Source organism: Pseudoxanthomonas sp. z9 (assembly GCF_006542425.1).
In the GTDB taxonomy this organism is placed as follows: Bacteria; Pseudomonadota; Gammaproteobacteria; order Xanthomonadales; family Xanthomonadaceae; genus Pseudoxanthomonas_A.
The window spans coordinates 1-56,035 of record NZ_VFID01000010.1; the positions used below are offsets into that span (position 1 = coordinate 1).

At 65.6% G+C, this 56,035-nt stretch carries 55 protein-coding genes (1 of these 55 cut by a window edge); 22 read left to right on the plus strand and 33 right to left on the minus strand.

The window, feature by feature from the left end; all coding sequences use genetic code 11:
- Window positions 1-226: 226 nt before the first annotated feature.
- The 7 genes from FG323_RS19705 to FG323_RS11560 all read right to left on the minus strand — a co-directional run bounded on the left by FG323_RS19705 (window position 227) and on the right by FG323_RS11560 (window position 8,862).
- Complete coding sequence (locus FG323_RS19705) at window positions 227-367, minus strand: hypothetical protein (RefSeq protein WP_181444191.1); 141 nt, start codon at window positions 365-367, stop codon at window positions 227-229.
- A 141-nt stretch (window positions 368-508) separates the two neighbouring features.
- Window positions 509-2,431 (minus strand): M61 family metallopeptidase, encoded by a 1,923-nt coding sequence (locus tag FG323_RS11535; RefSeq protein WP_141454810.1) that lies wholly within the window; start codon window positions 2,429-2,431, stop codon window positions 509-511.
- A gap of 84 nt (window positions 2,432-2,515) precedes the next feature.
- Entirely contained in the window at window positions 2,516-3,916 is a 1,401-nt protein-coding gene (locus FG323_RS11540) for a serine hydrolase domain-containing protein (protein ID WP_181444194.1), read from the minus strand.
- A 92-nt stretch (window positions 3,917-4,008) separates the two neighbouring features.
- Window positions 4,009-4,602 (minus strand): DUF938 domain-containing protein, encoded by a 594-nt coding sequence (locus tag FG323_RS11545; RefSeq protein WP_141454831.1) that lies wholly within the window; start codon window positions 4,600-4,602, stop codon window positions 4,009-4,011.
- Window positions 4,603-4,621: 19 nt separating this feature from the next.
- Window positions 4,622-5,461, minus strand: coding sequence for an NYN domain-containing protein (locus FG323_RS11550; protein ID WP_141454832.1), 840 nt, complete (start codon window positions 5,459-5,461; stop codon window positions 4,622-4,624).
- A 716-nt stretch (window positions 5,462-6,177) separates the two neighbouring features.
- Complete coding sequence (locus tag FG323_RS11555; RefSeq protein ID WP_141454833.1) at window positions 6,178-8,274, minus strand: M13 family metallopeptidase; 2,097 nt, start codon at window positions 8,272-8,274, stop codon at window positions 6,178-6,180.
- A 108-nt stretch (window positions 8,275-8,382) separates the two neighbouring features.
- Window positions 8,383-8,862, minus strand: a complete 480-nt coding sequence (locus FG323_RS11560; RefSeq protein WP_141454834.1) for a winged helix-turn-helix transcriptional regulator — start codon at window positions 8,860-8,862, stop codon at window positions 8,383-8,385.
- Window positions 8,863-9,019: 157 nt separating this feature from the next.
- Between FG323_RS11560 and FG323_RS11565 the strand changes: the two genes are divergently transcribed.
- The 3 genes from FG323_RS11565 (at window position 9,020) to FG323_RS11575 (ending at window position 12,032) form a co-directional block, all read left to right on the plus strand.
- Window positions 9,020-10,327, plus strand: coding sequence for a D-amino acid dehydrogenase (locus tag FG323_RS11565; RefSeq protein WP_141454835.1), 1,308 nt, complete (start codon window positions 9,020-9,022; stop codon window positions 10,325-10,327).
- Complete coding sequence (alr, locus tag FG323_RS11570) at window positions 10,306-11,379, plus strand: alanine racemase (RefSeq protein ID WP_141454836.1); 1,074 nt, start codon at window positions 10,306-10,308, stop codon at window positions 11,377-11,379. The genes FG323_RS11565 and alr overlap by 22 nt, the downstream gene beginning before the upstream one ends.
- A 332-nt stretch (window positions 11,380-11,711) precedes the next feature.
- On the plus strand, window positions 11,712-12,032 hold the full coding sequence (locus tag FG323_RS11575) for an I78 family peptidase inhibitor (RefSeq protein ID WP_141454837.1): 321 nt from the start codon (window positions 11,712-11,714) through the stop codon (window positions 12,030-12,032).
- Here FG323_RS11575 and FG323_RS11580 read toward each other — a convergent pair whose 3' ends face one another.
- Window positions 12,033-13,142: a DNA topoisomerase IB gene (locus FG323_RS11580; RefSeq protein ID WP_141454838.1), complete on the minus strand. Its 1,110-nt coding sequence runs from the start codon at window positions 13,140-13,142 to the stop codon at window positions 12,033-12,035.
- An 89-nt stretch (window positions 13,143-13,231) separates the two neighbouring features.
- On the opposite strand from FG323_RS11580, the gene FG323_RS11585 reads away from it, so the two are divergent.
- The 7 genes from FG323_RS11585 to FG323_RS11615 all read left to right on the plus strand — a co-directional run bounded on the left by FG323_RS11585 (window position 13,232) and on the right by FG323_RS11615 (window position 23,897).
- The gene (locus tag FG323_RS11585; RefSeq protein WP_141454839.1) at window positions 13,232-13,609 is read left to right on the plus strand and encodes an I78 family peptidase inhibitor; all 378 of its coding nucleotides are present in this window, start codon (window positions 13,232-13,234) and stop codon (window positions 13,607-13,609) included.
- 355 nt (window positions 13,610-13,964) lie between these two features.
- Window positions 13,965-14,285, plus strand: a complete 321-nt coding sequence (locus FG323_RS11590) for an I78 family peptidase inhibitor (RefSeq protein ID WP_181444195.1) — start codon at window positions 13,965-13,967, stop codon at window positions 14,283-14,285.
- 194 nt (window positions 14,286-14,479) lie between these two features.
- Window positions 14,480-18,937, plus strand: a complete 4,458-nt coding sequence (gltB, locus tag FG323_RS11595) for a glutamate synthase large subunit (protein WP_141454841.1) — start codon at window positions 14,480-14,482, stop codon at window positions 18,935-18,937.
- 337 nt (window positions 18,938-19,274) lie between these two features.
- Window positions 19,275-20,720: an FAD-dependent oxidoreductase gene (locus tag FG323_RS11600; protein WP_141454842.1), complete on the plus strand. Its 1,446-nt coding sequence runs from the start codon at window positions 19,275-19,277 to the stop codon at window positions 20,718-20,720.
- A gap of 129 nt (window positions 20,721-20,849) precedes the next feature.
- Window positions 20,850-21,725, plus strand: a complete 876-nt coding sequence (locus FG323_RS11605; protein ID WP_141454843.1) for a methylglyoxal synthase — start codon at window positions 20,850-20,852, stop codon at window positions 21,723-21,725.
- A 397-nt stretch (window positions 21,726-22,122) separates the two neighbouring features.
- Complete coding sequence (locus FG323_RS11610) at window positions 22,123-23,304, plus strand: benzoate/H(+) symporter BenE family transporter (protein ID WP_141454844.1); 1,182 nt, start codon at window positions 22,123-22,125, stop codon at window positions 23,302-23,304.
- A gap of 119 nt (window positions 23,305-23,423) precedes the next feature.
- On the plus strand, window positions 23,424-23,897 hold the full coding sequence (locus FG323_RS11615; RefSeq protein WP_141454845.1) for a PepSY domain-containing protein: 474 nt from the start codon (window positions 23,424-23,426) through the stop codon (window positions 23,895-23,897).
- A 144-nt stretch (window positions 23,898-24,041) separates the two neighbouring features.
- Here FG323_RS11615 and FG323_RS11620 read toward each other — a convergent pair whose 3' ends face one another.
- The 11 genes from FG323_RS11620 to FG323_RS11670 all read right to left on the minus strand — a co-directional run bounded on the left by FG323_RS11620 (window position 24,042) and on the right by FG323_RS11670 (window position 33,328).
- Complete coding sequence (locus tag FG323_RS11620) at window positions 24,042-24,278, minus strand: hypothetical protein (RefSeq protein ID WP_141454846.1); 237 nt, start codon at window positions 24,276-24,278, stop codon at window positions 24,042-24,044.
- Window positions 24,279-24,372: 94 nt separating this feature from the next.
- On the minus strand, window positions 24,373-25,614 hold the full coding sequence (locus FG323_RS11625) for a TCR/Tet family MFS transporter (protein WP_141454847.1): 1,242 nt from the start codon (window positions 25,612-25,614) through the stop codon (window positions 24,373-24,375).
- Between the two features lie 49 nt (window positions 25,615-25,663).
- Complete coding sequence (locus tag FG323_RS11630) at window positions 25,664-26,527, minus strand: D-hexose-6-phosphate mutarotase (RefSeq protein WP_141454848.1); 864 nt, start codon at window positions 26,525-26,527, stop codon at window positions 25,664-25,666.
- Window positions 26,524-27,732, minus strand: a complete 1,209-nt coding sequence (locus FG323_RS11635; RefSeq protein ID WP_141454951.1) for a lytic murein transglycosylase — start codon at window positions 27,730-27,732, stop codon at window positions 26,524-26,526. The genes FG323_RS11630 and FG323_RS11635 overlap by 4 nt, the downstream gene beginning before the upstream one ends.
- 197 nt (window positions 27,733-27,929) lie before the next feature.
- A complete protein-coding gene (locus FG323_RS11640; RefSeq protein WP_141454849.1) occupies window positions 27,930-28,349 on the minus strand; it encodes a YchJ family metal-binding protein in 420 nt (139 codons plus the stop codon).
- Between the two features lie 168 nt (window positions 28,350-28,517).
- Entirely contained in the window at window positions 28,518-29,084 is a 567-nt protein-coding gene (locus FG323_RS11645; protein WP_141454850.1) for a hypothetical protein, read from the minus strand.
- Window positions 29,085-29,202: 118 nt separating this feature from the next.
- Entirely contained in the window at window positions 29,203-29,805 is a 603-nt protein-coding gene (gene folE, locus FG323_RS11650; RefSeq protein ID WP_141454851.1) for a GTP cyclohydrolase I FolE, read from the minus strand.
- Window positions 29,806-29,899: 94 nt separating this feature from the next.
- On the minus strand, window positions 29,900-30,211 hold the full coding sequence (locus tag FG323_RS11655) for a DUF5076 domain-containing protein (protein WP_141454852.1): 312 nt from the start codon (window positions 30,209-30,211) through the stop codon (window positions 29,900-29,902).
- A 124-nt stretch (window positions 30,212-30,335) separates the two neighbouring features.
- Window positions 30,336-31,676 carry a HAMP domain-containing sensor histidine kinase gene (locus FG323_RS11660; protein WP_141454853.1) on the minus strand — a complete coding sequence of 447 codons (1,341 nt, stop codon included), beginning with the start codon at window positions 31,674-31,676 and terminating at the stop codon, window positions 30,336-30,338.
- Complete coding sequence (locus FG323_RS11665; RefSeq protein ID WP_141454854.1) at window positions 31,673-32,416, minus strand: response regulator; 744 nt, start codon at window positions 32,414-32,416, stop codon at window positions 31,673-31,675. Before FG323_RS11665 ends, FG323_RS11660 begins: the two co-directional genes overlap by 4 nt.
- Before the next feature lie 120 nt (window positions 32,417-32,536).
- Entirely contained in the window at window positions 32,537-33,328 is a 792-nt protein-coding gene (locus FG323_RS11670) for an alpha/beta hydrolase (RefSeq protein ID WP_141454855.1), read from the minus strand.
- A gap of 218 nt (window positions 33,329-33,546) precedes the next feature.
- On the opposite strand from FG323_RS11670, the gene FG323_RS11675 reads away from it, so the two are divergent.
- From FG323_RS11675 to FG323_RS11705, 7 genes are all read left to right on the plus strand, one after another.
- Window positions 33,547-34,287 carry an SDR family oxidoreductase gene (locus tag FG323_RS11675; protein WP_181444196.1) on the plus strand — a complete coding sequence of 247 codons (741 nt, stop codon included), beginning with the start codon at window positions 33,547-33,549 and terminating at the stop codon, window positions 34,285-34,287.
- Window positions 34,288-34,336: 49 nt separating this feature from the next.
- Window positions 34,337-35,665 (plus strand): epoxide hydrolase, encoded by a 1,329-nt coding sequence (locus FG323_RS11680; protein WP_141454856.1) that lies wholly within the window; start codon window positions 34,337-34,339, stop codon window positions 35,663-35,665.
- Between the two features lie 27 nt (window positions 35,666-35,692).
- Window positions 35,693-36,748: an alpha/beta hydrolase gene (locus FG323_RS11685; protein ID WP_141454857.1), complete on the plus strand. Its 1,056-nt coding sequence runs from the start codon at window positions 35,693-35,695 to the stop codon at window positions 36,746-36,748.
- Window positions 36,745-37,257 carry a cytochrome P460 family protein gene (locus FG323_RS11690; RefSeq protein ID WP_141454858.1) on the plus strand — a complete coding sequence of 171 codons (513 nt, stop codon included), beginning with the start codon at window positions 36,745-36,747 and terminating at the stop codon, window positions 37,255-37,257. Before FG323_RS11685 ends, FG323_RS11690 begins: the two co-directional genes overlap by 4 nt.
- A 59-nt stretch (window positions 37,258-37,316) precedes the next feature.
- Window positions 37,317-37,733, plus strand: coding sequence for an organic hydroperoxide resistance protein (locus tag FG323_RS11695; protein ID WP_141454859.1), 417 nt, complete (start codon window positions 37,317-37,319; stop codon window positions 37,731-37,733).
- A 131-nt stretch (window positions 37,734-37,864) separates the two neighbouring features.
- Complete coding sequence (locus FG323_RS11700) at window positions 37,865-38,569, plus strand: cytochrome c biogenesis CcdA family protein (RefSeq protein ID WP_141454860.1); 705 nt, start codon at window positions 37,865-37,867, stop codon at window positions 38,567-38,569.
- A gap of 2 nt (window positions 38,570-38,571) precedes the next feature.
- The gene (locus FG323_RS11705; RefSeq protein ID WP_141454861.1) at window positions 38,572-39,120 is read left to right on the plus strand and encodes a thioredoxin family protein; all 549 of its coding nucleotides are present in this window, start codon (window positions 38,572-38,574) and stop codon (window positions 39,118-39,120) included.
- Between the two features lie 522 nt (window positions 39,121-39,642).
- Here the strand turns inward: FG323_RS11705 and FG323_RS11710 are convergent.
- The 8 genes from FG323_RS11710 to FG323_RS11745 all read right to left on the minus strand — a co-directional run bounded on the left by FG323_RS11710 (window position 39,643) and on the right by FG323_RS11745 (window position 43,919).
- On the minus strand, window positions 39,643-39,930 hold the full coding sequence (locus FG323_RS11710) for a hypothetical protein (protein ID WP_141454862.1): 288 nt from the start codon (window positions 39,928-39,930) through the stop codon (window positions 39,643-39,645).
- Between the two features lie 26 nt (window positions 39,931-39,956).
- Entirely contained in the window at window positions 39,957-40,190 is a 234-nt protein-coding gene (locus FG323_RS11715) for a hypothetical protein (protein ID WP_141454863.1), read from the minus strand.
- Window positions 40,191-40,423: 233 nt separating this feature from the next.
- Window positions 40,424-40,972: a YdeI/OmpD-associated family protein gene (locus tag FG323_RS11720; RefSeq protein WP_141454864.1), complete on the minus strand. Its 549-nt coding sequence runs from the start codon at window positions 40,970-40,972 to the stop codon at window positions 40,424-40,426.
- Window positions 40,973-41,041: 69 nt separating this feature from the next.
- A complete protein-coding gene (locus tag FG323_RS11725; protein WP_141454865.1) occupies window positions 41,042-41,521 on the minus strand; it encodes a VOC family protein in 480 nt (159 codons plus the stop codon).
- A gap of 67 nt (window positions 41,522-41,588) precedes the next feature.
- Window positions 41,589-42,185, minus strand: coding sequence for a hypothetical protein (locus tag FG323_RS11730; RefSeq protein WP_181444197.1), 597 nt, complete (start codon window positions 42,183-42,185; stop codon window positions 41,589-41,591).
- Entirely contained in the window at window positions 42,146-42,595 is a 450-nt protein-coding gene (locus FG323_RS11735) for a hypothetical protein (RefSeq protein ID WP_141454867.1), read from the minus strand. Before FG323_RS11735 ends, FG323_RS11730 begins: the two co-directional genes overlap by 40 nt.
- A gap of 84 nt (window positions 42,596-42,679) precedes the next feature.
- A complete protein-coding gene (locus FG323_RS11740) occupies window positions 42,680-43,030 on the minus strand; it encodes a hypothetical protein (protein WP_141454868.1) in 351 nt (116 codons plus the stop codon).
- A 61-nt stretch (window positions 43,031-43,091) separates the two neighbouring features.
- Window positions 43,092-43,919 (minus strand): AraC family transcriptional regulator, encoded by an 828-nt coding sequence (locus FG323_RS11745; protein ID WP_141454869.1) that lies wholly within the window; start codon window positions 43,917-43,919, stop codon window positions 43,092-43,094.
- 127 nt (window positions 43,920-44,046) lie between these two features.
- On the opposite strand from FG323_RS11745, the gene FG323_RS11750 reads away from it, so the two are divergent.
- Window positions 44,047-44,997 (plus strand): alpha/beta hydrolase, encoded by a 951-nt coding sequence (locus FG323_RS11750; protein ID WP_141454870.1) that lies wholly within the window; start codon window positions 44,047-44,049, stop codon window positions 44,995-44,997.
- A 107-nt stretch (window positions 44,998-45,104) separates the two neighbouring features.
- On the opposite strand, the gene FG323_RS19865 is transcribed toward FG323_RS11750, so the two are convergent.
- Window positions 45,105-45,467 (minus strand): SymE family type I addiction module toxin, encoded by a 363-nt coding sequence (locus tag FG323_RS19865; protein ID WP_255470162.1) that lies wholly within the window; start codon window positions 45,465-45,467, stop codon window positions 45,105-45,107.
- A 674-nt stretch (window positions 45,468-46,141) separates the two neighbouring features.
- On the opposite strand from FG323_RS19865, the gene FG323_RS11760 reads away from it, so the two are divergent.
- From FG323_RS11760 to FG323_RS11770, 3 genes are read left to right on the plus strand one after another with little or no spacing between them, the layout of a single operon-like run.
- A complete protein-coding gene (locus tag FG323_RS11760) occupies window positions 46,142-49,555 on the plus strand; it encodes a hypothetical protein (protein ID WP_141454871.1) in 3,414 nt (1,137 codons plus the stop codon).
- Window positions 49,536-49,997, plus strand: coding sequence for a response regulator (locus tag FG323_RS11765; protein ID WP_141454872.1), 462 nt, complete (start codon window positions 49,536-49,538; stop codon window positions 49,995-49,997). The genes FG323_RS11760 and FG323_RS11765 overlap by 20 nt, the downstream gene beginning before the upstream one ends.
- The gene (locus FG323_RS11770; protein WP_141454873.1) at window positions 49,994-51,223 is read left to right on the plus strand and encodes a response regulator; all 1,230 of its coding nucleotides are present in this window, start codon (window positions 49,994-49,996) and stop codon (window positions 51,221-51,223) included. The genes FG323_RS11765 and FG323_RS11770 overlap by 4 nt, the downstream gene beginning before the upstream one ends.
- A 363-nt stretch (window positions 51,224-51,586) precedes the next feature.
- Here FG323_RS11770 and bla read toward each other — a convergent pair whose 3' ends face one another.
- From bla to FG323_RS11795, 5 genes are all read right to left on the minus strand, one after another.
- Complete coding sequence (gene bla, locus FG323_RS11775) at window positions 51,587-52,468, minus strand: subclass B3 metallo-beta-lactamase (protein ID WP_220094158.1); 882 nt, start codon at window positions 52,466-52,468, stop codon at window positions 51,587-51,589.
- Between the two features lie 277 nt (window positions 52,469-52,745).
- Window positions 52,746-53,381, minus strand: a complete 636-nt coding sequence (locus tag FG323_RS11780; RefSeq protein WP_141454874.1) for a hypothetical protein — start codon at window positions 53,379-53,381, stop codon at window positions 52,746-52,748.
- Window positions 53,382-53,549: 168 nt separating this feature from the next.
- A complete protein-coding gene (locus FG323_RS11785) occupies window positions 53,550-54,317 on the minus strand; it encodes a DUF4440 domain-containing protein (protein WP_141454875.1) in 768 nt (255 codons plus the stop codon).
- A gap of 61 nt (window positions 54,318-54,378) precedes the next feature.
- Window positions 54,379-54,984 (minus strand): cytochrome b/b6 domain-containing protein, encoded by a 606-nt coding sequence (locus FG323_RS11790; protein WP_181444198.1) that lies wholly within the window; start codon window positions 54,982-54,984, stop codon window positions 54,379-54,381.
- Window positions 54,981-55,628: a hypothetical protein gene (locus FG323_RS11795; protein WP_181444199.1), complete on the minus strand. Its 648-nt coding sequence runs from the start codon at window positions 55,626-55,628 to the stop codon at window positions 54,981-54,983. Before FG323_RS11795 ends, FG323_RS11790 begins: the two co-directional genes overlap by 4 nt.
- A 102-nt stretch (window positions 55,629-55,730) precedes the next feature.
- Between FG323_RS11795 and FG323_RS11800 the strand changes: the two genes are divergently transcribed.
- Window positions 55,731-56,035, plus strand: the 5' portion of a protein-coding gene (locus tag FG323_RS11800) for a sigma-70 family RNA polymerase sigma factor (RefSeq protein ID WP_181444200.1). 295 nt of this gene lie beyond the right edge of the window; the window shows 305 of its 600 coding nt (coding positions 1-305); it begins with the start codon at window positions 55,731-55,733; its stop codon lies off the right edge, out of view.

Here is a 56,035-nt window from a genome sequence, read left to right on the forward strand (position 1 = left end):
GGTGCGGGTAGCGCAGACCGTCGCGGTAGTCGATGCGGACGCTGCGGTACTGCTCGCCCTGGCGCACCAGCGGGAACCATGGCATGCACGCCACACGCCACGCCGGGTATCACCTGCCGCTACCTGCCGCGGGTTCTTGTAGGAGCGACGTCAGTCGCGACCGTAGAATCGCCTCGCCGGCAAGCGCATGGTCGCGACTGACGTCGCTCCTACAGGAAAGCGGGTATCAACGCGGCGCCAGGATCTTCGACAGCCGGTCCTCGGCGCCGGGGATGCGCTGCAGGTGCGGGTAGCGCAGACCGTCGCGGTAGTCGATGCGGACGCTGCGGTACTGCTCGCCCTGGCGCACCAGCGGGAACCATGGCATGCACGCCACACGCCACGCCGGGTATCACCTGCCGCTACCTGCCGCGGGTTCTTGTAGGAGCGACGTCAGTCGCGACCGTAGAATCGCCTCGCCGGCAAGCGCATGGTCGCGACTGACGTCGCTCCTACAGGAAAGCGGGTATCAACGCGGCGCCAGGATCTTCGACAGCCGGTCCTCGGCGCCGGGGATGCGCTGCAAGTGTGGATAACGCAGGCCGTCGCGGTAATCGATGCGGACGCTGCGGTACTGCTCGCCCTGGCGCACCAGCAGTTCGATGGGCCGCGGCGATGCCTTGGCGGCGACGATGGCGCGCTTGAGGCGCTCGCCGGTGTAGGCCAGCCCGTCCACCGCGATCACCGTCATGTCCTTCGCAAGTCCGGCGGTAAAGGCGGGCGAGTTCCAGATCGCCTCCTGGATTACACCGTCGGAGCCGACCTTCAAACCGATCGAGAAGCGAAAGTCGTCGTTGCCACCGGCGCCCTCCGCATCGGTGATGGCCGGGTTTGCTTCGCCGGTGTAGGCCAGCCGCCAGCCAGCGCGCTCCAGCCCGTCGAGCGGCGAGGCCGCGCCCTGCCCATCCAGGCGCTCGCGCAGGAAGCCGCGCCAGTCGCCGGGCTGCACTTCGTCGAGTACCCGCACCACGTCGTCGAAGCCGTACAGCGAAATCGGCGCGTCGGCGCTGGCGCCGGCGTGGAAGCGGCGGGCGAAGTCGTCCAGGCTGCGACGGCCGCGCGACTGTTCGCGCAGGCGCGCGTCCACCGCCAGCCACAGCAGCGAGCCTTCCGAATAGAAGTCGTAGCCGCGCTGCCAGCTGGACCAGGCCTGCGGCGCATCGTTGTAGTCGACGATGCCCTGGTGCACGGTGTCCTGCAGATCGCGCCAGTCGCGGCCCGGCTGGGTGGCCGCGGTCGCCAGCGTGTTCGCCAGCACCGCGCGCGCCTGTTCGGGTGTCCACAGGCCGGCGCGCGCGGCCAGCACCACCGCCCAGTACTGGGTCTGTCCCTCGTAGACCCACAGCAACGAGTTGTCGATGGCGCTGTTGTAGTGCGGCGCCCACGTGGTCTCCGGGCGGCGGAACTTGCCGCTCCAGGCGTGCACGTATTCGTGCGGCAGCAGGTCGTTGTCGATGAAGGCCGCATCGCCGCGCAGGTAGTCGGCGTAGGTGCCGTTCTCGCTGGACTGGCGATGCTCCAGGCCGATGCCGCTGAAGCTGTCCGACAGCGCCAGCAGGAAGTCGTAATGCGCGAACGGACGCGGACCGAACACCCGGTCGGCCTGGGTCACCAGCGCGCGGTGTGCCTGCAGCATCGCCGGCGAGGCGTCCAGTTGCGCGCTGGTGTCGGCCATCGCGTTGAGGCGGACCGGCGTGGCGCCGGTATCCAGGTCGAAGCGGCGGAAGTGCTGGCCGGCGTAGACCGGCGAATCGATCAGGGTCAGCAGATCGGTGGGCGCGTAGCGCTGTGCGGCACCATCCCGTCCTTCCACCGCCAGCGCGGTCGCCGACTCCCAGCCCGCCGGCAGGCGCAGGGTCGGGGCGACGCGGATGCGGCGCGCGTCATGGCCCGCCGGATACAACAGTACGCGATGCCATTGCAGCGACAGCATCTGCGGGGTCATCGCGACCCGGCCCTGCGCGGAAGAGGTCGGCGACAGGTACTGGAATGCGATCTCGATCTCCGTCACCCCCGCCGGTACGTCGAGATGGAAGGCATACATGTCGCCGGGATCGCGGCGCCAAGCGATGCGCTGGCCGTTGCCGGTGATGACCAGCCCGGCGATCTGGTTGATCGGTCCGGTCGGCGCGTGGTTGCCGGGAATCCATTTCGGATACCACAGGGTCAGCGGTCCCGCTGCGACCGGGATGCGCTCGCGCACCCGCTGGATGCGCCGGTCGATGTCACTGGCGTCGACGTCGAGTCGCAGCGTGCCGGGATAGTCCTGCGTGGAGAGCGGCGCCGAAGCGGGTGCCGTTGCCGGCGTCGGGGCCGAAGCCGGCTGCGCGGCAAGCGGACTGGCCAGGAAAAGACCAAACGAACACCACAACCCCAATGGCAACCTGGACATTCCGCGCGCATCCCCCGCTTTGTATTGTCGCCATCCTAGCCGCTCGTCGCGACGGCGGCGACGTGGACGCGCGGCGCGTCGCCCTCACGGCGTCAACGGGTCGCCGCCGCGCGGAATGCGCTCGCCGTCGCCATCGCCCATGCGGAAGTAGCGCATCGCCGTCGCGCGGCCGGACGCGTCGCGCTCGATCCGGAACCGGGTGAGCCGGTGTGCATAGACGAAATCATCCGGACCGAGCGGCACCACCGCATGCCGGCGCTCGCCTTCCTGCAACACCGGCTTGCCATCGACCAGATGCAAGTTGAACGCCCGTTCCGGGCCAGCGCGATACGTGCCCAGCGCGGATTGCAGGCGGGCCGGATCCACCGCCACCGCAATCGGCTCCGGAAACGGCTCGCCCAGGGTGAACGCGGCCAGCCGCCGCGAAATGTCGCCCGGCTCCTCGCCCTCGGCCGGGCTATCGGTGTTCTGCAGGACGGCGACGGTGATGTCGCTGCCCGGCAGGTACAGCAGGCGGGTGGCGAAGCCATGGATGCCGCCGCCGTGTTCCAGCATCGGCTGCCCGCGCAGCGCCAGCGACTGGATGCCGAAGCCGTAGCCGGCGTCGATCGCCTTGCCCACCGGCGTGACCATCTGCCGGTAGGTCGCGTCCTTGAGCACCTTGCCTTCGTGCAGCGCGCGGTTCCAGCGCAGCAGATCGTCCACCGTGGTCACCAGCGCGCCGGCCGCATGCGGCTGGGTCATGCTCAGGTAACCGGCCTTGGCCGGATGTCCCGGCTCGCCGGTGTAGCCCTGGACCATACCGGCGATCACGCCCGCGCTTTCCAGCCCGTAACCGGTATGGCGCATGCCCAGCGGTTCGAACAGTGCCTGCTTCAGGTAGGCATGCCACGGCTGGCCGCTCGCCTTCTCGATGACCGCGCCGACCAGCACGTAGCCGGAGTTGTTGTAGGCATAACCCTGGCCGGGCGCGAAGTCCGGCTTCAGGTCCTTGAACGTCTCGATCATCTGCGCGGTGGTACGGTCCTGCATGATCGGGCCTTCCATCACGCCCGGAATGCCGGTGTAGCTCTTGATGCCGGAGGTGTGGTTGAGCAGCATGCGTACGCTGACGTTTCCACCGCCGGGATAGTCCGGCAGGAATTTCGACAGCGGATCATCCAGCGACAGCTTGCCCTGCTCGACCAGGGTCAGCAGGCCGGCCGCGGCCATCTGCTTGGTGATCGAGCCCATCCGGAACACCTGATCGGCATTCAGCGGCACGTCCAGTTCGATGCTGGCGCGACCGCGCGCGCCGCGATACAGCACCTCGTCGCCACGGGCCACCAGGATCGCCGCGCCCGGGCCGTCCACGGGATAGGCTTTTTCCATCAGCTGGCGCGCATAGCGCTCCACCTCGGCCTTGCTGGCGGGTTCGGCGGCGCCCGCCGCACCGGCGAACAGCAGCGACACCGCACAGGCGAACGGCAACAGCGAACGGCGCATGGCATGACCTCGGCAGGGATCGATGGCGCATTCTGGCCGGCGCGGCCGGCGCCGTACCATCACGCGGAAGTCACCATGACCTCTGGCCCGATTCAGGCCTTGCGCCAGACCAGGCAGCGGTTGTTGGCCGGCATGGCGACATCGTCGATCAGCAGGAAGCCGTGCGCGTTCGCCAACGCATCGACCGCCTCGAAATCGCGGATGCCCGATGCCGGATCACGCGCCTTCAGCCAGGCATCGAACTCGCGGTTGCTCTCGCTGGTGTAGCGGCCTTCGTAGTTGAACGGACCGTAGACGATCAGCGAGGCGCGCGGCCCCAGCACACCGCCCAGCCCGGCGAAGAACGCCTGCACCGAAGTCCAGCCCATGATGTGCAGGGTGTTGGCGCTGAAGGCCGCGTCGAAACGCTGCGCCGGCCATTCGCCGTCCACGTCCAGTTCCAGCGGCGGCGGCGTATTCGGCAGATCCGTGTCGTCCAGCCATTGGCGGATGCCGGGCAGGTTGTCGGCGACATCCGAACACTGCCAGGTCAGGCGCGGCAGCTTCATCGCGAAATACACCGCGTGCTGGCCGGTGCCGCTGCCGATTTCCAGCACCCGGCGGACTTCGGCGAAGTGATGGCGCAGCACCGCCAGGATTGGATCGCGGTTGCGATCGCAGGAAGGCGCATGGGGTTTGTCTTCCATCATCGCGCCGCTCCCGGGGTCAGTCGCGCCAGCGGACGTAGAAACGCCGGCTGGCGCCACCATCCCCGCCGCGCTCTTCCACTTCGAAGTGGCGGGGATGGTGCTTCAGCAGGTCGCTGAGTTTCTTCTGCCCGTACAGGCGTGGATCGAAATCCGGGCGAATCTTGATCAGGTAACTGCCGACCGTGCCCAGGAAGGCCCAGCCCTGATCGTCGGAGGCTTCCTCGATGGCCTGGCGGAGCAGCCGCAGCGGCAGCGCTTCGCCACGCGCCGGTTCCGGCGGCGGCGCGGCGGTCGGTTCGGCCTGGGTCGGTCCGCTCTTCGGCGTGGCCGCCTTCTTGGTTGCCTTCTTCGCCGGTTTGGCCGGCGGCGGCGACGCGGCCGGCGTCTCGCTGCGCAGCACCTCGGTGTAGACGAACTTGTCGCAAGCCTGGACGAAGGCGTCCGGCGTCTTGCGCTCGCCGAAGCCGTACACCATCAGGCCTTCCTCGCGCAGGCGCTGGGCCAGGCGGGTGAAATCGCTGTCGCTGGAGACCAGGCAGAAGCCATCGAAGCGCTGGGTGTAGAGCAGATCCATCGCATCGATGATCAACGAGCTGTCGGTGGCGTTCTTGCCGCTGGTGTAGGCGAACTGCTGCACCGGCGCGATCGAGTGCTTCAGCAGCGCCTGCTTCCACTGGGTCATGCGGGTACTGGTGAAGTCGCCGTAAATGCGCTTGACGCTGGCCACGCCGTATTTGGCGATCTCGCCCAGCAGTCCTTCGATGACGGCGGGCTGGGCGTTGTCGGCATCGATCAGCACCGCCAGTCGGCGCTGTTCATCATCGGGTTCGGGGCGGGCGACCGTTCGGTTCTTCATGGCGCTCCTGCGGCGCTTCGCATGCCCGGTGGACTATGCCTGCACCGGCACGCCATCGCAATCGGACCCGGCGCGCGGCGAAAGGACGCCATGAAAAAAGGGCGGATGTCGCCATCCGCCCCTTCTCTCCGCTCTTTCGACGTGCAAAACAAATGCAGCGATTCGGCTGTGGCCCCTTCCCCCGCTGGCGGGGCAAGACCGGGATGGGGGCGCTTCCAGCCATCGCGATCTGATCGGCGGTAGCGATGTGCAGGCTTGGCGACTGTGTAGGGCGTTCTTTTCCGGCGGGCCCCCACCCCAACCCTCCCCCGCACGCGGGGGAGGGGGCGGTTCACGCTTGCCTGGATTTTCAGTGAGGCGATGTTGCGTGCGCGCCGGATGATCAGCGCTGACTTGATTTGCTTCCAGGCGCGGCTACTCGCCCGTCCTGGACAGGACGATGTCGCCATCTGTCCTTCTCTCTACGCTCTCGATCGCAGAACACTTGCACCAACTCCGCTGTGGCCCCTTCCCCCCGCTGGCGGGGGAAGGCTGGGATGGGGGCACTTCCAGCAATCGCTGTCTGATCGACGATGGCGGTGTATGGGCTTGACGGCTGATGCCAGGGCGCGGTTTTTTTCCGGCTGGCCCCCTCCCCAACCCTCCCCCGCTAGCGGGGGAGGGAGCGGTTTGCGCTTGCGGGATTTCCAGCGAGACGACGCGGTGTGGGCGCCGGCTTACCAGATCTTGACTCGATCCTTCGCTTCCAGGTGCAGCTTCTCGCCCGGCTTGGACGGGAACGCGGCATACCAGGCATCGACGTTGCGCACGGTCTGGGCGCGGTAGCGGCCCGGCGCGTGGCCGTCGCCGATTACCTGCGCGCGCAGCGCCGCGTCGCGGGTCTTGGTGCGCCACGCCTGCGCGTAGGCGATGAAGAAGCGCTGGTCGCCGGTCAGGCCGTCGATCACGGGTGCTTCCTTGCCGCCCAGCGATTTCCTGTAGGCGGTGTAGGCGATGGCCAGGCCGGACACATCGGCGATGTTCTCGCCCAGGGTCTGCTCGCCGTTGATGTGCAGGCCCGGCATCGGCTCGTAGGCGTTGTACTGGGCTATCAGGCGATCACCGGCGGTCTTGAAGTGCGCCGCATCCTCCGGCGTCCACCAGTTGCGCAGGCGGCCCTGGTCGTCGAACTCGGCGCCGGTGTTGTCGAAACCATGGCTGATCTCGTGGCCGATCACCGCGCCAATGGCACCGTAGTTGGCGGCCGGATCAGCCTTGGGATCAAAGAACGGCGCTTCCAGGATCGCGGCCGGGAAGTTCATCGCGTTCTGCAGCGGCAGCTGCACGGCGTTGACCGTCTGCGGCGTCATCCACCACTCGGCGCGATCGGCCGGCTTGCCCAGCTTGGCGGTCTGGTGGCGATACTCGAATTCCTCGGCGCGGCGCGCGTTGCCCAGCGGATCGTCGGCCTTCACTTCCAGCGAGGCGTAGTCGCGCCAGGTTTCCGGATAGCCCACGCCCACCCGCATCGTCGCGGCCTTGGCCTTGGCCTTTTCCTTGGTCGCCGGGGTCATCCACTCCAGCTTGTCCACGCCTTCGCGGAACGCGGCCAGGATGTTGTTGACCATCTCCTCGACCTGCGCCTTCGACGAGGCCGGGAAATACTGCTTCACGTAGATCTGGCCGATGGCGTCGCCGAGCGCACCGTTGGTGGCGCCGATCGCGCGCTTCCAGCGATCCCGCTGCTTGGGCGTGCCCTGCAGGGTCTTGCCGTGGAACTCGAAGCTGGCGTCGGCATAGGCCTTGGGCAGCAGGCCGGCGCTGTGATCGATGGCGTGGAAGCGCAGGTAGTCCTTCCAGGTCTGCAGCGGCTGGCTGGCGACCAGCGCCGACAGTTTCTTGATCGCGTCGGGCTGCCAGGCGATCAGCACCTTCTGCCCGGTCAGGCCGGCACCCTCGAAGAAGGCCGCCCAGTCGATGCCCGGCGCCTTGCTCGCGAACGCCGCGGTCTCCCACGGATTGTTCGCCTTGTGCACGTCCTGGCTGTCGACGATGTTGGCGTGGGCCTGGGCGATCTTCATTTCCAGATCGAAGATGGCCTTGGCCTTGGCGGCCGCGTCGGCGTCGCTCGCGCCGGCCAGCTTCAACTGGTGGCCGATGTAGGCCTGGTACTTGTCGCGGTTGGCGGCCATGTCCTTGTCGGCGGCCAGGTAGTACTCGCGATCCGGCATGCCCAGGCCGCCCTGCATCAGGTAGCCCACGTTCTGCGACGGATCTTCCAGGCCCTGGGCGACGAACAGGCCGAACAGGTTGTCGGTGGCGAAGTTGGTCGCGTTGAGCGGATCGGTATCAGCGCGCACGGTGCCGCCGATGTAGCGCGACAGATCGGCTGGCGTGGCGATCGCGTCGATCTCGTCCAGCCACGGCTGCAGCGGCGCCAGGCCACGCTGCTCGATGCCGGCCTCGTCCATGAAGGCGGCGTAGTAGTCGGCGATCTTGCGCTCGGGCGTGCCGGCGGCCGGGTTGGCCTTGGCCAGGCCCTGGACCAGATCGGCGTTGCGTTTCTCGGCTTTCTGGAAGACCTCCAGGAACACGCCGGTGCTGGAACGGTCGTCCGGGATCTGCGCGTTCTTGCGCCAGCCGCCGTTGGCGTATTCGTCGAAGTCGTCGCCCGGCGCGACCGCCTTGTCCAGGCCGGCCAGATCGATGCCGATGACCGGCGCGGCGGCGGGTGCCTCGGCCTTGGGCGCCTCGGCGGCCGGCTCGGGAGTGCGGTTGCAGGCGCTGGCGCCGCACAGCGCGGCGGTCAGCAGGATCCAGCGGTGGGCGTGCATGGCGGACCTCGGAACGGAACAAAGGCGGCCACGATACTCCCGTCCGCCGCGCGGGCGACATGTGCCCAACGTCATCCCGGACCGTTCAGCCCGGCACCGCGCCCCGACTCAGTCGGGCACCGGCAGGCTGAGGGTTTCCTTGACCTCTTCCATCACGATGTAGCTCTTGGACTCGCGCACGTGCGGCAGGGTCAGCAGGGTGCTGCCGAGCAGCTTGCGGTAGGACGCCATCTCCGAGATGCGCGCCTTGATCAGGTAGTCGAAATCGCCGGAGACCAGATGGCATTCCAGCACGTTGGGCAGGCGCAGGGCGGCACGGCGGAACTCCTCGAAGATGTCACCGGACTTGTAGGCCAGGCTGATCTCCACGAACACCAGCAGGTTGGCCTTGAGGTACTGCGGATCCAGCCGGGCGTAGTAGCCGGTGATCACCCCGTCGCGCTCCAGCCGACGGACCCGCTCGGTGCAGGGCGTGGTCGACAGGCCGACCCGCTCGCCCAGTTCGGTGAAGGAGATCCGCCCCTCCTCCTGCAGCACCCGCAGGATGTTGCGGTCGATCTTGTCCAGTTCGCGGCGGCGCTGGGTCATGGGAGCTCCAAGGAAACCGGGCTTTTCGGTGGAATTCCCCAATGTTGCCACCAAATACGGAAAATAACCCTATACATCCGTCCCTATACTCGCCGAACTCCGGAAACCCGGCCTCCAGGCCAGGGAAATGTCCGGAATCACTGGCGGGAGCATCGGCATGCGGGTTCTGGTTCTGGGCAGCGGCGTCATCGGCATCAGCAGCGCGTGGTATCTGGCGCGCGCGGGTTTCGAGGTGACCGTCATCGATCGGCAGGCCGGCCCGGCCGGCGAAACCAGTTTCGCCAACGCCGGCCAGATCTCGCCGGGCTACGCGTCGCCATGGGCCGCGCCGGGCGTGCCGCTCAAGGCGCTCAAATGGCTGTTCTCCAGGCATGCGCCGCTGGCGATCCGCCCGGGCCTGGACCCCAACCAGTACCTGTGGCTCGCGCAGATGCTGCGCAACTGCACCCAGGAGCGCTACGCCATCAACAAGGCGCGCATGGTGCGCCTGTCCGAATACAGCCGCGACTGCCTGGACGAGCTGCGTGCGGAAACCGGCATCGACTACGAAGGCCGCCAGCTCGGCACCACCCAGCTGTTCCGCACCCAGGCCCAGCTCGATGGCGCGGCCAAGGACATCGCGGTGCTGGACGAATACGGCGTGCCCTACGAACTGCTGGGTCGCGACGGCATCGCCCGGGTCGAACCGGCGCTGGCGAGCGTGTCCGACAAGCTGGTCGGCGCGCTGCGCCTGCCGAACGACCAGACCGGCGACTGCCACCTGTTCACCCAGCGGCTGGCGGCGATGGCCGCGGCGGCCGGCGTGGAGTTCCGCTACGGCCAGACCATCGAGGCGCTGGAAACCGAAGGCGGCCGCATCCGCGGCGTGCGCATCGACGGCAAGCGGGAAACCGCCGACCGCTACGTGCTGGCGCTCGGCAGCTATTCGCCGCGACTGCTGGCGCCGCTGGGCATCCGCCTGCCGGTGTATCCGCTTAAGGGCTATTCGCTGACCTTGCCGATCGTCGACGCGGCGATGGCGCCGACGTCGACCATCCTCGACGAGACCTACAAGATCGCGATCACCCGCTTCGACGATCGCATCCGCGTCGGCGGCATGGCCGAGGTGGCCGGCTTCGATCTGTCGCTGTCGCCGAAGCGCCGCGCGACCCTGGAAATGGTGGTCGGCGATCTGTATCCGCGCGGCGGCGATCTGTCCCGCGCCAGCTTCTGGACCGGCCTGCGCCCGGCCACGCCGGACGGCACCCCGGTGGTCGGCGCGACCCAATACTCGAACCTGTTCCTCAACACGGGACATGGCACACTGGGCTGGACCATGGCGTGCGGCTCGGGCCGTTACCTGGCCGACCTGATGGCCTCGCGCATGCCGCAAATCAGCGGCGAAGGCCTCGACATTTCCCGCTACGGCGCGCGCCGCGGCGGCCACGACCCCCAGCCTGAACCATGCGCCCAGCCCGCGCGCTGATCGACCTGCAGTCGCTGCGCCACAACTACCGCATCGCCCGCGAACTCGCCGGCGGCCGTTCCCTCGCCGTGGTCAAGGCCGATGCCTACGGGCACGGCGCGGTCCGTTGCGCGCAGGCGCTGGAGGCCGAAGCCGCTGACGGTTTCGCGGTCGCCTGCCTGGAAGAGGCGCTGGCCCTGCGCGGCGCCGGCATCCGCTCGCCGATCCTGTTGCTGGAAGGTTTCTTCGAGGCCGACGAACTGCCGGTGATCGCCGCGCATGATCTGTGGTGCGTGATCCACGCGGAATGGCAGATCGCCGCGCTGGAACAGGCATCGCTGGAACGGCCGCTGCGGATCTGGCTGAAACTGGATTCGGGCATGCACCGGGTCGGCCTGGCGCCGCAGGACTATCGCGCCGCCTGGCAGCGGCTGACCGCGCTGCCGCAAGTGGCCTCGGTGGTGGCGATGACCCATTTCGCCCGCGCCGACGAACTGGACAGCGAGCGCACCGCGCAGCAGCTGGACGCCTTCACCGCCACCCTGGGCGATCTGCCCGGCGAACGCAGCCTGTCCAACTCGCCCGGCCTGCTCGGCTGGCCGGCGGCCGGCAGCGACTGGGGCCGTGCCGGCCTGATGCTGTACGGCGCCAATCCCTTCCCGTCTTCCCACCCGCAGGCCGGCCGCCTGCGCCCGGTGATGACCGCAGAATCGAAGATCATCAGCGTGCGCGAACTCGCCGCCGGCGAACCGATCGGCTATGGCGGCAGCTTCGTCACCGAGCGCCCGACCCGGGTCGGTGTGGTCGCCTTCGGCTACGCCGAGGGTTATCCGCACTTCGCCCCCACCGGCACCCCGGTCGCCATCGACGGCCAACGCAGCCGGCTGATCGGCCGCGTCTCGATGGACATGCTCACCGTCGATCTGACCGATGTGCCGCAGGCGGGCCTGGGCAGCCGGGTCGAACTGTGGGGTGCACAGGTGCCGGTCACCGAACTGGCCCGCCACGCCAACGGCAGCGCCTACTCGCTGCTGTGCGGACTGAAGCGCGCACCGCGGATCTATCGCGACTGACCCGCCTCCCCCTTCGAAGAAGGGGGACCGAGGGGGATTTGCTTCTGCTCCAAGCGCAGGCGCTTTTCAACAGCCGAATGGCTGGTCAATCCCCCGTCGCCCGCTACGCGGCCGCCAGCCCCCTTTTTCAAAGGGGGCTACCCCTTCGGAAAGACCCCGCTTTTCCTCCCCCTTTGCAGCGCTTCACAACAGCCGAATGGCTGGTCAAAAGGGGGACCGAGGGGGATTTGCCCTTCGCTTTAAAGCCCCCCAACCCGCGACCGCCCACCCGGAAATATCGGACGCATTCGGCATACCATGCGCGCCATCCACCCGCCGATAAGGAAGCCGCCATGTCCCTACGTTCCCTGCTGGGTTCCGCCGCCATCACCGCCGCGCTGGCCCTGGCCGCATGCAGTTCGACATCGCCCTCGACCGATAGCGGCGCCGCCACGCCCGCACCCGGCTCGGGCAAGTGCAACGCCGACGCCGTGCAATGGGCCGTCGGCCAGGAAGGCAACCAGGCCAACATGGGCCGCGTCTGGCGCGAGAGCGGCGCGGGCCTGATGCGTCCCATCGGTCCGAACCAGGCGGTGACCATGGACTACCGCGAGGATCGGGTGAACGTGCATCTGGACAAGGACAACAAGATCACCAAGATCGCCTGCGGCTGATCATTTCCCCTTCGTCGCTTTCCGCTTTCCCCCGCCCGACGCCGCACGCGCGGCGTCGCGGTGGGCCCGGCCGAGAAAACGCAGCGCGGCGCTTTCCCATTGCCGCGGCCCGCGGGCATCTCCCGCGCAGCGCGCCAACCGGCCGTCGCACCAGCCCTCGAACACGCACGGGTCGATATACGCCTTGCGGCACACCGCCACCGTGTTGCCCAGCATGCCGGCCACCGCCTCGGTGACCGTCTGCCGCACCCGCGCCAGCGCGCGCTCACCGCCGCGCGCCGGCAACGGAGTCGCCGCCAATTGCTGGAACGCGGCCAGGGTCCCGCCCCAGGTGCGGAAATCCTTGGCGGTGAACGCCTCGCCCATCGCCTCGCGCAGGTAGTCGTTGACCGCGCCCGAATCCACCGGATGCAACTCGCCGTCGTCGTCGCGGTACTGGAACAGCAATTGCCCGGGCAACTGCCGACAACCGCGCACCAGGCGGACCAGCCGTCGATCGTCGACCGCGATGTCGTGCATCTGCCCGCCCTTGCCGGCGAAGCGAAGCCGCACCCTGCCCCCACTCGCGAACTCGAAATGGCGGTTGCGCAGGGTGGTCAGGCCGAACGAACCGTTGTCGCGCACATAGCCGGCGTTGCCGACCCGCACCAGGGTCGCGCCCATCAACGCCACCACGATCGCCAGCACCTTCTCGCGCGGATGGCCCGGCCGCGCCAGATCCGCGCGAACCCGGCGACGCAGGCGCGGCAATGCACGGCCGAAGGCCACAATCCGGGTGAACTTGCCGTTGCCACGCACCTCGCTCCATTGCGGGTGGTAGCGGTACTGCTTGCGCCGGCGCGCATCGCGTCCGGTGGCCTGCAGATGGCCGCGTGCGTGCGGGCAGATCCACACTTCGGTATAGGCCGGCGGGATCGCCAGCGCGCGGATGCGTTCGAGCGTCGCGGCATCGCGGACACGCGCGCCGGACGGATCCAGATAGACGAAGCCCTTGCCGGCGCGGCGGCGGCGGATTCCCGGTACGGCGTCGCTGACATGAATCAGGCCGGCCTCGCGCGCCTGCGCGGCCGCGGCGGCGAGAGCGTTCAAGACTTCGCGAGATTCGGGCATGTCCGATCCTGACAACGGGTCCGGTTAACGACATGCGAATGTAGGCTGGGCGATGCTTGGCCCATCATTCGTTTGCCACTGGAGCCTGCATGTCCCGTTACGCGCTTCCCGCCCTGTTGCTTTCCCTGACGCTCGCCGCCTGTTCGGCGCCGGCGCCCGACGAACAGACGGCCGCCACGGAACAGTCGCAGGCCGCCGCCGCCGCCGCCGCGCAACCGCCCGAACCCGGCAGCGACCCCACCGGCACCGCACCCGCCCCCGGCGGCAGCTGCGACGACACCCAGGCGCAGTGGATCATCGGCAAGGCCGCCACACCCGCCGACACCGAACAGGCCGGCAAGGACGCGAAGGCCAGCGCCGTGCGCACGCTCAAGCCGGGCGAGGCTGCCACGATGGAATTCAATCCCAGCCGTTTGAACATCGACCTGGACGACAAGGGTGTGGTGACGGCGGTTCGTTGCGGCTGATCGGGCTTCGATACCCGGAAAAAAGCGCCCCCATCCCAGCCTTCCCCCGCGAGCGGGGGAAGGGGCGGATCCCGCGCGAGGATGGGCGATCCGGATTGGCGCGCTTCCCGTTCGAGGCCGGAGAGGCCCTACCCAGGCACGGCTTCTTCTCTCATCGTTTGCGGCCCACCATCTGCGGGAAAAGAATCGGAACACGGACACGGCCCCCTCCCCCGCCTGCGGGGGAGGGCTGGGGTGGGGGCAAAACGTGCACCCATGACTTCCCCGCGCGATCACGCGCATGCGGAAACACTTAAGATCTCGCCATCCGCACAGACACCGACCGGCGTCGGCACGCACCGGGAAGGGATCCCGCATGGCCAGCAAGCTCCGCATCCCCGCATGGCTGTTCGCCGCCGCGCTCGCCGGCTGCGGTTCCACGCCTCCGCCGAAATCAGCGCCACCCGCGGCCGCCGCGCTCAAGCCATTGCCGCCACGCTGTGATCCTTCCGCCGCGCAAGGCGTCATCGGCCTGCCGATCGACGCCGGCGTGATCGAGAAGGCGCGCGCGGCCGCCGGCGCCGACATGGCGCGCGCCGTGCGTGCGGATCAGGTTGGCGTGCAGGACTTCCGCGCTGGCCGGCTCAACCTGTATCTCGACGCGCAGCGACGCGTCGCGCGCGTCGGCTGCGGGTGAACAGGCGCACGTGCCGCACGCAGCAGACCAAAGAAAATCCACTTAAAAAGTTGCTTCTGCAACTATCGTCGTACTCGTCGGAACGCTGTTGCGGCACCGCAACATCTGTGCTTTAGTCGGGGCTCCGGTGACATTTCGAAGTGCCGCTGCGTGGGCAGGGCACGGTGTCGCCGTCAGCAAGGTTTGAGGCAGAGATGGCCCCTCGCAGTCGCCACGGGCTCTACGACCCGAACGACGAACGCGACGCATGCGGTTTCGGCATGATCGCGCAGTTGGATGACCAGCCTTCGCGTGCGCTGGTCGACACCGCCATTGCCGCGCTTTCGCGGATGACCCATCGCGGCGGCGTCGCCGCCGACGGGCTTACCGGCGACGGCTGCGGCCTGCTGATCCGCAAACCCGATGCGTTCCTGCGCGCCCTGGCCGAAGAGGCCGGCATCACCATCGGCGCGCGCTTCGCCGCCGGCCTGGTGTTCCTGCCGCATGACGACGCGCAGGCGGATCGATGTCGCGCCACCCTGGAAGCCGAGCTGCGCCGCGCCGGCGCCGCGCCGCGCGGCTGGCGCGTGCCTCCGACCGACGACAGCGTCTGCGGCGTGCTGGCCAAGGAAACCCTGCCGCGCATCGAACAGATCTTCGTCGACGCCGGCGACCACCAGGACGACGATGCCTTCGGCCTGGCCCTGTTCCTCGCCCGCCGCCGCGGCGAACAGCAACTGCGCAAGGACATCGCCGACTTCTACGTGGTCACCCTGTCCCCGCACGCCATCGGCTACAAGGGCATGGTGCTGCCGGACAAACTGCCGGTGTTCTACCCGGACCTGCAACGCAGTGATCTGACCAGCAGCGCGGTGGTGTTCCACCAGCGCTTCTCCACCAACACCCTGCCACGCTGGCCGCTGGCGCATCCGTTCCGACTGCTGGCGCACAACGGCGAAATCAATACCATCGAAGGCAACCGTCGCTGGGCGCAGGCGCGCAGCAAGGTGTGGAAGACGCCGCGCTTCGACATCGCCGAATTCGATCCGGTCATTTCCATGCACGGCTCCGATTCGCAGAGCCTGGACAACATGCTGGAGCTGCTGATCGCCGGCGGCATGGATCTGCTGCAGGCGCTGCGCATCCTGGTGCCGCCGGCGACCCAGTCGCTGGAATTCAAGGACGCCGACCTGGCCGCGTTCTACGAGTTCTACGGCCTCAACACCGAGCCGTGGGACGGCCCCGCCGGCATCGTCGCCTGCGACGGCCGCTACGCCGCCTGCATGCTGGATCGCAACGGCCTGCGCCCGGCGCGCTGGATGCTGACCAGCGATCGCCATTTCCTGGTCGCCTCCGAAGCCGGCGTGTGGGAAGTCCCCGCCGAGCGCGTCACCCGCAAGGGCAAGCTCGGCCCCGGCGAAATGATGGCCATCGATCTGAAGCGCGGCGATCTGCTCGACAGCGAGGCGGTGGATCGCATCAACCGCGGTCGCGCGCCATACAAGCAATGGCTGCACCATGGCGTCACCTACCTGCAGACCGAACTGATCGATCCGTCGCTCACCGACGCGCCGTTCGACGAGAAGACCCTGCGCGGCTTCCACAAGCTGTTCCAGCTGACCAGCGAGGAAGTGGAGCAGGTGCTGCGCCCGCTCGCCGAGACCGAGCAGGAAGCGACCGGCTCGATGGGCGACGACACCCCGATGGCGGTGCTGAGCCGGCAGACCCGGCCGCTGTACGACTATTTCCGCCAGGGCTTCGCCCAGGTCACCAACCCGCCCATTGATCCCTTGCGCGAAGACTGCGTGATGTCGCTGGCGACCCAGCTCGGCAAGGAGACCAACATCTTCCACGCCGGCCCGGAGACGGTCAGCCACGTCATCCTCAATTCGCCGGTGCTCAGCCAGCGCAAGCTGCGCCAGTTGCTGAAGATGGATCCGTACGACCAGAAGCACCGCTACATCGACTTGTCCTACAGCGTCGAGGAAGGCCTGAAGGCGGCGATCGAGCGCATCTGCGCCGAAGTCGAACAGGCCGCGCGCGAAGGCATGGTCATGGTGGTGCTGAGCGATCGCCGGCCACAGCAGGGCCGGCCGATGGTGCATGCGCTGATGGCGACCGGTGCGGTCCACCACCACCTGTGCCGCGAAGGCCTGCGCTGCGACGTCAACCTGATCATCGAGACCGGCACCGCGCGCGACGCCCACCACATCGCCTGCCTGATCGGTTACGGCGCCACCGCGGTGTATCCGTACCTGGCCTACCAGACCCTGTTCGACCTGGGCCGGCGCGGCATCCTGCAACTGAAGAAGGGCGGCGAGCAGGCCCAGATCGGCCGCAGCTACCGCAAGGGCATCTACAAGGGCCTGTCCAAGATCATCTCCAAGATGGGCATCTGCACCATCAGCAGCTACCGCGGCGCGCAGCTGTTCGAGATCGTCGGGCTGGATCCGGACGTGGTCGAGCTGTGCTTCGCCGACACGCCCGCGCGCATCGGCGGCGTCGGCTTCGAGCGCCTGGACACCGAAGCGCGCGAACTGGAAGCCCGCGGCTGGAACGACCGCGCGCAGCCGGAAATCGGCGGCCTGCTCAAGTACGTCCACGGCGGCGAGTACCACATGTACAACCCGGACGTGGTGACGACGCTGCAACGCGCCACCCGCACCGGCGAGGCCGCCGACTGGCAGCAGTACGCCGACGCGGTGAACTCGCGTCCGCCGTCGGCGCTGCGCGACCTGCTGCGGCTCAAGCCCGCCGCCATCCCGACGCCGCTGTCGGAAGTCGCCGAAGCCGGCGATCTGCTGCGTCGTTTCGACACGGCCGCGATCAGCCTGGGCGCGCTGTCGCCGGAAGCGCACGAAGCGCTGGCGATCGCGATGAACCGCCTGGGCGGACGCAGCAACTCCGGCGAGGGCGGCGAGGACCCGGCGCGCTACGGCACCGAGAAGCGCAGCAAGATCAAGCAGGTCGCCTCCGGCCGTTTCGGCGTCACCCCCGAGTACCTGGTCAATGCCGAGGTGCTGCAGATCAAGGTCGCCCAGGGCGCCAAGCCCGGCGAAGGCGGCCAGTTGCCCGGCCACAAGGTCAACGAACTGATCGCCCGCCTGCGCTACGCGCGCCCGGGCATCGGCCTGATCTCGCCGCCGCCGCACCACGACATCTACTCCATCGAGGATCTGGCCCAGCTGATCTACGACCTCAAGCAGGTCAATCCGCAGGCGCTGGTGTCGGTGAAGCTGGTCTCGCACGCGGGCGTCGGCACGATCGCCGCCGGCGTGGTCAAGGCCGGCGCGGATCTCATCACCATCTCCGGCCACGACGGCGGCACCGGCGCCAGCCCGATCAGTTCGATCCGCTATGCCGGCGTGCCGTGGGAACTGGGCGTGGCCGAGGCGCACCAGGCGCTGGTCACCAACCAGCTGCGCGAGCGCACCGTGCTGCAGACCGATGGCGGCCTGAAGACCGGCCTGGACGTGGTCAAGGCGGCGTTGTTGGGCGCTGACAGCTTCGGTTTCGGCACCGGCCCGATGATCGTGCTGGGCTGCAAGTACCTGCGCATCTGCCACCTCAACAACTGCGCCACCGGCGTGGCCACCCAGGACGAACGCCTGCGCTCGCAGTACTTCACCGGCCTGCCGGAACGGGTGGAGAACTTCTTCCGGCTGCTCAGCGAGGAAGTGCGCCAGTGGCTGTCCTACCTGGGCGCGCGTTCGCTGGACGAGATCGTCGGCCGCACGGATCTGCTGGAACAGATCGACGCCTCGCCGCGCGCCGGCGTGCGCATCGATCTGGCCCGCCTGCTGCAGGGCGCGCAGACCGGCAGCGAAAGCTGCGCGGCCCAGCGCCTGTACGAATCGCCCGACAGCCTGGCCACCCAGCTCGACGGCTTGCTGGCCGAACCAATCCGGCGCAAGGCCGGCGGCGAGCACCGCTTCCTGATCCACAACACCGACCGTTCGATCGGCACCCGCCTGTCCGGCGCGATCGCCCGCATGCACGGCAACCAGGGCATGGCCGACGCGCCGCTCAACCTGCGCTTCCGCGGCACCGCCGGGCAGAGCTTCGGCGCGTTCAACGCCGGTGGCCTGCAGATGGAACTGGAAGGCGAGGCCAACGACTACGTCGGCAAGGGCATGGCCGGCGGCCGGCTGGTGGTGCGTCCGCCGCGCGGCGCGCGCTTCGAGGCCCGCAACACGCCCATCATCGGCAACACCTGCCTGTACGGCGCCACCGGCGGCGAACTGTTCGCCGCGGGCCGCGCCGGCGAGCGCTTCGCGGTGCGCAACTCCGGCGCGCTGGCGGTCATCGAGGGCGCCGGTGATCACTGCTGCGAATACATGACCGACGGCATCGTGATGGTGCTGGGCCGGGTGGGCCTGAACTTCGGCGCCGGCTTCACCGGCGGCCTGGCCTACGTGCTGGATCTGGATCGCGATTTCGTCGATCGCTACAACCACGAGCTGATCGACATCCACCGGATCTCGCCGGAAGGCTTCGAGAGCCACCGCCAGCACCTGCACAAGCTGATCCAGCGCCATCGCGAACTCACCGGCAGCATCTGGGCGCAGCAGATCCTGGACGAGTTCCGCGACTACGTCGGCAAGTTCTGGTTGGTGAAGCCGAAAGCGGCCAGCCTGGAGTCGTTGACCGATTCGCTGCGCAGGGCGGCCTGATGCATCGCGAGCCTGCCCCCATCCCAACCTTCCCCCGCACGCGGGGGAAGGGGCGGTGCATGCACACGGCACCTTCCTCCACTTTCGGAAGAATTCGGCCGCGCATGGATACAGCTCCCTCCCCCGCACACGGGGAAAAGGGGCGGTGCATGAGTACGGCAATTTTCTCCACTTTCGGAAGAACCCGACAGCGCACGGATACAGCCCCCTCCCCCGCCTGCGGGGGAGGGCTGGGGTGGGGGCCCTCGCGCACGCTCCGCTCCCGTACCGCAGAAAGCAAAAGCGCCCCCATCCCGACCCTTCCCCGCACGTGGGGGAAGGGGCAGAGAGTCCAGCCATGAGCAAGAAAAGCGTCTTCCAGTTCCTCGAACTGCCCCGCACCATGCCGCAGCGCATTCCGCTGGAACTGCGCACGTCCGGCGACTGGGGCGAGCTGTACGGGAAATTCGACAAGCCCGAGGCGCAGTACCAGGCGGGGCGCTGCCTGGATTGCGGCAATCCCTATTGCAGCTGGAAGTGCCCGGTGCACAACGCGATTCCACAGTGGCTGCAACTGGTGCAGGAAAACCGCATCGAGGAAGCCGCCGCGCTCTGCCATTCGACCAACCCGCTGCCGGAAGTCTGCGGCCGCGTCTGCCCGCAGGATCGCCTGTGCGAAGGCGCCTGCACGCTGGAGGAATTCGGCGCGGTCACCATCGGCGCGGTCGAGAAGTTCATCACCGACACCGCGCTGGCCAATGGCTGGCGTCCGGACCTGAGCGACGTCAAGCCGACCGGCAAGCGGGTGGCGGTGATCGGCGCCGGTCCAGCCGGCATCGGCTGCGCGGATCGGCTGGCGCGCGCCGGCATCCACGCGGTGGTGTACGACCGCTATGAACAGATCGGCGGCCTGCTGCAGTTCGGCATTCCCACCTTCAAGCTGGAGAAGAGCGTCATCGCCCGCCGCCGCGAGGTGCTGGAAGGCATGGGCGTGGAGTTCCGCCTGGGCGTGGAAGTGGGCCGCGACGTGAGCCTGGAGGAACTGCTGGCCGATTATGACGCGGTGTTCCTCGGCACCGGCGCCTATCGCTACACCGATGGCGGGCTGGAAGGGCAGGATCTGGACGGCGTGCTGCCGGCGCTGCCGTTCCTGGTGCAGAACGGCCGCATCGTCGGCGGCAATGATCCCTGGGGTCGACCGATCGCCGGCTGGGAAGACAAGCTGGCGCTGCCGGATCTGGCCGGCAAGCGGGTGGTGGTGCTGGGCGGCGGCGACACCGGCATGGACTGCGTGCGCAGCGCGATCCGGCTGGGCGCGGCCAAGGTCACCTGCGCCTATCGGCGCGACGAGGCCAACATGCCCGGCTCGGCGCGCGAAGTCGCCAACGCGCGCGAGGAAGGCGTGCGCTTCCTGTTCAACCGCCAGCCGCTGGCGATCCGCGGCGACGCCGACGGCAAGGTCGTCGGCGTGGAGGTCGTCGAAACGCGCCTGGGCGAGCCGGACGCGCGCGGCCGCCAGAGCGCGGTACCGATCGAGGGCAGCGAATCGCTGCTGGAGGCCGACGTGGTGATCATCGCGTTCGGTTTCTCGCCCAGCGTGCCCGAATGGCTGGCCACGCAGGGCGTGGAAGGCACGCCGAACGGACGCATCGTCGCCGGCGGCGGCGATCGCCTGCCATTCCAGACCACGAACCCGAAACTGTTCGCCGGCGGCGACGCGGTGCGCGGCGCGGATCTGGTGGTGACCGCGGTGGCCGAAGGGCGTGACGCGGCGGCGAGCATCGCCGAGATGCTGGCGGAATAGGTCTTCACACCGACCCACCGCGTTCACTCGCGGGCGTTGTTGAATTGGTATGGCAATGGTGGGCCAGAGCCCACCTGTGCCGCGCACGCGGGATCGCTAGACTAGCGCTTTCCCTTCGACGCCCCGTCCATGCGCCTGGGTCTTGCCGCCAACCGCCTGCACCACCACAACGAAGACGCCGCATTGTTCCGCTGGCTGCGCGCCAGCGAGTCCGGCATCCGCGAACTGAAGCTGGGCCTGCACGCGGTCGGGCGCACCTACGACGCGATCGCCGCCGCCGGCATGCTGGCGAACTATCCACAACTGCGCCGCTATCCCTATGGCCGCGAAGGCGGGCTGATGAAGCTGGTCGCGGAAGTGGTCGGGCTGGAAGGCGCCGAACGGAATCTGGATGGCGCGATCTACCTGATCGATCCGGTCGATCCCTCGTCCATCTTTCCAGAGGCGATCGCGCTCAAGCGGCAATGCGTGATCCACGGCAAGCCGTTCCTGTCGACCGTCGCCTCGGCGCGCGACTGGGTGGAGATGGAACGCATCCATGCCGGTTTCGCACCGGAACCGGGCGCGGATCGTTTCCATGCGCTGGAGGAGCAGACCCTGGCGCTGATCGCGCACGATGCGATGAAGCCGCAGATGCTGGCCTTCGCCGCCGAGCATTTCGATCAACTCTCGCGCTTCGCCCATCGCGTCGCCACCGGCACCACCGGCCAGCGCCTCAACGAACTGGCGTGGAGCCGCGGCTGGCCGCAGGACAAACCCTGGGCCGAGCGCTACCAGAGCGGCCCGATGGGCGGCGACGCGCAAATTGCCGATCGCGTGCTGGAGCATCGCTGCCAGCGGGTGATTTTCTTCGAGGATCCGCACGTGGCGCGCCAGCACGAAGCCGACATCCAGTTGCTGGAGCGCGCGGTCACCACCGTCACCGATGAGGCGGTGTGCATGACTTCGCCGGTGGTGGCGCGGCGTTGGCTGGTGGCGGTGGGGTTGCGCGCGTCCAGACGTTGACCTTGTTCGCAGTTGTTTGAAGCGATGATGTCGGGTGTCTTGTCGCCGGAAGTGCCCCCATCCCAACCTTCCCCCGCAGGCGGGAGAAGGGGCCTATTGCGGACACCGATAGCTTCCGAAGCATGGGCGGACAGCGAGACTGGCTTGCCAAGAGCCATCACCGCCCGGACACAGCTCCCTCCCCCGCCCGCGGGGGAGGGTTGGGGTGGGGGCCAGGCGGACGAACCCCGTGCCATGACAGCCCCCAAAGCGAACGCGCGGCCACTTTCCCCACCCGCCCAGTGAGACAAATGGGGAATCCAGCATTCCACTCATCTCCACGCATCGAACCACACAACACCTTCTGCCCCTCGCATCCGTGGGCGACAATGCCCCGGTTCCGTTGAGCAGTCCCTCCATGTCCAACGCTTCCCCGCCGCGCCACCTGTTGCGCGATCTGTCCCTGTCCGCCATCGCCGCCGGTTTCGTCACCGTGCTGGTCGGCTTCGCCAGTTCGGCGGTCATCGTCTTCCAGGCCGCACAGTCGCTGGGTGCGTCGCCGGAGGAAATCAGTTCGTGGATGTGGGCGCTCGGCCTGGGCATGGGCCTGACCTGCATCGGCCTGTCGCTGCGCTATCGCATGCCGGTGGTGACCGCCTGGTCCACGCCCGGCGCGGCGATGTTGATCAGCAGCGCGGCGGGATTGCCGCTGTCCGATGCCATCGGCGCGTTCCTGATCTCGGCGGGGCTGATCGCCGCCGCCGGCTTCTCCGGCCTGTTCGAGAAAACCATCAGCCGCATCCCGGTGTCGCTGGCCTCGGGCATGCTGGCCGGCGTGCTGCTGCGTTTCGGCCTGGACGCCTTCGTCGCCATGAAGACCCAGCTGGGCATGGCGCTGACCATGTTCGTGGTTTACCTGCTCGCGCGCCGGCTGCTGCCGCGCTACGCGGTGATCCTCACCCTGCTGGTCGGCATCGCCTTCGCCGCCGGACTCGGCCAGTTGAAAACCGACGGGCTGAGCTGGGAACTGGCGAAGCCGATCTTCATCTTCCCTAGTTTTTCGCTGCCTGCACTGTTCGGCATCGCGCTGCCGCTGTTCGTGGTGACGATGGCCTCGCAGAACGTGCCCGGCGTGGCGGTGATCCGCGCCTCCGGCTATGCGATTCCGATTTCGCCGGCGGTGGGCTGGACCGGCGTGGCGAACCTGCTGCTGGCGCCATTCGGCGCGTTCGCGCTGAACCTGGCCGCGATCACCGCCGCGATCTGCATGGGCCGTGAAGCCCACGAGGATCCGGATCGGCGCTACGTCGCGGCGATCGCGGCCGGCGTGTTCTACGTGCTGGTCGGCATCTTCGGCGCCACCGTGGCCGCGCTGTTCGCCGCGTTCCCGAAGGAACTGATCATGGCGATCGCCGGCATCGCCCTGCTGGGCACGATCGGCAACAGCCTGTCGGCGGCGCTGCGCGAGGAATCGCATCGCGAGCCGGCCCTGATCACCTTCCTGGTCACTGCCTCCGGTCTGACCATCGCCGGCATCGGATCGGCGTTCTGGGGATTGATCGCAGGCGTGGTGACGCTGCTGATCTGGCGACGCGGATAGAACATCGCGCTCACGCGGTTTTCATTTCGCCGAACGGTTCACGCCGCCTTTCCAGCGGGTTCATCCGCCGGTGAAGTCGGCGGCGGCAGGATGGGGTTCCCTCCCGACAGGAGCGAACCATGCAGACGCTTTCCTTCATCCGCCCTTCCCGCAAGCTCTGGTTGTTGTCGCTGGCGCTGGCCGCCACGCCGCTGCTGGCGCTGGCGCAAACCCAGCCGGCGCAGGATCCCGCCAAGGCCGCGATGACCGAACCGCAGGTACGGGCGCTGCTGACCGAGAAAGGCTATACCCGCATGGACGATCTCGATTTCGAGGACGGCATGTGGGAGACCGACGCCACCAGTGCGGACGGCAACCGCGTCGACGTGCGCGTGAATCCGGCCAATGGCGACATCAAGGCCGAGGCGCTGGTGTCCAACTTCAGCGAGAACGACATCAAGGCGAAACTGGCCGCCGCCGGCTACTCCAAGGTGCATGACGTCGACTTCGACGACGGCATGTGGAAGGCCGAGGCCGAGCGCGCCGACGGCAACGACGTGGAGATCCATCTGGACGCCACCAGCGGTGCGATCGTCCACGTCGAAAACGATTGACGCGGCACCGCCGGCATCCGCCGCGGACGAATGAACGCTCTCTCCCGTCCGGGGCGTGATCGGCGGTGAAGGGAGGCGGCCTCCGGCCCGTGCGCCGGCAGGTCGCCTCCCGGCGCGGAACGTGCTCGCCGGGCTAGTGCCGCCTCAGTCGTCCTTCTTCTTCGCCCCGCTCAGATCCAGCGGCTGGCTGCTCTTCTCGTCCTGCGACCAGCGCACGCCGCTGGTGCGCTCGCAATCCTTCGACACCGGATCATTCGGATTGTCCGGACGGCCGGCACACAGCGGATTCATGTCCACTGCCGCATTGGTGTCGTAGTACTCGGGCTGGCTGGCGCAACCGGCCAGCACCACTGCAAGGGCAAGCAACATCGTTCCGCGCATGGGATCACCTCGTCGTATGTCTCCGGCGCGAGCATCCTCCATCCCGCGCACGGCGAACAGTGCCGGAGGTTGAGTCCCCGGCCGGCCCGGATGATCAGGCGTGCGCCACCGGCGCCGGCCGGGCGAAGCGCCATCCCACCAGCAGGCCGATGAACAGCAGCAGCGACGCCAGCATCCATGGCGCGCCCGGCAGGTGTGCCGGCGCGTTCTTGCCGATGAACAGGGCGAAGGTGCTGGCGTACATCATCGGGCCCGCGATGCCGGCCAGGCTGACCAGGCTCATCAGCGCGCCCTGGATGCGGCCCTGCACTTCCGGCCCGACCTGGCGCGTGATCAGCGCCTGGGTTGCCGGTCCCGCCAATCCCCACAGCGCGCTGATCGGCAGGCCGACCAGGAACATCCAGCCCGCTTCGGCCAGCCCATAGATGAAGAAACCGGCCACGCCGCAGGCCAGGCCGAACAGCAGCGTGCGGCGCTCGCCCAGCTTCGGCACGATCCGCCCGACCAGCCCCGCCTGCACGATCACGCTGAACACGCCGACGATCGCCAGCACCCAGGCCACCTGCCTTTCATTCCACTTGTACTGGTACTCGGCGAACAGCACGAAGATGCTCGGGTACACGTAGTGGGCGAGGTTGGCGATCAGCACCACCGCGGCCAGGCCGAACACCTGCGGGTAGCGCTTCAGCAGCACCAGCGAACCGATCGGATTGGCGTGCGACCAGTCGAACCGGGGCGTGCGCCTTTCCTTCGGCAACGACTCCGGCAGCACGAACCAGCCGTACAGGAAATTCAGCAGCGCCAGCCCGGCCGAGAACCAGAACGGCAGGCGCAGGTCGATCGCCCCCAGCTGGCCACCGATGATGGGACCAATGATGAAGCCCACGCCGAACGCCGCCCCGATCATGCCGAACGCCTGGGCGCGCTTCTCCGGCGGAGTGATGTCGGCGATGTAGGCGTTGGCGGTGGTGAAGCTGGCCGAGAACACGCCCGAGAAGATGCGCGCGATCAGCAGCCACGGCAGCGACTGCGCCAGCGCCATCAGCAGGAAGTCCGCGCCCAGCCCGAGGCAGGACAGCAGGATCACCGGGCGGCGGCCGAAACGATCCGACAGCGCGCCCTGGATCGGCGAGGACACGAACTGGATGATCGCGAACAGGGTGCCGAAGATGCCGACCCACCAGGCCGCCTTGGCGAAATCGCCACCGACGAACTCGCGCACCAGGCCGGGCAGCACGGGAATGATCACGCCGAACGACAGGATGTCGATCAGGACGGTGACGAAGATGAAGATCAGCGCGGCGCGGCGGCCGCTGACAGGCGGGGCTTCGGTCACGGGATACGCACGGCGGAAAAAAGGTGCCGCAGTGTAGTGGATCTCCCGTCTACAAGGTTGAGACGGACAGGCGCTGCCCCAGTCGATGTTCCGCGCCCGGCGACAGCCGGACGATGTCGGTGCCGGCGTTGGCGGTTTCCACGCACAGGAATTCCCGCCAGCCCCGCGCCGGCAGGTCGGAGATGGCGGCGGCCCCGGCCTCGCCCGGATTCCAGATCACCAGCGACCGGCTGCCCCGGGTTTCCAGCGCGATGCGGCGTCGGCGAACCGGGTCGGTCAGGGTGAAGCGCGCGCCGGCATCGGCGTAGATGCGGTCGCTGCGGCCGGGGTCGCGTGGCTCGTCCAGGCGCCAGTCACCGGCCTGCTCGTACTCATTGCCGTCGAACTTGTCGGCATAGCGCAGGCCGTCCACGCCGGAAACGGACACCTGCCGCAGGTCGCCCACCGCGAAGTAGCTGTGCAGCGCCTGGGTGAAGACGATATCCGCATCGCCGGCATGGCGGGTGATGAGCGTCTGCTCCAGCACCGCGCCGATGCGCAGCCGCTGGCGCAGGCGCAGGGGCGTGCGCGGATCCGGCGGAAGCGCCAGATCCAGCACCACCGCGTCGTCCTCTTCCACCGCGTCGACGAACTGCCAGGCCGAGATGCGCGCATGGCCATGCTGCGGCGCGTCGACGGGTTGCCCGTCGCGGCCGAAGTAAGGCCAGCACACCGGCACGCCGCCGCGAATCGCCTGCGGAGGCCGGCGCGTGGTCGGCGAACACCACAGCACCTCGTCGAAACCCGCCGGCTGCCAGGCCAGCAACTGCCCGCCATGGACGCTGACCGCCGCGCGCGCAGCGGGCGTGTCGATCCGCCAGGCGGGAATGCCGTTGAAGTCGCCGGAATGGATGGAAGCGGGCGTCGAGCTCATGGTGGACTCTGAGGCGGTGCGACCGGCGGGCCGGCGCGTTCGAGGGCGGTCAGGATTTTCTGCCCGGCGCGGCCATCGGCGGGCAGCAGACCGAGGGCCTGCTGTTCGGCCTGGATGGCGCGGCGGGTGCTGGCGCCGATCATGCCATCGGCCGCGCCGATCGCGTGGCCCCGCACCAGCAGCAGCGTCTGCAACTGCCGGAGTTGCGCGCGCGACAGGCCCGGGTCGTCGGTAGGCCACGGGGTGAGCAGGCCGGCGCCACCGCGCAGGCGGTCGGACAGCAGCGCGATCGCCAGCGCATAGCTTTCGGCGGCGTTGTAGGCGTAGATCGCGTCGTAGTTGCGGAACACCAGGAAAGCCGGCCCCTGCACGCCAGTCGGCAGCAACAAGGCCGCGGGCGTATCCGCCGTGATCAACGCTCCGCCATCGGCGCGGGCGACGCCTCGCGCCAGCCAGTCCGACAGCGGCCGCCGCTTCGTGCGGCCCGCCAGCGAGGTATCGAAACCCGGCGGCAGCTTCACCTCATGACCCCATGGCTCGCCGCTGCGCCAGCCTGCGCGTTGCAGATAGGCGGCGGTGGAACCCAGCGCATCGGGAATGCTGTCGACCAGATCGCGCCGGCCGTCGCCATCCTGATCCACCGCGATGCGCGCATAGGTCGAGGGCATGAACTGGGTATGCCCGAACGCCCCCGCCCAGGAACCGGTCAGGTTCGGATCCCGCAGATCGCCGGATTGCAGCAGGCCGAGCAGCGACAGGAATTCGCCACGGAAGAATGATTGTCGGCGGCCAAAGCACGACAAGGTGGACAGCGAAACGCGCAACGGGCGCTTGCCCGACACCCGGCCGTAGTCGCTTTCCACGCCCCACACCGCCACCACCGTCGCCGGATCCACGCCCGACTGCGTGCTCACCGTGGCGAGCAGATCGCGGTGCAGGTCGAGCCGGGTTCGCCCATCGGCCACGCGTTCGTCATCGACCAGCCCGGCCAGGTAATCCCACAACGGCGTGGTGAATTCCGGTTGCGCGTCCAGCAGATCCAGCACGGACAGATCCGGCGCCAGATCGGCGGTCAACCGATCAAAGCTGTCGGTCGTGATTCCGCGCGCGGCGGCCGACGGCCGGATCTTCGCCAGGCAGGCATCGAATACCGGATCCCGCCGCACCGGCACGGGCGGGGCGGGCGGTGTTGAAGGCGCGGGCATCAATTGCGGCGGCGGACCCACCGGTGGCGCGCGGGGTGGAAGCGGCGGCGGATCCTGCGGCGCCAGCAGCGCCCACAGCAGCAGCGGTTTCATTGGCGGGCCTCCCTGGCCAGTGGGGAACCCTACTCTGCCCTGCCCGTTGTCGATTGGCGACCACATGCCTGAACGGTGCGCTGTGCCGCAACCGACGCCCCAGCTCAGCGGTGATCGCCGTCCACGTAGAACCAGCGGCCATCCCTTTGCACGAAACGACTGATCTCATGCAGACGCACCGCCGCGCCGCCACCCACGCGATAGCGCGCGACGAATTCGACTTCGGCGGTGCGTTCGCCGGCGGCGTTCCCGCCGGTCAGGCGATGCTGTTTCACCGTCAGGCCCAGCCATTGGGTGCGCACGCCGCCGGGCGCGTCCAGTCCGAGGTCCGGCGGGCACGTCGCCGGATCCCAGCTCGCGCGCAGGTAGGCTTCATCGCCGCGCACGAACGCGCTGTAACGCGAGCGCATCAGCGCTTCGGCATCGGGCGCGGCCTCACCGGCATGGTAACGGCCGCAGCAGGCGGCGTAGGCGGCGCCGGAGCCGCAGGGACAGGCATCGGGAACGGGTTTCATCCGCGCCATCATCGCAGCGGCGCGGCATCCCTGCACGCGCCACCGGTGACGCGCCTTACCCCGCCCGCACCGGGTTCCGCGCGGTGGCGCAGTCGCGTGGGATTGACCTCGTCGGCCGAGTCGGCCTTCCATGTCATGCGCTGCATTTCAACATCACGCACGCCGGGGCGAATACGCTCAACCGTCGTAGGAACGGCAACCCCAGCGGAACGCGTAGGCGGCAGCTTCGATGCCGCGCCCGATCACCAGGCGCGGCGCGGTCGCATCCACGCCGGCACGCAGCGGCATGACACGGCTGTATTGCACGTCCAGTTCGCCAAAACCGTCGATCGCCGCCCGCTCTGGTGCGTGCGGCGTGGCCTGCACACGACGGACGAAATCCTCCATGTCACCGCGTGCCTGCGCGATCACCGCCACGCCGCTGTCGCCGCGCACGACGATGGCGGGAATCTCGGTGCCGTCGATCTTCAACGGTTCGCGGAACCGGTACAGCAGGTCGATGATCTCGCCAGGCGCGCGGTCGGTGATTTCGACGCCAGACGCGCGCAAGCGTTCGGCCAATGCCGGATCACGCCCATCCGGGAAATCGGTGCGGCAATGCAGCGCGTCGGCGAACAGCGTCGTCACGTCCAGCGGTCCCGCCGGAGTCACCGGTCCGGATGACGTGGGAGACGCGCAGGCTGCCAGCAGCACCGGCAGCAGGCATGCCAGCAGGCGAAAACGAATGGATACGGGGTGGATCATGCGACAGCCCTCCGATGGCATTGCGTGGGGATCATGTCCGCGCGTCTCGCGGCAGGCCGGCCTCGCGAACCTGTCCGGGCCAGCCCGCGACACAGCCGAGTGCAACTGGCCGCGGCACTCAGCGGCGGCCGCCGGTCTCGATGAAACGCAGGAACTCGGCGCGGGTGCGCGCGTCCTCGCGGAACTCGCCCAGCATCTTGGAGGTGACCATGCTGACGCCGCGCTTGTGCACGCCGCGCGTGGTCATGCACTCGTGCGCGCCGTCGATCACCACGCCGACGCCGCGCGGTTGCAGCACGTCCTGGATGCACTGCGCGATCTGCGCGGTCAGCTTCTCCTGCACCTGGAAGCGGCGCGCGTACACGTCCACCACCCGCGCCAGCTTGCTGATGCCGACCACCTTGCCATTGGGCAGGTAGCCCACGTGGGCCTTGCCGATGATCGGCGCCATGTGGTGCTCGCAATGGCTCTCGAACTCGATGTCGCGCAGCACGATCATTTCGTCGTAGCCGGCCACTTCCTCGAAGGTGCGCGCCAGATACTCGCGCGGATCCATCCGGTAGCCGCTGAACCAGTCGCGATACGCCTTGGCCACCCGCTTGGGCGTGTCCAGCAGGCCCTCGCGCGCCGGATCCTCGCCGGCCCACTCCAGCAGCACGCGGACCGCGTCCTCGGCCTGCTCCTGGCTGACCTTGCCGGGCTTGTCGTCGGAATGGCTCATGGCATCGAAAACCTGCTTGCGGGGGTGGAGATCCTACCGCATTGGGGCGGATTCCGTTTCTCGCAGCCTGACCGCACGCTATGAACAGATGTCCTCAGCCATGGCCTGGACTGAAGGTACCCGTCGCTGGGGAAGTGGGCTCCGAAAGTTCGTCATGCAGTGATTCGAGAATCGCCGCAATGGTGTCTGGGGCCGCATGGCCATACCGCTCCTGAAGGGCATTGGCGATATGCCGGATGGTGTCCGCAAGGAAGACACCCCAGGCAGAGGCTTCGTCGCGGCCATTGTCCTGCCACATGCCGATCTTGATCGTGCAGTGCTGGCCTTTCTCCGCGATCCATGCGCTCAGCATCTGTATGGAGTTCTCGTCACGCTGGGCCGCGGGTGGGATGACCAGTGCCTTCATCGTCTTTCCTCTTGATGGATTTTCGTCATGGCGTGATGCCAATCGGGATGAACATGTTGTCAGTGAGTCAGTTCATTCGACCGTCGATGAGTCGCGGCTTGATTCATCGGCTGGCCTGTGTTTCTCACGAAGACACACCCAGCACCACCGTCGCCCGTAACCCACCCCCTTCCCGGTTTCCGAGTTGCACCTGGCCGCCCAGCGCGCGCGCGAGTTGCTGGGCGATGGCCAGGCCCAGGCCGGTGCCGCCGGTGGCGCGGCCGCGCGAGGGTTCGAGTCGCTGGAAGGGTTCCAGCACGAGGTCGAGCTTGTCCTCCGGAATGCCGGGGCCGCGATCGAGCACATCGATGCATACGCGCCCCGCGTCATCCAACCGCAGCCGCGTCTCCGCGTCGCCGGCGTAGGCCAGCGCATTGTCGATCAGGTTCTGCACCACGCGGCGCAGCACCTGCGGGTGGGTTTTCAACGACGCGCGGTCGCCTTCCAGGCGTTGCACGGGCTTGCCCATGTCCTGGTAGTCGCCCACCAGGCTGTCCAGGAACGCGCCCACGTCAAGCCGCACCGCGGGCCCGGTGGCGACATTGGCGCCGCGTGCGTAGTTGACGCCTTCGCGCACCAGCTGGCTGATCTGATCCACGTCCTCGAGCAGGCGGATCTGCGATGGACTTTCGTCCATCGCTTCCAGGCGCAGCCGCATGCGCGTGATCGGGGTCTGCAGATCGTGGGAGATGGCGGCCAGGAGCTGGGTGCGCTCGGACACGTGCGCGGCCACCCGCGATTGCAGGACGTTGAGCGCGCGCGCCGCCTTGGCCACTTCCGCCGGACCTTCCTGCGATACCGGTTCGGGCGGTCCGGCGGGATCCATGCCCTCGGCGGCGGCGGCCAGGCGGGCCAGCGGACGCGTCGCCAGGCGCACCGCGATCCAGGCGCAGCCCAGAAGCAGAAACACCTGCGCCGCCAGCACCCACGGCAACCAGCGTGCGATCGGCATCAGCGACGGGGTGACTTCGATGGTCAGCGGCTGCCCGTCCGCCAGGGTCAGTTCCACCTCGTAGCGCTCGGGCGAACTCGACACCGCGCGCGGGCGCAGGGCATAGCGGTGCATCAGCACATCGTCGATGGCGGCGGTGACCTGTCGCGCGCGATCGTTGGCCAGCGGCGTGCCGGGCTGCGCCGGGCGCAGCAGGTAGCGGTAGGTGCGACGCTCCAGCCGGGGCACCCAGCGCGCGCGTTCGGCCGGCGACAGGCGTTCCAGCAGCGCCACGCTCAACGGAATGTCCTGCTCCAGGCTGGTCAGCATCATCGAGCGCGTCGCGGCGGCGCGCTCGTAGAACAGCAGGGCGAAGGACAGCGCATGCGCCAGCAGCAGGCCGGTGGCGAGTATCAGCAGCACCCGCGCGCCCAGCGTGCGCGGCAGCCAGCGCCCGGCGCGCGATGGCAAGGGTGATGGCGAGGGCGTATTCATGATTCCTCGCCAACCAGCACGACCGGCTGGCTGAAGACATAGCCTTCGTTGCGCACGGTCTTGATGTAGGTCTGCTCGCGCGCGCCGTCGCCCAGGCGTTGGCGCAGGCGACTGACCAGCAGATCGATGGAGCGATCGAACAGTTCCGCGTCGCGGCCCTGGGTGAGGTTGAGCAGCTGGTCGCGGCTGAGCACGCGCTGCGGATGATCGATGAAGACCCGCAGCAGCCGGAACTCGGCACCGCTGAGCGGGTAGGCGGTGTCGTCGGCGTCGAGCAGGTGGCGCGCGGTGGTGTCCAGTCGCCACTGGCCGAAACCGATCAGGCGGCTGGCCTCGCTGACCTGAAGATTGGGCGGCAGCATCCGCGCGCGGCGGATCACCGCGTTGATGCGCGCCAGCAGCTCGCGCGAGGAGAACGGCTTGGTGACGTAGTCGTCAGCGCCCATCTCCAGCCCGATGATGCGGTCGGTCTCGTCGTCGCGCGCGGTCAGCAGCACCACCGGCACCGTGCGGTGCTTGCCGGCCCGCAGGTTGCGGCACAGCGACAGGCCGTCCTCGCCGGGCATCATCACGTCCAGCACGATCAGGTCGATGTCGCTGGTGTCCAGGGTGGCGCGCATCTCGCGCCCATCGGCGGCCAGGCTGACCCGCAAGCCGTTGCGGCGCAGGTAGTCCCCCACCATCTGGCGGATCTCGCGGTCGTCGTCGACCACCAGGACATGATCGGTGTGGGATGACATGCGTCTTCTGCTCCGGAAATCCGGCCACGGGCCGGTGGTTCTATGGGGATGTCGAATGTTAGCGCCTGACCGTGTGCCCGTTCCTTCAAAGCGGGCACACGGTGGGCAATGCGATGCGGTTCAGTGGCCGCCGGTGGCTTGCGCGGACGGCAGGCCGCTGGCTTCGAGGATGGCCTCGCTCACCGCGTCCGGCGCCGACAACGGCGACACGTGGCCGGCATCGGTCGCACGCAGATGGGCGCCGATGCGCTGCGCGGTGGCGGCCTGCAACTCCGGCGACAGCATGCGGTCGTTGCGCGAGAGCACGTACCAGCTCGGGTGCGATTTCCACGCGGCGGCCGTCACCGCCTCGCCCAGCGCGCTGGCCTTGAGCGGCAACTGGTGCGCTTCGACCTGGCGCAATTCTTCCGGCGCCACGTCCTGGGCGAAATCGCGGGCCAGGGTGGCCAGGGAGAGCGACAGCCAGCCGTCGCGTTCCTGCAACTGTTGCAGGCCAGGCGCGACCGGGAAACCTTCGCCCTGCTGGGCGGAAGTCTCGCCCGCATCCGGTGCGAACGCCGCCACGTAGACCAGGCCGGAGACCTTGAGATCGTCGCCGGCTTCGGTGATCACCGTGCCGCCCCAGGAATGGCCGACCAGCACCACCTTGCCCGGCGCGGCGGCGATCGCCTTGCGGGTGGCGGCCACGTCGTCGCCCAGCGAACTCAATGGATTGTCCACCGCGACCACCGGCACGCCACGCTGGCGCAGGCGTTCGGTCACCTTGTCCCAGCTGGAGGCATCGGCGAAGGCGCCGTGGACGAGGATGACGGTGGGCGCCTGCGCATCCGCGCGCGGCGCGGCGGTGGCGGGCAGGGCGGCGGACAGGGCCGCGAGCGACAGGCTCAGGGAAAGCGACAGCGAACGCAGCATGGGAACACTCCTCGGGTTGGGGAGCGCCATTGCACCGCCGCGCTGTATCCGCCGGGTGTCGGCCGCCGGCCGCTTTGTATCCGAATGTATCGACCGCCGGTTTTCGCCGGCTTGGCTGACAAATGCGGGCTTGCGGGGACACGTCGCCGATACGCCCGAGGCGTGCAATGGCCCCATCGCCGACGGGGCCTCCGCCGGCTCCCCACGAGGACACGCACATGAGCCAAGACCTTTCGACTTCGAACAGGACCGCGCTGGTATTCGGCGGTTCCCGCGGCATCGGCGCCGCGATCGCCCGCCGGCTGGCACGCGAGGGCCATGCGGTGGCGCTGACCTATGCCTCGCGCGCCGACAAAGCGGCCGAGGTGGTCGCCGACATCCGGGCCGCCGGTGGCCAGGCCATCGCGATACAGGCCGACAGCGCGGACCCGCATGCGGTCACCGCGGCGGTGGCCGATGCCGCCGCCCGCCTCGGCCCGCTGCAGGTCGCGGTGATCAATGCCGGCATCTATCGCGGTAGTCCGCTGGATCAATTTCCGCTGGAGATGCTGGACCAGATGCTGGCGATCAACATCCGTGGCGTGTTCCTGGCCATCCAGGCCGCCACCACGCAGATGGTGGATGGCGGTCACGTCATCACCATCGGCAGCAACACCGCCGTTCGCGGCGGCGTGGTCGGCAGCAGCGTGTACGCGATGAGCAAGGCCGCGGTGGCCACATTGGTGCGCGAACTGGCGCTGGATCTGGCACCGCGCCGGATCACCATCAACAACATCCAGCCCGGTCCGATCGACACCGACATCACCACCGGGATCGTCGACATGCTGGCCGATCGCAATCCGCTCAAGCGGATCGGCCACCCCGACGAAGTCGCCGCGCTCGCCGCCTATCTGGCTGGCGACGAGGCCGGCTACATGACCGGCGCCAGCCTGACCCTCGACGGCGGCTTCTCGATCTAGTCCCGCCGATTTCCCCATATCCGCACGCCCTTCCCCTCAGGAGATTCCCATGTCGCTGTCCGATGCCCGCTTCCCCGTCGATCTCGAACGCCGCCGCCTGCTCGGCTCGGCCGTCGCCGCCGCGGCCGGCGCGGGACTGCTTGGCCTGCTGCCCTCGGCCGCCGTGCGCGCCGCCACGTCGCTGGGCGATGACCGCATCCGCCCGTTCCGGGCGCAGGTATCCGAACAGGACCTGGCCGATCTGCGCCGGCGCGTGCGCGCCACCCGCTGGCCGGATCGCGAAACCGTCGCTGACACCTCGCAGGGCCTGCCGCTGGCGACGCTGCGCACGCTGGTCGATTACTGGGGCGGTGACTACGACTGGCGGCGGCTGGAAGCGCGCATCAACCGCCTGCCGCAGTTCATCACCCGCATCGACGGCGTGGATATCCACTTCATCCATGTGCGCTCGCGCCATGCCGATGCGCTGCCGGTGATCCTGACCCACGGCTGGCCGGGCTCCTTCCTCGAATTCCTCGGCGCCATCGATCCGCTCACCCACCCCACCGCGCACGGCGGACGCGCCGAAGACGCCTTCGACGTGGTCATCCCGTCGATCCCCGGCTACGGCTTCTCCTCGCGTCCGGACACCACCGGCTGGGGGCCGGAGCGGGTCGGCCGCGCGTGGGACGAGCTGATGCGCCGCCTCGGCTACCACCACTATGTTTCGCAGGGCGGCGATCACGGTTCGGTGATCTCCGACGCGATGGGCCGGCAGCCGCCGCCGGGCCTGCGCGGCATCCACCTGACCATGCCGGCCACCGTGCCCGGCGATCTGATGGCGGCGATCAACGCCGGCGCCGCGCCGCCGGCCGGACTGGCCGCCGACGAGCGCGAGGCATTCCAGGCATTGAGTGCGTTCTTCGGCCGCAACGCCGCCTACGGCGCGATGATGGTCACCCGGCCGCAGACGATCGGCTATGCGCTGAACGATTCGCCGGTCGGCCTGGCCGCGTGGATGTACGACAAGATCGCGCAGTGGACCGACAGCGACGGCCAGCCCGAACGCGTGCTCGGCCGCGACGCCATCCTCGACGACATCAGCCTGTACTGGCTCACCGGCACCGCGACCTCGGCCGGTCGCTTCTACTGGGAAAACAACAACAACAACTTCAGCGCCACCGCGCAGAAGACCGATCGCATCACCGTGCCGGTGGCGGTCTCGGTGTTCCCCGGCGAGATCTACCGCGCGCCGCGCAGCTGGACCGAGCGCGCCTATCCCTCGCTGTACTACTTCAACTCGCTCGACAAGGGCGGGCACTTCGCCGCCTGGGAACAACCGCAGCTGTTCAGCGCCGAACTGCGCGCCGCGTTCCGGCCGCTGCGCAAGACCCTCTGACCCCTCCCTTCGCATCGAGGCATCGCCATGAACACCGTTTCCATCGCTCCGACTTCCTCCCTCCGCCGCCTGCCCCTGTTGTCCTGGCTGCTGGCCGCGTTGCTCGCTTCCGGCACCGCCGCCGCCGCGCCGGTCGAAGCACCGGCCAGCACCGCCACGCCCGCGCTGATCGCCGACAAGCAGATCGACGCCGGTGATCTCAGCATCGGCTACGCCGATCTGGGGCCGGCCAAGGGCGAGGTGGTGATCCTGCTGCACGGCTGGCCCTACGACATCAACAGCTATGCCGAGGTCGCGCCCCAACTCGCCGCGCGCGGCTACCGGGTGATCGTTCCGCACCTGCGCGGCTACGGCAGCACCCGCTTCCGTTCCGCCGACACGCCGCGCAACGGCGAGCCGGCGGCGCTGGCCGCCGATGTCATCGCGTTGATGGACGCACTGAAGATCCCGCATGCGACGCTGGCCGGCTACGACTGGGGCGCGCGCACGGCCGACATCGTCGCCGCGCTGTGGCCGGAGCGGGTCGATGCGCTGGTGTCGGTCAGCGGCTATCTGATCAGCAGCCAGGAGGCGGGCCGCAAGCCGCTGCCGCCGCAGGCCGAATTGCAATGGTGGTACCAGTACTACTTCGCCACCGATCGCGGCCGCGCCGGCTACACACAGTACACGCACGACTTCGCCCGCCAGATCTGGCAGCTGGCCTCGCCGCGCTGGAAGTTCGACGACGCCACCTTCGTGCGCAGCGCCGCCGCGCTGGACAATCCGGATCACGTCGCCATCGTCGTGCACAACTACCGCTGGCGGCTGGGCCTGGCCGAGGGCGAACCGAAGTACGCGGCACTGGAGCAGCAGCTGGCGCAGGCCCCGGCGATCACCGTGCCGACCATCACCATCGAAGGCGACGCCAACGGCGCGCCGCACCCGCAGCCGCAGGCCTACGCCGGCAAATTCACCGGCAAGTACGAGCACCGCACCTTCGAAGGCGGCATCGGCCACAACCCGCCGCAGGAAGCGCCGGAGGCCTTCGTGCAGGTGGTCATCGACGCCACCCACCTGGCCCACGCGAAGGGAGGTGCGCGATGAGACGCTTGTTGATTGCCGCCGGCGTGTTCGGCGCCGCCGCGCTGACGCTCGGCCTGATCGGCATCGTGGAAGCACGTGACGGCAGCCGCTCGCCCGCCGCGCCGATCTATGGCGTGCAATTGCCGGACGGCTACCGCGACTGGCCGCTGGTGGCGCCCGCGCAGGAAGCCGCGCCGCTGGACGAACTGCGCGTGATTGTCGGCAATCCGATCGCCATGCGCGCCTACCGCGACAACATCCGCCCCTTCCCCGACGGCAGCGTGCTGGTCAAGCGGGCCTGGAAGCATGAGCAATCGCCGGATTTCGAACCGGCCTCCATTCCCGGCGCCGCCACCACCGTGCAGGTGATGGTCAAGGATTCCAAGCGCTACGCGTCCACCGGCGGCTGGGGCTACGGGCGCTTCATCGACGGGCGTCCGGTCGATGAAGCCCAGCATCGCACCTGCCATGCCTGCCACGCCGCCCGCGTGAGCGATCGCGATTACGTGTTCACCCGCTACGCGCCGTGAGTCCACGGCGCTCCTCCCCCGCTCCCACCCACAACACCCACCCATCACAGGAGATTCCCATGAACACACTCGACACCGTGCTCTACACCGGCAAGACCCGCGTCACCGGCGGCCGCGAAGGCCACGCTCGCAGCGACGACGGCCAGCTCGACACCGCGCTGTCGCCGCCCGGCAGCGGCCGTCCCGGCACCAATCCCGAACAGCTGTTCGCCGCCGGCTGGTCGGCCTGCTTCGAAGGCGCGATGAAGATCGCCGCGCGCGCCCAGCGCATCGCCCTGCCGGCGGATCTGGCCATCGACGCCGAGGTGGATCTGGGCAAGGTCGGCAACGGCTACCAGTTGCAGGCACGTCTCAATATCTCGCTGCCTGGCGTGGATCCCGCGCAGGCGCAGGCGGTGGTCGATGAAGCGCACCGCACCTGCCCGTACTCCAAGGCCACGCGCGGCAATATCGACGTGCAGATCCGGATCGTCTGATCCCGTTCGGTAACGAAACACGCGGCGTCCGGTCCCGAACACGTCCGGATACAAAACCGCCGGGCGCCGCACACACCCCCGCGACATGCGCGCGTTGCAATGGCCTCCATCCCGCACGCGAGTCCCTTCCCATGATCGAATACGCACTGGCCATCGCCGCCGGCATGGCCACCATCCTGTCTCCCTGCATCCTGCCGGTGCTGCCGATCGTGCTGGCCACCAGCACCGGCGGCGATCGCGCCGGCCCGCTGTGGGTGATCGCCGGCTTCGTCGGCACCTTCGCCGCCGGCGGCATCCTGCTCGGCGCGCTGTCCGCCTCTTCCGGCGAACTGCAAGGCGTCATCCGCAGCGTCTCCATCAGCGTGTTGCTGTTGGCCGGCCTGGCCTGCTTCTGGGCCGCGCCGTTCGATCGGCTGGTGATGCTGTTCCAGCAATGGTGCCAGCAACTCGTGCCGGCAGGCTGGCAAGGTCCGCGCATCAGCGGTCGTCCCGGCGCGCTGCTGGTAGGCGCTTCACTCGGCCTGGCGTGGACGCCCTGCGCCGGACCGGTACTCGCCTCGGTGCTGTCGCTCGCGGCGACCTCGCAGGCGCCGGGCAAGGCCAGCGCGCTGCTCGGCCTGTACGCGGCCGGCGCCGGCGTGCCGATGCTGCTCGTCGCTTACGGCGGCCACTGGATCAACGACCGGTTGCCGTTCCTCAAACGCCACGCCGGTCGGTTGCGCCAGGGTTTCGGCGCGCTGGCCGTCGGTGTCGCCGTGCTGCAACTGACCCAGTACGACGTGTTCGTCTCGGCCTGGGCCACCCAGTGGCTTCCCCCCGTCTCGCAAGGACTCTGACCATGAACAAGATCGCTTCCCTCTCCACCCTGCTCGCCGCCTGCCTGTTCGCCGCTTCCTGCTCTCCCAGCGTGCAGGCCGATCCGGTGTCCCCCACCGCCAGTTCGCCCGCGCCGGTCGCGCCGGAATTCCGCGGCATCGATCATTGGCTCAACGGCCCGCCGCAGACCTTGGCCGCCCTGCGCGGCAAGGTCGTGCTGGTCGAGTTCTGGACCTACTCGTGCATCAACTGCGTGCGGGTGATGCCGCACATCAAGGACTGGCATGCCAAGTACCGCGACCAGGGCCTGGTGGTGGTCGGCGTGCACACGCCCGAATACGGCTACGAAAAGAAACTGTCCAACCTGCAGGCGGCGGTGAAACGCTTCGGCATCACCTACCCGGTGGCGCAGGACAACGACTATGAAACCTGGAACGCCTACGGCAACCAGTACTGGCCCGCGCTGTACCTCATCGACGCCAACGGCCGCATCGTCTACCAGCACTTCGGCGAAGGCGACTACGACACCACCGAAGCCAAAATCCGCAACCTCCTGGCCACCCGCAAATAACCCGCCTCACCGGTACCCGGCCACCCGGGTACCGCCCCCCTTCCATCCCTTGTAGGAGCGACGTAAGTCGCGACCGGAAATCACTGCGCCCCGGATCGCCATCAAAAAAGCCAAAAATCCGAACGCAGGCACATCAGGAAGCCACATCCACAAACTACACCGACGCGCACACCGAACTAGCCCGAACATCCCCCATCACCACCGCCCCCGGCACATCCATCAAAGCCGCTCCCGGAAGCTCCAGGCGCCTCCCCGCCAGTCGCATCCGCATTGTTCGCGAACGCGGTCCGATCCATGAATGGCTTGTCGCCGAGCGTAACCGTAGCCCTGAAGGCAAGACAGAGAACCGCCCCCAATACGGGTGCCAGCCACACCAGCGCAAGCTGGGCTACACGACGCGAACGCGGCATGTCGGCGTCGCCAAGAACCCTGGCGGAGGCAACGAAGTTGAGTATCAACCAAACCGCGATGAGGACGGCCCATATCCAGCTCATGCGCTCTCCTTGGTATCTCTGCGAACCATCAGCCATCCCCTCTACCGGAACCCCGTTGAACAAACGGGAACGGCAACTCTCGCAGACCGATATCCGGCATCCGTTCCAGAGCCCACAATTCCAGCCCTTCCCATGAACCTCGCAGGTCTCCTTCTTCCAACCACGGCATCCGCCAGACCTCGTAGTAACTGATGAAGTCATCCAGCTCTTCATCGAATCGCGAGTAGAAGAGAAAGGTTTCCTCGCCACGCCTCGCAACTATCATGCGCGGTACGTCCCAGAAGTCCCTGTAAGCAATCGTTGACCAGTCAGACATGAATTCCACACCTGAGATCCGATACTTCAGGACGCTCCCCGCCTTGGATTGATGGACAACCCGATGATGGCGACGGTTTCGCATTCCGCGACAATATGAGGACCCTCCATAAAGTACCCCTTTGTCCCGATCGACATACGGGACAGATGGTATTCACGACGATCTGCGTTGATGACGAACATATCGGCAAATCCCGACATGGGGATCTCCCCCTCGGGCAACATGGCCCCCGCGGAATCGATGAATTCCGGCCAGATCATGCTTAGTTCCTCAAGGTCAGCATCCTCCGCATACAGGAAATCCCAACGGATGTGTTGTCTGGGTGCTCTGGTAAGACCGCCTTCGGATGGCTCCAAGAAACGATAGGAAACCCGGAAGTCAGCTATGTGGCCTCTGTATTCACGGTATGACTTCATGTCCGGCGACGCCCTGCTCGGAGAGAAATGAATGCTGAATCCGGATTGTCCCGGCCTCACCTGCTTTCAAATCCACCTTACTCCGCCGCTTCCGGCGCACAGAACGCATTGCTGTAAATCCCCGACCGATCAAAACAGCAGGCACGGCGCTTGCCGGACTCCAGCTGATCACACGCGGTGGCAATGCGCTTCACCCGGGTTTCGGCTTTCTTGCCGGAGGTCATCCACTGGATCCAGTCGCGGCGCGCGACCGGGGTGAGGGTGGCCCATTGCGCCTTGGCGGCCGGATGCTCGGCCAGCGCCTTGCGGATGTCGGGCGGCACCTTGGGTTCGGGTTCCACCGCCACCGGCGCCATTTCCAGCGCCACGGTATCGCCCACCGACACGTCGGCGGCCTCGCGCAATTTCTTTTCCACCTTGAGCCAGTGGCTGCCCTGCCCATCCGGCTCCAGCGTGGCCTGGAAGGCATGCCCGTCGAGCATGCCGTCCACGGTCACCTGGCTGCGCGTGGGCAGCTTCGCGCTGGCCTCGGCCGGCAGGACCAGGAAGCTCCAGGCCGCACCTTTCGGCTCCGCCGGGCGGGATAGCTTCGCCTTGAATTTGATGGTGTCGGTGGCTGTGCTCATGGGGCGAAAGATAGCACTGGCGATGCCGGCGCATTGAGGTAGCGACGCCAGTCCGGCCAACGGGTCGGACTACGAACCCGCGACCGCCTTCTCCAGCGCCGCGATGTCGATCTTCTTCATCTCCATCATCGCCTTGAACGCGCGCTCGGCCTGTTCGCCGCCACCGCTGACCAGCTCGATCAGGCGCCGGGGGGTGATCTGCCAGCACAGGCCGAAACGGTCCTTGCACCAGCCGCACATGATCTCCTGGCCGCCGCCCTCGGTGATGGTCTTCCAGTAGCGATCGGTTTCCGCCTGATCCTCCGTCGAAACCTGGAAGCTCATCGCATCGCTGAACGTGAACGAGGCCCCGCCGTTCAACAGCAGGAAGGGCTTGCCGAGAATCGTCATCTCGATGGTCAGCACGCCGCCCTGCTTGCCGTCGGGATAGTCGCCGGGCGCGCGGTTGACCTTGTCGATGCGACTATCGGCGAAGGTGTCCGCGTAGAACTGGGCGGCTTCTTCGGCGTTGCCGTCGAAACACAGGCAGGGCTGGATGCGCGGGATCATGGCGGGCCTCGTGGGTCGGGTTCGGGATGGGGAGCGTACTGCCGGCGCGTTGGACCGGCGTGAAAGATCACGAACGCTTGGACGCGCTCGCCAGTGCCTCGGTCACAAGCCGCTGCAGCAGCGCGCCGGAAGCGGCCTTCATGTCCGCTGCGATCGCCGGACGCTGCTGCTCCAGTTTCGGATAGAAGGGCGACCTGCGGCCTTCGGCTGCCAGCGAGCGCAGCTCTTCCAGGGAGAGATGTGCTGCGTGGGCCTTGGCGAGGTTCGCATCCCATTCGGTCTGGTACTTGGGCGTCAGCCGGCTTATCTGCGCCTTGACGTCCGTCGGTGAAACGGTGGCATAGGTATGAGTGGAGGCCGCTACTTCGTTCGCCATCTCTTCCAGGTTGGCGCCCATCCTGAAGTTGCGCACCAGATCGGCAGCAGGATCACCCGAGGAGTTGGCTTCATGGATTGGCGCATCCGCTGATACCGCTGGCACGCCGTTTTCGCAACCAGCCAATGCGAGGCTCGCCGCGATCATCGCTACGCGCAGGGTATTCCCTTCCGGCATGTTCATGTCCTTGAAAATCGGTCTGGCCGATCGATTGGCTCCGGGTGCAATCCGTAGCCATGCCGTGGCGATCAATCCCGGATCGGCACGTCCGCGAAATCGAATGTCCACTTGTCTTTCCATCCGTCACCCGGCTCGATGAAGGCGAGGAGGATGGCCTCCATCTGTTCGACCGATTCGGGCGCCTCCCGGATGACCGCTGCCCTATGCTCATGCCGGTTCTGGTATGCCGCCGACAGTCCGTGCTGGGGATCGAGGCTTCCGCTGACGTCCATGGACACGCCCGGTACCAACACCACCGTCACCGCGTGGAAGCCTTCTTCCCAGTCCACAAGCCGGAGCGCGCTGCGGATGGCCTGTGCGGAAATCTCCGTGGAGAAGAACACTTCTTCTTCTCCGAAATTCGACACTACATGGATACCCGCCCTCGACTCGACGGGATCCGCTCGCCAGTCGGCCGCGGCAACCAATGGGGTCACCGGCACCAGAAGCGTCAGGATTCGCGCGAACAACGATTTCATGGTTCTCCTTCTGAATGCCATTCCTGCGATTTCCCCTTTGTTCCCGTCGCCGCAAAGCGCAGGGCACAGAAATCCTGCCCTCGCCTACACCGACAACGCCACGGAGAAGAAACCGGTCCCCAGCCATATGAAAAGGCAAAGGACGGCGCTGGGCAACACGAGAACCCGGAAACAGGCACCCAGAGCCATCGCCCCGGCCAGGGCAAGAGTGGAAGCCCAGAACAACGTATGGGTTCCTCCCCATACCAGCAGATGCGGCGGGCCGATCAGCGATGCATGGAAGATCGAGCCGCTCGGCAGCCATTCCGGCCGGTGAAGGACCACCAGACACAGACCCGCATAGGCCAGCACCAGACCCACCAACACCAGCGCACCGATGACGTGCGGTGACACGTTGTTCCAGTGAGTCTTGCTGGCGCGTGCCGTATCTCGCATCTCGCTATCCCCTCCCAAGCAGGTCATGGGCGCCACTCACACGGCGAACAGGAAACTCGTCTCACCCCAAAGCCTGCACACGCTTCCAATCCCGCGGCGCCAGCCCCACATGCGCCTTGAACGCGCGCGACAGTGCGGCTTCGCTGCCGTAGCCGACATCGGCGGCCACCACTTTCAGGGGACGGTCCTGGCGCAGGGCCTGTTGGGCCAGGCTGACGCGCCAGCCTTGCAGGTACTGGCCGGGCGTGATGCCCAGCGTTTCGCGGAAGGCGCCGGCGAAGACGCTGCGCGACATGCCGGCGGTCGCGGCCAGATCGTCCAGCGTCCATTCCCGGGCCGGTGATTCGTGCATGGCCACCAGGGCGTGGCGCAGGCGCGGGTGCGACATGCCGGCCAGCATGCCGCCGCGCACTTCGCCGCGTTCCATCAGCTGGCGCAGGATGAGGACCATCAGCGCCTCGAATAGGCGGTTGATCAACGCATGGCGTCCGCACCGCTGCGCGAACGCCTCGTCGAACAGCAGATCCAGCACCGGCGAGGCGCCATCAATCGCGTCGAGCGGCAGGCAGATGAATTCCGGCAGCGACGCCGCAATCGGATTGCTCGCGCCACCGTCGAAACGCACGTTGGCGCAGGTCATGTCCGCGCCGCGCACCGGATCGGTGACGAAGCGGTGCGACAGCGGCCGCGGGTACAGCAGCAGGCTGGGCACCTCCACGCAGTGCGAGGCATTGCCGTGGAAAACCTCCACCGCGCCGTGCCGGATCAGGTGCAGCTGGCCCAGGCCGGCCTCGGCCTCCAGCAGGTTGACGCCGCACAGGGCCCCGGCCTGGAACACCTGGGCGGTGACGGAAAAGCGCTCCAGCAGGGCGGCGAGTCGGTCGGACATCAGGACGTTCGGTCAAGTTTAAAGGACGATACGTAGCCAATCGTATCGCCTTGGCGCGCAAAGTACACCTCGCCAACCGGCACGGCCTCACCGCCGACCACCCACCCTTCAGCCAAGGATTCCACCCATGAACGCACTCACCCGCTCCGTCGCCGTCGCCCTGATCGCCTTTGCCGCCCAGACCGGCGCCACCGCCCAGGCCGCCCAATCCCCGCAGACGCCCACCGCCCTGGGCGCCACCGTCAGCGGCAGCTACGTCACCACCCGCGACGGCGTGCAGCTGTACTACAAGGACTGGGGCCCGAAGGACGGCCCGGTCGTCACCTTCAGCCATGGCTGGCCGCTCAACTCGGACAGCTGGGAATCGCAGATGCTGTTCCTGGCCGCCAAGGGCTACCGCGTGGTCGCCCACGACCGCCGCGGCCACGGCCGCTCCAGCCAGCCGTGGGACGGCAACGACATGGACCACTACGCCGACGACCTGGCCGCGGTCATCGAAGCGCTGGACCTGAAAGACGTCACCCTGGTCGGCTTCTCCACCGGCGGCGGCGAAGTGGCCCGCTACATCGGCCGCCACGGCACCGCGCGGGTCAAGAAGGCCGTGCTGGTCAGCGCCGTGCCCCCGCTGATGCTCAAGACCGCCGACAACCAGGGCGGCCTGCCGATCGAAGTGTTCGACGGCCTGCGCAAGGGTTCGCTGGACAACCGCGCGCAGCTCTATACCGACATCGCCTCCGGCCCCTTCTTCAACTTCAACCGTCCGGGCCAGAAGCCGAACGCCGCGCTGATCCAGTCATTCGTCGCCCAGGGCCTGCAGGCCGGCCACAAGAACACGTACGACTCCATCGCCGCGTTCTCCGCCACCGACTTCCGCGCCGACCTGAAGAAGTTCGACGTGCCGACTCTGGTAATCCACGGCGACGACGACCAGATCGTCCCCATCGACAGCTCGGGCAAGGCCTCGGCCGCGCTGGTCAAGGGCGCACAGCTGATCGTCTACAAGGGCGCCCCGCACGGCCTGGCGGACACCCACAAGGATCGCCTCAACCAGGACCTGCTGGACTTCCTGAGCAAGTAAGTCAGCCTCACCACAACGGGCCCGGACAGTGATGTCCGGGCCTGTTGTTTTTGTGGGTGGTGATACCGGATTCGAGCAACGAGATCGCGCCGGCATGACGTCAACCGTCAACCGCGCGTGCGCCGACTCACCAGCAACACGCCACGCCCGACCGTCACCTGCAAATCGTCGCCAACCGCGAAACCGCATTGCTCCAGCCAGCGGCCGGACAGGCGCAGCTTGGGCACGGGGCGGCTGACGACGTGCTCGTCGTGGCGTTCATCGTAGTACTGGAAGCCCATCGTGCAGCGGTGCGGGATGCGGAAGCCACGGCGCTGCGGGCGTGGAGGCTTTGCGGGCGGCAGCGGTTCGGGTGGTGCGGTTTCCGTGCCGGGCGGATCTTCCGCGATGGTCCAGACGCATGGGGTGCGACGGGGTTTGCGGGGGGATTTGGGCGCGACACTGCGCGCCGGTGACTTGCGACGGGTCATGTGGGATTCCTCGGTTGTCTGGAATCCGCCGCCCTGCTGTCAATCAGGGTGACGGACGGTACGCGGTTGACAGACCGGACCGAGGACCGGCAGACCTTGCGGTCTCCGCGCACCGCCCGCCATAAGACAGGCATGCATCCATGCGCCGGAGACCGGCATGAAAAAAGCGCCGGTCATCGGTCGATGGGCGCTGGTGCGCCTCGGTGATTCGGGCTGTCAAACCCGGCTGCCGGATTTAGGGCAGCGGGGGCATGGTGCTATGGAGAGGGTGTGGCGTCAAATGACTTTGTAAAATATCGAGGCGGCAGCAGTGACCAAGAAAGACCATTCTTTATAGCCGTCAATACTGCTTCAGGGTGCTAGCCAACACTTCTTAAGACCTTGAAAATCATTGCTCTCTAAGCTAGTTACCCATTGTCTTCAGTGACGAGCGGCAGTCTCGGACTACTATCAAGGCTATTCCCTCTACGAACTGGGGCTCGTTCGCCGCTCAGACCTTGAAACAGGGTCATTCCTTCCTGTCGGCACTACGACCGTAATTTGCACCGTAAAGTGGGATCTTCTATACCTGCCATACGCTGGACTGCATATCCTGGACGTGATACCCAAGAAGACCGAATCGGCTAAAGCCCATTATGATAGGGCTGACAAACCTAGCCACAAGCCCAAAGGATATGGCGAAGCGTAACCCACCAAAGCTCAGGACCGACCTATCGCGCGGTCAGGCAGTTGCATACTTTCTTCGTCTGATGGAGCGATATAAAGACAGACGACAGGCACTTAGCAGAGCAAGGCGTGCTGTAGACTCCTCGATTTATAGAGATGTCCTTCCACGTCTCATTTCGAATCCTACATATCGATGGGCGGTCGTCGGAGATCCTTTTCCCTCAAGCCCTTCAAGGATTCAGAAAAAAATCCAGCTGGAAGACACTGACATTCGTAGAGAGTTCGTTTGGTCTGCTGAAGTTATTCATCTTCTGCGAGACCAGCTTCGCGATTTCGTCCAATGCCGTGTCTCTTATGAGCACGCTTTTCTAAATGCAAAATATGCAGACGCGAAAGAGATACTTGATGGCATTGAGTCCAAGTTTGGATGGTCTATCTGGCTTATTGCATCGAGGATTCAACTGCTAGCTATATCCGAGGGCCTGCAGTCTCAAAAGAAATTTTTAGAAGACTTCCTCGCGCAAAATGTTAATCCCGTTTTGGGCTGGGTTTCCTACTATTGCAGCCTTAGATCCGAAGAGAATTACTCGCTTACCAGCATTCAAGAAGTGATTGATGGAATCTGGCACAACCAGAGCCTGCGCGACTATGCGATTTACCGCCTTAACCCATACTCGATCACGCAGATCGGTGAAGCGAAGAATCTTCTTTCGTGGGAAGAGGTCAATCCAATAATTGATAGACTACACGCTCATCTCGTCGCATCCCGAATATATCTAAGTGGAAAGATCGAAGATGATGATCGAAAAGCGATAGTTGACTCCCTGGAATTGATAAGAGACATCAATGATCCTGAAATTGATTGCCTCCTTGGAAAACCGTCAGCCATCTCCAAAGAGACGGGTTTTGATCAGTATATTCTCGGGGAATATACTTCTATCATCGCAAGCGCATCATCTCAACCAGAACTGCTTGCAGCCGCAGCCCTTCACACAACTGACATAACTCCGCCCGGTAAAGAATCTGTGACTGTACAGGTCGCAAAATGCATGGCCGACATGCTTTTGCCGAGCGATTCTTATATTCGCAGCAGGCAGCAACTGCAGAAGCTTGCACTGATATGCGGGCACCTTCCTGTAACGCGCCAAATAGCGTCATTTATAGCTCGAAGAGATGCTGAGTCAGCGTGGGAGCCTACGGCCCGACGAGCCCAGCTCTACTCTTCTCTGGGTGAAGATGTGGGCGAACTCTGTCTTTCATCATTTACGGACAATGCAGCGGTAGAGCTGGATGGTCGGATTTTGCCTCCCTTACCAGCAACCCCATCGCAGACAGTTGCGATGGCAATCCTCAATGGTGAGGTGGACGGGCTCCCAGAACTTATGTCCCCGTGGCGAAAGAGCCTGTATCGAGCACATATTCTCTTAAACAAGGGAGAGATCGAAGAGGCAGAGAGAGCCTTTCTGTACCTGTCCTCGTCCTTGGTTCCATATATGGTTTGTCTTGCCAGGGTGGGGTTGTTTCGATGCTCTCTTGCAAAGGGAGACATCGTATCTGCGGCAGAGCAAGCTGTGGCACATTCACTTCAAGCACCTGACGTCTTCCGACTTTATCCATTTGCAACCTTGGCAAGGAAAATTTCTGATCAATCACCTGTGATTGATCCGCTCTCGAAAGCAGCCCTTCTTCACTTTGCGTCCAAGGCTAGCAGTAAGTGGACTGCTGAATTGTCCGACGCCTATGAGAACGTCCTTACTAGTCGCAATTGCGAAAGACCTAGTGAACTTACTAATTTTGGCGACTCTGAAATTGAAGTTTACTTCCTGAGAAATATATGCACCCCGACAATCATGGAGGATTCCACAGCGTTCATCAGTGTTGAGCAGGTTGAGAATGAAAGGATCGCAGTTTGTCAAAAACTGTTCGACGCTGATCCAGACAACCTGCAGGTGTATGCAGAAGAAATAAAGACGATTACACGAGATCAGAACGTTTCTAGCCTACTTCACCATGTCGAATCCAACATGATCTATGTAGATTCCAGTGGAGTCTCATCTACGGTCAGGGATAGTCTCAAGGAATCCTTTGAGCGATATCTGGCGCTCATCTCTTCTCCGAGCTTGGAGTACCAAGTTGAGCAAATCGACAAGATGATAAAAGGGGTCATGAGTAAACTCAGGGACGCCGACACCAAGGACTTAGCAGCACCTCCAAGCTCAGAAAGAATCGGCTTGTTCGAGCAGATGAGGAATTACTTTATCGATACATTTGCTCTACATCCTGCGTTTGGTTTAGACACGAATCTCAGCACCAGCATTCGGCATGGCGTCATCGAAGGCCATATTCGCGCGCCTTTCGCTGAGGAGCAACTTCTTAGCAACTGGGATAAAGCAACACAGACTTGGATACTACCGGATCACTGGCGAGATAAGTTAGCTGGCGCCCCCGGCTCAGAGCGGCTGGAAATTGAAAGAATATTCGGTCGCTTCTCCACGCGGATAGGTGATTTTGTAAAGCTGTACAGGGACGAACTCCTCCAGATCCGCCGTCCAGACAATAAGCGTCAAGGATTGTTCTTCTTTAGGAGCACTTCCGATGAGATCAAGACATTGGCTGACTCGATAACCACGTCAACCTCTTACGAGGAATTTTTGGCGCTGATTTTTGATCACGCATGGACGCTTGTCGATCGCGCCATGAATGAAATAAAAGCCAGGATACGAGGGGACTTGCTTGCTGGATTGAACACGGCATCTGAAACTTTTGCCACTTCACTTGGAGTGATTCCTTCCGCGCGAAATGCAGGGATACTTAACTCTATCGCGCGAGCGAAGACCGCCATGCAAGTTAAAATTGAAGAAATTGCGAATTGGTTCAAGCGCCCTGTTGATGTCAGTGAAACTCCTTTCGAAATGGAACTAGCATTGCTTGTTTCTGTGAAGCAAATTGAAAACTGCTACACGGGGCAATCGCTCTCGGAAAATCACAGCGTAGAGGCGAGTTCAAAGCTCCCCGGATTTCAACTTAATGGTTTTGTCGAGATACTATTCTTGTTGCTTCAGAATGCGATCAAGCATGGCGGCTTCTATACGGCCGGAAGAAGAACGCCTGTCCAGATCCGCAGCTATGAGGAAGAAGGCGATATCATTCTAGAGTGCATCAATGATATATATTCAGACGTCGATTTGGATAAGCTAAAGAACAACTCAGAGGAAGCTATCACACGCCACTCGACCGACTCAGACTTGGCAATGGCTCCTAGCGAAGGCCGATCTGGTCTATCAAAGCTGAAACGAATCCTGAGATTCGACATTAGACGCGACTACCAAATTAGTTTTCGCGTCATAGAGCCGGGGCCTAAATTCGAAGCGATACTTCGCATAAAGAGCGAGACAATCGGAAATGCGGATATACGTAGTTGAGGATGATCCTCTAAAAGCGGAGAGCGTTTCATCGTTTCTCCACACATTGGATATCAACGCAAAAATAGAGGTATATAGGAGTTATATCAGCGGCCTCTCCGCGGTCCAAGCAGCTAAGCCAGATTTGTTGATCGTCGATATGGCGCTTCCTACCTACGACCGGAGCCCAGCACACCGCGCGGGGAAGCTTCGTCCCTTGGGCGGCTATGAACTTCTGCGAAAGATGCAGCTTCACGGTATTTCAACTCCAGCTATCGTGGTTACGATGCTTGAATCCTTCGGTGAGGGAGAAGAGGAAACCAGTTACGAAGACATGACTAGAATGTGCGGTCTTGAGTTCGATGAATTATTTCTTGGCAGCGTTTACTTTCAAATCGGCACATCAAGCTGGCAGACGGAGCTCAAGACCATCTTCGACAAATTTCGAACGGATTCCAAATGATTAGAATTATCGTGGTTGAAGACCAAGCTGAAAAACGTCGCCAGATTCTGGCGCACCTCACGTCCTTAAAAGGAATTGGTTTAGAAAATGTAACTCATGTTGATAATGTAATAGATGCAAAACGACTGATTAAGAAATCTAAATTTGATCTTCTAATCCTAGATATTAATGTTCCGAGACGTTCGGACGAAAGTCCATCTCGTGGTGCTGGACTTGACTTGATAACTTTCATCAAGGGCAATCATCTCGCGATCCCACCCACTTATATCTTCGGGATGACGGCTTACGATGATGAATTTTCCAACGCGGCTGTCGAGTTCTCATCTGCGCTTTGGAAACTAGTTAAGTTCTCGCCAGAGGATCATGGATGGAAGGATGCTTTAACCGCCGCGGTAGATTTTTTGGTTTCTAAAGACCGACCGCCATTTTCGAATGACGGAACTACTTTCCACATAGATGTAGGGTTGGTTGTTGCACTCGATGAAGAGCTTGCGCCATTTAGACAGCATTTTGACCATTGGAATGAAATTGAAGTAGCCCATGATCCTGCCCGATATTTTCATGGGCAGATAAAAACTGAGGATCGCACCATCAGCATGATCGCTGTCGCGTCGCCCCGGATGGGCTTGCCGGCAGCTGCGGTAACTACTACGAAGCTTATCCTCGCATTTCGCCCGCGCTTTATTGTGACTGCGGGAATCTGTGCCGGCGTCAAGGATAAGACGGCCATCGGCGATCTACTTGTTTCAGATCCATGCTTTGATTGGGGCAGCGGCAAGTGGGTCAAATCCGAAGGTAATGACACTATCTTCAAGCCTGCAGCTTATCCTTGGCGGTTAGATGAATCGCTTCGTAGGGAGATTGCTGTGCTAGGAGGGGATGCGGAGATTCTCAATCAATTGGCACGTTCATACGATGGGAAGCGACCTCAGAACGTCCCTGCGGTCAGAGTTGACGCAATGGCAAGTGGAGGCTCTGTTCTACAGGCCGAGTCATTGATGGCAGATATTCGCGCTCAACATAAAAACCTAATTGGTATTGATATGGAGAATTATGGAGTCCTGACTGCAGTCGAGTATTGTGGAGCCCCTCAAGCAAAGGCTGTTGCGATCAAGTCTGTGTGCGATTTTGGGGATGGCGAGAAGAATGATGACTATCACGGCTACGCGGCACATTTGAGTGCGGCGTTTGTTTGCAAACTAATCCTTCAGCTACACGCGAATTGACTTGTTCTGCTCGTCGAAGGGATAGCCTTTGCTAGATCCGACCGCTTACATCAAGCGGCATGGCGACGACCATGACTCTCATCCTTTCGTACGGTTCCGAGCTGACGCTCACCGGCTCCATTTTGATGTTCGAGAGATCGGGAGCAACAAGGGCGATTTATGTTCCTCTTGTCGTGAAGATAGGCTAGAACGCCCATGCTTACGCGGAATCTTTCGTCAAGCTCAACGGCGTCTCCTTAAGCTTTATAGCCGGGGATTATCAGACCAACTACATGGCTCGCGCTCTTCCGCGTTGTGCATCTGAATGGTCCCTATGGTGCTTGCTGGTGCCCACTATCTCTGATACCTGCAGGGGATTCCTTCTCAGTGCTGTTTTGCGGCTTCCTGTTCCTTCAGCGCTTCCTCGAACGCCGCCCTGAAGTCCTTCACCATCGCAGGAAGTACGGCAGGATCAACAAACGCATCCGCCTCCCCCGCCTCACGCCTGGCCGCCCGCTCCAGCACATCCGCCATCTCTGGGTGGCTGGTCAGCACGATGTCCGCGCGTAGAGCGGCAAGTTTGGCGAAGGTGGCGCGGTAGTCGTCGGCGATGCCGGGATACGCCTTGTTGCCGACCAGGGTGTTGCCGGCCACGGTAATGCTGCACAAAAACAGCACCTGGCGCGGGGTGCCGCGGTCGTCCACGGTCATGCTCCAGCTGGTGCAGCCGCGGGTGTGGCCAGGGGTGAGGTGGGCGGTCAGGGTGACGTCGCCGAGGCGGACCTGCTGGCCGTCGCTGATGACCTCGTCCACCGGGATGGGGTCAAAGGGCATGACGCCGTAGTTGTTGTCGCCTTCGTTCCGGCCGTTCTCCAGCGCCCAGCGGTCGCCTTCGCTGGCGAGGAAGCGCGCGCCGGTGTCGCGCTTGAGTTGCGCCATGGCACCGACGTGGTCGGCATGGGCGTGGTCGCTGAGCAGCAGTTTGACCTCGCGCAGGGGCACGCCCAGGCTTTCGATGTTGCGTTCGATCTGGCTGGCGTTCTCGGCCAGGGTGGCGTCGATCAGGATGGCGCCCTCATCTGACTTGATGAGATAGGCGGCCAGGCCCTGGGTGCCGACGTAGTAGACATTGCCGGCGATGTGGAAGGGTTTGGCCGGTTCCGACCATTCCGGCGGATCGTGCGCCAGGACCGGTTGCGCCATGGCGCCGGCCACAACCATCGCGAAAATCCATACCACTGAACGAAACCCATAACCTGCGTTCATGCTCACTGCCAGTCCTCTGTCGGGAAGGACTGGGACATTGCTCCGGCGGGCTTCGGCGCACAAATGACCAAAACTTGTGCGACGCATGAGTTGTTCTAATGGAAGTGTCGGTACAGGCTGATATCACCCGTGGGCGATTTTCCTGCACTTCGGATTTCAGTCACGTCCCTCTGCCGCGTCGCCGGAGGCGTTGCTCCCGGCCGACTTTCCGGGCGGGAGCGCCTGTTGCTCCTTGGCGATTTCTTGCAGGTATTGCTTGAACCCGGAAAGCTCGCCGTCAACTTCGAGCGCATCGAGCCGCTCCAGGTAGCTTTGCGTCGTCGTTTCGGCCGATCCTTCGGTTGTACTCGCCGAGCAGGTACAGGTTCTTCAGGGTCTCGCCCGGGTCTGCCGACGCCGTCAGGCGCTTCTCGAGCAGGGGAAGCGCCTTCCTCACATACGCAAGGCTAGTCTCGTTGTCGTCCCGGGTTTCAAACGCCATCAAACGGAAGAAATGGCACCAGAAGTCATCGTCCATTCCTCGCGCCGCATAGACTTTCTCCGCCCACTTCAGGAGATCCTGCCGGGACTGTGGCGGCGCATTCCGATCGAAGTTGGTCTTGAGCCAGTCCTTCAGGACTGCCCGCTTGGCCGAATCCAGCTCCGCGAAGTCGTTTCCGAATGCGATGTAGCCGGACGCCGGGTTGAACCAGAGCCAGTTGCTGTCGGTGAATGGCCAGAAGACCTGGTCTGACTTCTCCGGCCAGCTGTAGACGTAGCTGCCGGATGACATGGGTTGGTGAACCTTTACGCGCTCGTTCGTGACCGGATCGCGTACCTCACTCTTGGCCCAGGTGATCGCCCGGGCGGACATGGGCACGATACAGAGCAGGGCTGCGATCAGCAGCGCTTTGGTGCGAATCCAGTGGTGCATGGCGTCCCCTTTTGGCCTGTTCCCTAGGGCCACGCAGAGCAACGTCCCCAATGCTCCGCGCGTTGTGGGCAGACCTTAACATGGGGCGGCCGGGTACCTGGCGCCGGGTATTCGGCAGCGGGCTGAATCGCTCGGACAACTGCTCCCGCCAAGCCGGTATGACCGTCTCTAATCAGATTCGACGCGTTCGGCCCGTTCACTGACCGCCCCGTTCTCGAACACCGCCAGCGTACGCACCCTGCCCGCCGCGTCGCTTTCGAATTCAAAGCGCAGATCGCGCTCCCGGGCGAAGAAGCGGGTTTTCGTCTCCGGATAGAGCGTGGCCACGAAGTCGCCGGCAGTGAGCTTGAGGTGATCGCCAGCGACGGAAACGAGGATGTCGCCAATCCGTGCCGAGCGGTAGCGGCCCGCGTACGTGGCGAGCGTCGAGGGGTCGAGTGCGAAGGTGACGGATGGCGGCGTGTAGGGGACCGGCCCGTGGCCGTAGCTCAGTACACGATGCATGCGCCATTGGCCGTCGGCCAACTTCCAGACGGTGGTGAATTCGGCCTGCCCGTCCAGGTACTCGGGCTTTCCCGCTTCCTGCGCGTAAAAGCGGTGCTTGCCGGAGAGGATGGCATAGCCGTCCTTGAGGGGATGGAACACCAGGCTTTCGTCCACCAGTTCGCGTCGCACCCGTAACCGCAGGTCGCCACACACGCCTTTTCGCAGCGACTCAATCAAGGCCTCGCGTGAAACCGTCAGGCCGGTCTTGTCGTGGTAGAACTCGACATCGGCCGTGAGCAGGCGGCCCATCTCCTTCATGTCGCAGGCGTTGTAGGCCTTCCAGAATTGCGTGTCGGCGGCGCGGACCTGTGCTTCGTCGTTCTCGGCCGCATGCAATGCCGCAACAGCCGCGAGGAGCGATGCAGCCAACAGGAACCTGATCCGCTTCATGGTCCAACGCCTCCGCTTCAGCAGACACGATTGGGCGTTATTCTCGTTCTGGCCTCAAGCGTCATAAGTCACGGCCTTGGTGAATCCATGCTTCGCGGATCTTCGCCTGCGGCATGGCTCCAAACCCCATGCGCAGGGCGATGAAACTGTCTTTTCCCTGCCATTGGCGGAACACCGCCGCGGCCACATGCAGGCCGACCAGCGCCGACAGGGTCCAGGCGCCGTAGACGTGCACGTACCAGGCGAGGGCGCGCCCGGTTTCGTCGTCGTGCGGCGGAACGAAGAACGGGGGCAGCTGGAGTCCGCCGATCAGGGTGCGATCCGCGCCCATCCATACCCAGATGACGTGGCCGCTGATCGGCAGCGCGAGTACCAGCAGGTAGATCAGTGCGTGGACGCAGGATCGGATTCGGCGATGCCAGCGTGGGGCATCGCTGTCGTCGGCGGGCACCGGCAAGCGCAGGCGCAGGCCGAGACGCAGGATCATCAGGCACAGGATGAGGACACCCAGTTTGAAGTGGAGCGGGAACAGCGCGTCGGAGACCGCGCGCGGCGTCCAGTGCTCGGCCGCGAATCCGAGCATCACCTGCACCAGCAGCAGCAGCGCGAGCAGCCAGTGCAGCAGCCGCAGCGCGAGCGGATATCGCCCGGGTGTCTGGGCTTTCACGGGGTACAGCCCGGATAACCGGGAATGTTGCGGCCAAGCACGATGTCGCGGGTTGCCTGCCATCCATCCACGACGCGTTCCGGCGTGACGATGCCGGAACCGCCGCGTCCCCGATCCATCTTGCGTGCCACGGCGGGGGTGAGGTGCGGGTCGTCGCGGAACAGCACGTCGTCGATGTAGTACAGGGCGCAGCCGGTCTCGATGACGTACAGGTGGATGTGCTGCGGCATCCGCGTGCCCGGATAGCTGCCGGGGCGGATGGTGAGGAAGGCGTAGCGGCCGTCGGCATCGGTGGTGGCCCAGGCGCGCAACCGGCCGTGGGCGCGGATGCCGGGATCCGTTTCCGATTTCTCGCCCGGATAAACGCCCTGCCGGTTGGTCTGGTGCGCGTACACGATCACGCCCGGGCGCGGCCGCCCCTGCGCGTCGGTCACTCGCCCGCTCAGGCGCAGGCGTTCGCCGGGTTCGGTTTCGGGCGCCAGTCGTGCTTGCGACGGCGGCGCGGCGGGCAGGCCGATCAGGGGCACGTCGCAGTCTTCGCAGGGCAGCCCGACCACCGGCGTGGTGCCGGCATCGGCCCGGTCACAGGCGGCCAGCAGGAGAAACAGGGCCGAGACTCGCGCGGCGTCCGCGGCAAGGCTCAAGATGGGGGGCAACGGGTGCGGCATGGGTGCGCTCCGGGTGGATTCGCCGATGAAGAGCGGGTTTCCCGTGGCGGTGTTAACCCCGTCCGTCGTGTTAACACTTTGGCCGCGGCCCTCCTCTACTTCCAGGTTCTCCGGATTTGCCAGGACATGAAGGCCGCGACACCGCCCCAGGACATCGCCCGGCAAGTACACGCGGCCCAGCGCGGGTCGCAGGCGGCATTCGCCTGGCTGTATCGCGGTTTCGCGCCGCTGGTGCACGCCATCCATCTGGGCATGACCTCGCGTGCGCGGGCGGAGGAGCTGACCCAGGAAACCTTCGCCATCGCCTTCGGCAAGCTGGACCAGCTGCGCGAGCCGGAACGCTTCGGCCCGTGGATCGCGATGATCGCGCGGCGCACCCGACC

Excerpts from the sequence above, each read along its gene's own strand:
- FG323_RS11770 (WP_141454873.1), top strand. The coding sequence starts at position 49,994 with ATGATTAGAATTATCGTGGTTGAAGACCAAGCTGAAAAACGTCGCCAG.
- FG323_RS11580 (WP_141454838.1), bottom strand. The coding sequence starts at position 13,142 with ATGCCCGAATCTCGCGAAGTCTTGAACGCTCTCGCCGCCGCGGCCGCG.
- FG323_RS11740 (WP_141454868.1), bottom strand. The coding sequence starts at position 43,030 with ATGCGAGATACGGCACGCGCCAGCAAGACTCACTGGAACAACGTGTCA.
- FG323_RS11575 (WP_141454837.1), top strand. The coding sequence starts at position 11,712 with ATGTCCCTACGTTCCCTGCTGGGTTCCGCCGCCATCACCGCCGCGCTG.
- FG323_RS11780 (WP_141454874.1), bottom strand. The coding sequence starts at position 53,381 with ATGCACCACTGGATTCGCACCAAAGCGCTGCTGATCGCAGCCCTGCTC.
- FG323_RS11675 (WP_181444196.1), top strand. The coding sequence starts at position 33,547 with ATGAGCCAAGACCTTTCGACTTCGAACAGGACCGCGCTGGTATTCGGC.
- FG323_RS11760 (WP_141454871.1), top strand. The coding sequence starts at position 46,142 with ATGGCGAAGCGTAACCCACCAAAGCTCAGGACCGACCTATCGCGCGGT.
- FG323_RS11535 (WP_141454810.1), bottom strand. The coding sequence starts at position 2,431 with ATGTCCAGGTTGCCATTGGGGTTGTGGTGTTCGTTTGGTCTTTTCCTG.
- FG323_RS11640 (WP_141454849.1), bottom strand. The coding sequence starts at position 28,349 with ATGGCGCGGATGAAACCCGTTCCCGATGCCTGTCCCTGCGGCTCCGGC.
- alr (WP_141454836.1), top strand. The coding sequence starts at position 10,306 with ATGCGCCCAGCCCGCGCGCTGATCGACCTGCAGTCGCTGCGCCACAAC.
- FG323_RS11725 (WP_141454865.1), bottom strand. The coding sequence starts at position 41,521 with ATGATCCCGCGCATCCAGCCCTGCCTGTGTTTCGACGGCAACGCCGAA.
- FG323_RS11690 (WP_141454858.1), top strand. The coding sequence starts at position 36,745 with ATGAGACGCTTGTTGATTGCCGCCGGCGTGTTCGGCGCCGCCGCGCTG.
- FG323_RS11750 (WP_141454870.1), top strand. The coding sequence starts at position 44,047 with ATGAACGCACTCACCCGCTCCGTCGCCGTCGCCCTGATCGCCTTTGCC.
- FG323_RS11610 (WP_141454844.1), top strand. The coding sequence starts at position 22,123 with ATGTCCAACGCTTCCCCGCCGCGCCACCTGTTGCGCGATCTGTCCCTG.
- FG323_RS11540 (WP_181444194.1), bottom strand. The coding sequence starts at position 3,916 with ATGCGCCGTTCGCTGTTGCCGTTCGCCTGTGCGGTGTCGCTGCTGTTC.
- FG323_RS11695 (WP_141454859.1), top strand. The coding sequence starts at position 37,317 with ATGAACACACTCGACACCGTGCTCTACACCGGCAAGACCCGCGTCACC.
- FG323_RS11765 (WP_141454872.1), top strand. The coding sequence starts at position 49,536 with ATGCGGATATACGTAGTTGAGGATGATCCTCTAAAAGCGGAGAGCGTT.
- folE (WP_141454851.1), bottom strand. The coding sequence starts at position 29,805 with ATGAGCCATTCCGACGACAAGCCCGGCAAGGTCAGCCAGGAGCAGGCC.
- FG323_RS11685 (WP_141454857.1), top strand. The coding sequence starts at position 35,693 with ATGAACACCGTTTCCATCGCTCCGACTTCCTCCCTCCGCCGCCTGCCC.
- FG323_RS11605 (WP_141454843.1), top strand. The coding sequence starts at position 20,850 with ATGCGCCTGGGTCTTGCCGCCAACCGCCTGCACCACCACAACGAAGAC.
- FG323_RS11645 (WP_141454850.1), bottom strand. The coding sequence starts at position 29,084 with ATGATCCACCCCGTATCCATTCGTTTTCGCCTGCTGGCATGCCTGCTG.
- FG323_RS11785 (WP_141454875.1), bottom strand. The coding sequence starts at position 54,317 with ATGAAGCGGATCAGGTTCCTGTTGGCTGCATCGCTCCTCGCGGCTGTT.
- FG323_RS11680 (WP_141454856.1), top strand. The coding sequence starts at position 34,337 with ATGTCGCTGTCCGATGCCCGCTTCCCCGTCGATCTCGAACGCCGCCGC.
- FG323_RS19705 (WP_181444191.1), bottom strand. The coding sequence starts at position 367 with ATGCCATGGTTCCCGCTGGTGCGCCAGGGCGAGCAGTACCGCAGCGTC.
- FG323_RS11660 (WP_141454853.1), bottom strand. The coding sequence starts at position 31,676 with ATGAATACGCCCTCGCCATCACCCTTGCCATCGCGCGCCGGGCGCTGG.
- FG323_RS11745 (WP_141454869.1), bottom strand. The coding sequence starts at position 43,919 with ATGTCCGACCGACTCGCCGCCCTGCTGGAGCGCTTTTCCGTCACCGCC.
- bla (WP_220094158.1), bottom strand. The coding sequence starts at position 52,468 with ATGAACGCAGGTTATGGGTTTCGTTCAGTGGTATGGATTTTCGCGATG.
- FG323_RS11620 (WP_141454846.1), bottom strand. The coding sequence starts at position 24,278 with ATGCGCGGAACGATGTTGCTTGCCCTTGCAGTGGTGCTGGCCGGTTGC.
- FG323_RS11665 (WP_141454854.1), bottom strand. The coding sequence starts at position 32,416 with ATGTCATCCCACACCGATCATGTCCTGGTGGTCGACGACGACCGCGAG.
- FG323_RS11545 (WP_141454831.1), bottom strand. The coding sequence starts at position 4,602 with ATGGAAGACAAACCCCATGCGCCTTCCTGCGATCGCAACCGCGATCCA.
- FG323_RS11590 (WP_181444195.1), top strand. The coding sequence starts at position 13,965 with ATGGCCAGCAAGCTCCGCATCCCCGCATGGCTGTTCGCCGCCGCGCTC.
- FG323_RS11700 (WP_141454860.1), top strand. The coding sequence starts at position 37,865 with ATGATCGAATACGCACTGGCCATCGCCGCCGGCATGGCCACCATCCTG.
- FG323_RS11655 (WP_141454852.1), bottom strand. The coding sequence starts at position 30,211 with ATGAAGGCACTGGTCATCCCACCCGCGGCCCAGCGTGACGAGAACTCC.
- FG323_RS11630 (WP_141454848.1), bottom strand. The coding sequence starts at position 26,527 with ATGAGCTCGACGCCCGCTTCCATCCATTCCGGCGACTTCAACGGCATT.
- FG323_RS11565 (WP_141454835.1), top strand. The coding sequence starts at position 9,020 with ATGCGGGTTCTGGTTCTGGGCAGCGGCGTCATCGGCATCAGCAGCGCG.
- FG323_RS11560 (WP_141454834.1), bottom strand. The coding sequence starts at position 8,862 with ATGACCCAGCGCCGCCGCGAACTGGACAAGATCGACCGCAACATCCTG.
- FG323_RS11670 (WP_141454855.1), bottom strand. The coding sequence starts at position 33,328 with ATGCTGCGTTCGCTGTCGCTTTCCCTGAGCCTGTCGCTCGCGGCCCTG.
- gltB (WP_141454841.1), top strand. The coding sequence starts at position 14,480 with ATGGCCCCTCGCAGTCGCCACGGGCTCTACGACCCGAACGACGAACGC.
- FG323_RS11720 (WP_141454864.1), bottom strand. The coding sequence starts at position 40,972 with ATGAGCACAGCCACCGACACCATCAAATTCAAGGCGAAGCTATCCCGC.
- FG323_RS11710 (WP_141454862.1), bottom strand. The coding sequence starts at position 39,930 with ATGTCTGACTGGTCAACGATTGCTTACAGGGACTTCTGGGACGTACCG.
- FG323_RS19865 (WP_255470162.1), bottom strand. The coding sequence starts at position 45,467 with ATGACCCGTCGCAAGTCACCGGCGCGCAGTGTCGCGCCCAAATCCCCC.
- FG323_RS11735 (WP_141454867.1), bottom strand. The coding sequence starts at position 42,595 with ATGAAATCGTTGTTCGCGCGAATCCTGACGCTTCTGGTGCCGGTGACC.
- FG323_RS11615 (WP_141454845.1), top strand. The coding sequence starts at position 23,424 with ATGCAGACGCTTTCCTTCATCCGCCCTTCCCGCAAGCTCTGGTTGTTG.
- FG323_RS11600 (WP_141454842.1), top strand. The coding sequence starts at position 19,275 with ATGAGCAAGAAAAGCGTCTTCCAGTTCCTCGAACTGCCCCGCACCATG.
- FG323_RS11715 (WP_141454863.1), bottom strand. The coding sequence starts at position 40,190 with ATGATCTGGCCGGAATTCATCGATTCCGCGGGGGCCATGTTGCCCGAG.
- FG323_RS11585 (WP_141454839.1), top strand. The coding sequence starts at position 13,232 with ATGTCCCGTTACGCGCTTCCCGCCCTGTTGCTTTCCCTGACGCTCGCC.
- FG323_RS11550 (WP_141454832.1), bottom strand. The coding sequence starts at position 5,461 with ATGAAGAACCGAACGGTCGCCCGCCCCGAACCCGATGATGAACAGCGC.
- FG323_RS11705 (WP_141454861.1), top strand. The coding sequence starts at position 38,572 with ATGAACAAGATCGCTTCCCTCTCCACCCTGCTCGCCGCCTGCCTGTTC.
- FG323_RS11635 (WP_141454951.1), bottom strand. The coding sequence starts at position 27,732 with ATGCCCGCGCCTTCAACACCGCCCGCCCCGCCCGTGCCGGTGCGGCGG.
- FG323_RS11555 (WP_141454833.1), bottom strand. The coding sequence starts at position 8,274 with ATGCACGCCCACCGCTGGATCCTGCTGACCGCCGCGCTGTGCGGCGCC.